Here is a 57,671-nt window from a genome sequence, read left to right on the forward strand (position 1 = left end):
CAGCAAGAGTAGTACAAAAAGTTGGTCAAGAAGAGAACCCAGCAAACTTTTTATTAATGCATGCAATGGGACCAAATGTTGCAGGAGTAATAGGTTCAGCAGTTGCAGCAGGAGTATTATTAAATATATTTGGATAAAATAAAAATAGAAATAAATTAAAAAAGGAGATTATTTTATCTCCTTTTTTAATTTAGAATAGATTGAGTTTAAATTAAATTTATGATATAATACAATGTAAATAAGATATTATGGGGAAGCAAAGGTTTCGACAGGGCTAAAAGGTTATAGGTAGCAGGCCAGGTTGACCGCTGTAAGAGGTTAACTCATCTTTTAGATGATAACAATAATTACGCAATAGCTGCCTAGTTGCAGCTCACCTTCGATCTCTCTTTTCTGTAGGAGATTTCAAGCAAGGTGTCACTAAAATACAGATTACCAATTGTGATTTCTCTAAGCTGTTGGGACATTCTAGAGGATAGCTATTATCAGCCCTGTCTGAGGGATTGGTATTAGTGAAATTGAATATCAGACTAAGCTTGTAGAAGCTTATGGCGCTTTTAGTTTTGGACACGGGTTCGATTCCCGTCTTCTCCACCATAAAACTATAAATATAACGAGTTATATCAAATGACTCGTTTTTTATTTTTTGAAATTTACAGCAAGAATTAATAATTCTTGTTTTTTTTTATTATAAATGGTAAAATACGTTTCACGTAAATTTATTGTTGACAATAAATTAAAATATTTATCAGGAGGGAAAATGACATCAACGATTCAAAAATTAAATTTAAAAAATGAAATTTTAGCAGGAATTACGGTTGCCATAGCTTTGCTTCCAGAAGTAATAGCTTTTGCATTTTTAGCAGGAATTGATCCGCTTATTGCATTACATGCTTCGATTATTATAGGGCTTTGTACATCTATATTTGGAGGAAGACCAGGAATGATATCAGGAGCTGCAGGAAGTGTTGCAGTTATATTTGTATCATTAGTAGCTGTGCATGGAAAAGAATACTTATTTGCCACAGCAGTTCTTATGGGAATTATACAAATTCTTGTAGGAGTCTTTAAATTGGGAAAGTTTGCAAGAATGATACCTCATTCAGTAATATTAGGCTTTGTGAATGGGTTAGCAATAGTTATATTTTTAGCTCAATTAAATCAATTTAAAGTGGATGGAAGATATATGGGTGGAATTCAATTATATGTTATGATAGCTTTAGTTGTATTAACTATGCTAGTAGTACATTTTTTACCTAAACTTACAAAAATAGTTCCCAGTTCTTTAGTTGCCATAGTAGTAGTAACAGTGCTTAGCTTATTTTTGGAAACTAAAGGTGTTCATATGCCAAATGTAAAAGAATTTGCCAAGGGAGGAATAGCAGGGGGATTACCTAGTTTTCATATACCAAAATTACCTATAAATATAGAAACTTTAAAAATAATATTTCCATATGCTTTAACAGCAGCTTTAGCAGGATTAATAGAATCATTATTAACATTATCTTTGATTGATGATTTAACAGATACTAGAGGAAAAGGTAATAGAGAATGTATTGGACAAGGAATTGGAAACTTGTTAAATGGTTTTATGGGAGGAACAGGAGGTTGCGCTATGATAGGGCAATCAATGGTAAATCTTACAAGTAATGGTCGTGGAAGAATATCAGGTGTAGCAACAGCCTTGGCTATGTTATCTTTTGTGTTATTTGGATCTAAAATGATAGAAATAATACCTTTAGCAGCATTGGTAGGTGTTATGTTTATGGTTGTTATAGAGACATTTGCTTGGGAAAGTTTAAAAATGGGAAGTAGAGTTCCTAAAAAAGATGTGGCAATAATAGTGATTGTTGCAGCTATTACAATATTTCATGATTTAGCTTTAGCAGTTATAGCTGGAGTTATTATTTCTGCTCTTGTTTTTGCTTGGGAAAAAGGGGAGAAGATTAGTTGCAAAATTAAAATAGGAGATAATGGTTGTAAAACTTATATGATTGATGGACCTTTATTTTTTGGTTCAGCTTCTAATTTTAAAGAATTATTTAATCCTAAAGAAGATCCAGAAGAAGTATATATAGATTTTAAAAATTCCTATATAAGTGATCATTCTGCAATAGAAGCTATAAATGCTATTACAGAAAAATATTCAGATTCTGGTAAGAAAATTCATTTGAAATATTTAAGCCAAGATTGTTTATTATTATTGAAAAATGCAGAGGAAATAATAGAAGTAAATGTATATGAAGATCCAAGGTATCATGTAGCAGATGATAGTTTAGCATAAATTTAAAATAGAAAATCACGGAATATTTCCGTGATTTTTTTTATTGCTATTTTTTAGATGAGAACCAATAAACAATAGAAGGTGTAGGACTAGGGTTTTTATATCTATGTGGAATACCACTTTTTATAATAACGCTGTCTCCTTCATTAAGATGATAAATTTCTTTATCTATTTCTATTTCAAGCTCTCCTTTAATTACAACTCCAATTTCATCATATGAATGTCCCCAAGACATTTCACTAAAATTATCGCCATTTTCAATAGTTATAGCAATTCCATTAAAATGAGATTTACCATTTAATAGACTTTCTACTTTAACATGAGATTCTAGATTTGAAAATATTTCTTCTCTTTCTTCCTTTTTTGTTACAGGGGAATAGTCATTATTAGAATCTAATATTTCCATAAGATTAACATTTAAAACCTGGCATATTTGTTGTAAATTACTTATTGACGGGCTATTGATATCTCTTTCAATATTACTTAAAAATCCAATGGATAGTTTAGTTGCTTCAGAAATATATTTTAATGTATAATTTTTCTTCTTTCGAATAGCTTTTATTTTTTCTCCAAGTGTCATTTTTATCCTCCATTGTAGATTATTACATATTATATCATAGTTGTAAAAAAAAGAAAAATATATCACTATACTGAAATTATAGTTTTTTATAAAAAAAAGAGCTAAGCAAAGATTTGATATTTAAATAATTTTATTTTTTATTTTAAAGTACTTATAAAACAGACAAAAGTAAAAGAATACTATAAAATATTTTCAGAATAATGAAAAAAATATTTGAATTTATTAGTGAGCTATGCTATACTTTTTCATGTATAAAAAAAAAGAATAGTATTCGTAAAGAGAACGAAAGTTATACGAAGCTATACAAATTTGGTTAAAGGGGAGAGTTATATGGAGATTTTAAAAGGAATTATATTATTATTAATTGTTTTAGCAGGTTTTTCGTTATTTAGTTTAAAAATGCCTAAAGGAATGAAGGCAATGGGAGCGTTAGCCGGGGCAGCTACAGCAAGTTTTTTAGTCGAAGCATTTCAACGTTATGTTGGTGGAGATTTATTAGGAATAGAATTTTTAGGTGGAGTAGGAGATGCAGCAGGTTCTATGGGTGGAGTTGCAGCAGCAGCATTAGTACCATTAGCATTAGGAGTTAATCCAACATATGCAGTTTTAGTTGGAGTATCAGTTGCAGGATTTGGTATATTACCAGGATTTTTAGCGGGATATATATTATCATTTATAGTACCTAAAGTGGAAGCAAAAGTCCCTCAAGGATTAGATTTAATATTTATAATCTGTTTTATAGCACCATTATCTAGATTAATAGCTACAGTTTCAGATCCATTAGTAAATTCAACTTTATTAAATATAGGAAAAATATTAGAACAAGCATCTCATACAAGTCCAGTTCTTATGGGAATTGTTTTAGGAGGAATAATAACTGTGGTAGCAACAGCACCACTTTCTTCAATGGCTTTAACAGCTATGCTAGGTCTTACAGGAATACCAATGGCAATAGGTGCTTTATCAGTTATGGGATCTTCTTTTTTAAACGGAATCTTCTTTCATAGAATGGGATTTGGAGATAGAAAAACAACAATAGCAGTTGCAGTAGAACCACTTACTCAAGCAGATGTAATTTCAGCAAATCCAATACCAGTATATGTAACTAATTTTATAGGTGGAGCAATAGCAGGAGTTATTGTATCAACTTTTGGATTGGTTAATAATGCAACAGGAACAGCAACTCCAATAGCGGGATTAATGGTAATGTATGGATTTAATAATCCTTTAGTAGTTACAAAAGTTGCATTAATGTGTGCAATAGCAGGAGGAACTTCAGGATATGTAGGTTCATTAATATTTAAAAATTATAAAATTAAAACAGTTAACGAAATTAGAGGAAACTAAAAAATAGGAAATTAGGAATGAATATATAAGGGCAAATATATTAATTAAGCAAGTATTTTAAGGAGGCAAACAATGGATAGTTTAAAAGAATTATTTAAAATAGGATGTGGGCCATCTAGTTCTCATACAATGGGACCAGAAAGAGCAGCTAAAAAATTTAAAAAGGAAACTGAAGATGCAGTATCTTATAGAGTAGAACTTTACGGAAGTTTAGCTGCTACAGGAAAAGGACATTTAACAGATTGGATTATAGAAGAGACATTAAAACCTAAAAAAACTGAGGTTATATGGATGCCTGAATTTATTCATGAGTTTCACACTAATGGAATGAAAATGGAAGCATTAGATTCTGAAGGTAATGTTATGAAGGATTGGTTAGTTTTTTCAGTTGGTGGAGGAACAATAAAAGATTTAGAAAGTAAATCTTCTTCTTTAGAAGAATGCTATAAATTAAACAAAATGGATGACATTATAAAATGGTGTGATGTAAATAAAAAAGAACTTTGGGAATATGTTGAATTTTCAGAAGGGAAAGAAATTTGGGAGCATTTAGGAGATATTTTAGATACTATGAATGCAGCTATAGATGCTGGTGTTAAAAAAGATGGTATTTTACCAGGAAAATTAAAATATCCAAGAAAAGCTAAAAAATTATATGATAAAATTGATAAGAAAAAAAATTATTTAGTTATAACTAAAAAAATATTTGCTTATGCTTTAGCAGTAGCTGAAGAAAATAGTAGTGCAGGAACAATAGTTACAGCACCTACTTGCGGAGCAGCAGGAGTAATTCCAGGGTTATTAAGAGCTTTAATAGAAGAATATCAATTGGATAGAGAAACTTCTCTAAGAGCTTTAGCAATAGCAGGATTAATAGGAAACTTAATAAAAGAAAATGCAACTATATCTGGAGCTGAAGCAGGCTGCCAAGCTGAAATAGGAGCTGCATGCTCAATGGCAGCAGGAATGGCAACATACATTTTAGGTGGAACAATAGGGCAAATAGAGTATGCTGCAGAGATGGGATTAGAACATCATTTAGGAATGACTTGTGATCCTGTTGGAGGATATGTTCAAATTCCTTGTATAGAAAGAAATGCAATAGTAGCAGTTAGATCTTTAAATACAGCTGATTATGCGTTGTCAACTTCAGGAGAGCACACTATAAGCTTTGATCAAGTTGTAGTAACTATGAAAGAAACAGGATGTGATATGTGTCCAGCTTATAAAGAAACTTCTTTAGGTGGACTAGCAAAATATTATGATAAATTTTTACAAGCTTAGTTAGTCATAAAATACTTTAAAATAATATTAACTATAAAAAAAAGCATGGAAATTAATTTCCATGCTTTTGTATTTTTATTTAGCTAGTTTATAGATAGCTTCAACATAAATTTTTAAAAGAGTGTCTATTGTGTCTAAGTCAATACATTCATTTTTTTGGTGCATTGTATCAGGAGTTCCTTTTAATAAAGCACCAAAGGCAACACAATTTTTTACAGCTTTAGCATAAGTACCTCCACCACTAGCTAAAGGTTCACAATCTGTATCTCCAGTAACTCTACTATAAACTTCAGTAAGAGTTTGAACTAAAGGATCATCTTTTTTAACATATAAAGGTTTTTCTTGTTTTAAGAAAGTAAAATCCATTCCATATTTATCTAATAGAGTAAGAACTTTATTTTTAATTTCATCTCCATCAACTGTAACTGGATATCTAGTATCAAGAGAGATATTGATATATCCATCTTCAACAAAAGCTTTTCCATAACACATAGAAATTTCTCCAGAAGGTTCATCTTCATAGAAAAGTCCAGCTGATTTACCATTAAATTCCATTTTAACATTTTCAGCAAAGAATTTAGCCATAGTATTTAAGCCAGAGATATCTAAATTTAAAGAGTTTATAAATAGCATAAGTGCAGCTAAAGAATTATATCCTAGATGAGGATGAGCAGCGTGAGCAGCTTTTCCTAAAGAAGTAACAACTATTTTATTATCTATAATTTCAGATGATATTTTATATTCTTTTCCTTCGTTAAATAGAGGAAGATTTTTTTCTATAATTTCTTTAGTTGAAATAGGTAAAGTAAGAATTGCTTTTTCAGGAACAGCATTTAAGACTTTTCCCCCTAAAATATCTAATTCGCTACAATCAGTTTTAATCTTAAGTAAACCTCTAAAAATACCTTTTTCAGCAAAAGTTACAGGAAACTCACTATCAGGAGTAAAAGCTAAAGTAGGTTGAGGCATATTTAATTTACCAAAATAATGTTTCATACATCCCCAGTTAGTTTCTTCATTAGCTCCAACAATCATTCTAACTTTTTTGTTTAAAGGAATACCCATATCTTTTAAAGCTTTCATAGCATAAAGACAAATCATTAAAGGACCTTTATCATCAAGAGTTCCTCTTCCATACATTTTATTATCTACAATTTGTCCAGAGAAAGGAGGATAATCCCAACCAGTACCTTCAGGAACAACATCAACATGTCCAACGATACCTAAAGTTTCTTCTCCTTCACCAAAATCTATATGTCCAGCATAATTATCAAAATTCTCAGTTTGGAATCCTAATTTTTCAGCAACACTTAAAAAATGTTTTAAAGCTTTTGCTGGTCCTTCTCCAAAAGGCATTCCAGGTTTAGCTTCTTCTTCTACACTTTTTATTTGAATAGATTCTTGTAAAGAAGAAATAACATCATTTTTATATTTTAAAACTTCATCTTGAATATTCATAAAATCCTCCTAAAATTATTTTGGCGGAAGTGTGTAGGAATCGAACCTACCAACGAGTTAATCGCCAAGACAGTTTTGAAGACTGCTAAAAGCACCAGCTTTTATCCACTTCCATATAAGCACTTCAAAAAGAAGTACATATATAGTATAACAAAAAAGATATTAAAAATAAATAAAAATTAAGAGCTAGATTTTTAAGTTAAAAATGATATAATATTAGTAGTATAGAATGGAGGGGATGTAGTAGTGAGATATATTTCATCAGAAAAAGAACTAAAAAGGATTTCTATTTATACAAATATGCCAGAGATAGAAAGCGTACTTTCTATGGGATTTTATAAAAGTGATTTAAGTGATAAAGATGAAAAGATAAATGTATCTATAATCGATTCTGCAGAGCCATTTTTTATAAAAAAGATAAGAGAGTCTGAAATAATATTTGATGTGACAGGAGGGTATCCTCAAATAAAACAAACAATATATAGAGGAACAGGAAAAGATAATAGAAAAAATTCTAAAGTTTGGCTAGAATTTATAATGACGTTATTTTCTGTAGATAGTTGTTCAGAACCTTTTAGTTTAGTAGAATTTTTTAAAGAAATGGAAGATTATAGAAAAATTAAAATAAAGAAATATCCGTTAACAAAGGAAATAATTCAAGACTTAGATAATTATGAAAGAGCAGAGGTTTCTAGAAAAAATAAGAAAAGAATGTTACTATTTTTAATAAATGCCTATGTTGTTTTTCCTAATAAAGATAAGAATAATTTGAAATTTGGAATGGAAAGAAAATATGGAATTAAAAGTTTCTTAAAGGGTTCAAAAATAATGTTCTCTCCAGAAAGCAATATTCCAGGATATGTATTTGAAATAGAAAAAGCAGATATGTAAAAAAAACTAGATCATTTGATCTAGTTTTTTTATTTATATATATTTGTTTAAAAATTCAACTATTCCATCTTCATCATTTGTTAAAGTAGAATAATTCAATCTTTTTTTGAAATCTTCTTGAGAATTTCCCATGGCTACACCGTATTTTACAGTTTTTAACATTTCAAAATCGTTTTCTGCATCTCCAAAAGCACATGTTTCCTCAGGAGAAATATTTAAATTATTTAAAAGCCATTTTAAAGTCTCTCCTTTGTTAGTTTTTTTGTTTAAAACTTCTAAGAAAATTCTGCTTGAAAAAGTAGTATGAACATTATTATTTGTTTTTTCTAATACAAGTTTTTCTATTTCAACAAGTTTTTCATAGGGAGCAATAAATAAATTTTTAGGCATACTATAATTTGTGAAAGTGTCAAAATCTTTTTCATGAGCTTCAATACTACATTTTTCACAATAATATTTAACTTCATCTCGACTTATATCTTCGCAATATAGGATATCATCTTGATATAAATTAAGATGAGTTTTTGTTTCTCTAGAAATTTTTATCATTTCTTTAACATATTTTTCTTCCAAGTTTCTTTGGAAAACAACTGAATTATCTTTAGAATTAAAAACATTGGCTCCATTATAACAGATAACAAATCCAGTTTTCAAACCAATTTCTTTAATAATAGGTAGAGTACTATAATATGCACGCCCTGTAGCTATTATAATTGTAACTCCTTTTTTTTCTAGTTCTAAAAGAAATTGTTTAGTTCTTTCAGAAGGGTGATGATTACTAGTTAATAGGGTTCCATCCATATCAAGTGCTATTGCTTTTATTTTCAAATTTATACCTCCGTTAAAAATCTATCTATATTATACATTACTACTTGTTAAATATAAAATTAAATTTTTTAAAAACAAAAGAATTTGATATAATATTTCATGGAGGTTGAGATGATAGAATTAAATGAAAATGAAGTTATAAATAATCTTTTAAATAAAAATTTAAAAATAGTTCAGAGACCTGATTATTTTAATTTTTCTTTGGATTCTTTATTGGTTTCTAATTTTATATCTTTAGGAAAAAATATTAATAAAATAGTTGATTTGGGAACTGGAAATGGAGCAATACCTTTATTTTTATCTGAAAGAACAAATGCAAAGATAAAGGGAATTGAAATTCAAGAGGTTTCTGCGAATTTAGCTAAAAAAAATATAAAACTTAATAATTTAGAAGATAGAATAGAAATAATAAATGATAATATGAAAAATTGGAAAAAATATTTTAAACATGGTTCTCAAGATGCCGTAATTACTAATCCACCATTTTTTAAATTTAATGGGAATAGTGAATTTTTAAATGATTTAGATCAATTAACTTTAGCAAGACATGAAATTACAATAAACTTAGAAAAAATAATAGAAGTAGCATCTTGTTTGTTAAAGGATAAAGGTTATTTTGCAATGGTGCATAGACCAGATAGAATTTTAGAAATAATAGATATGATGAGAAAATATAAGATAACTCCTAAAAAAATAAGATTTTGTCATACAAAATTAAATAAACAAAGCAAAATTTTATTAATAGAAGGAGTTAAATTTGGAGCTGAAAATATGAAAATATTACCTCCTTTAATAGCTCATGATGAGGACGGAAAATATTCTAAAGAAATTTTACAAATGTTTGAACCTGTGTAGAAGAAAGAAAAATCACTAGTAGATATCTATTAGTGATTTTATTTTTTAATAGTATATTTTTTTTATCTTTTTTTCAAGGGAGGCTGGGATTTTATAGTTTTCTTCAGAAACTATTTGTAAAGCATTAAAGGGTTTGTTTTTATAAGAAGCCCTATCTTTTTCAAAAGAAGTGATTTCTTCTTCAATATCATTATTAAATGCAATAGCTTTACCAATGGTATTGTCAATTAAAGATAAGATATGTTTATTTTTAAATTTAGAATTTTCTCTTTCTTCAAAAGTTCTCCAATAATGACTATCTCTATCAAAAACAGCTATATATGGGATTCTAAAATTATTTAAAAGCAATATAAATTGTGGGATAGTACTTTTACTACCACATTCAATAATAGAATAATCATATTTAAATATATTTAATTTCTTAGCCAAAAAAGAAATGATAATTTTATCAGTTTGTCCTTCAACAAGAATTACTTTTTTTGCAAAAAATAATTCAGCACGATCAGGATTTATCCAATAGTTCATATTGAAAGCTTTTATTTCATCATCTTTAAAAAGTTCATTATCAGTTTGAGTAATAGATATTTTATTATTATATTTTTTAATTAAACAAATTGATTTATATTGTTTTAAACCTATAAAACAGCTAGAATATGTTTTAATATAAATTTTAGCTCCACGGTTAGTTAATTTAATAAAATAATTATATAGTTCTCTTTCTCTTTGGGGATGAAAATATAACTCAGGTTCTTCAAATAGAATAATAGTTTTTCCAAGAAGGGTTTTATTTTTTCCAAGACATTCTAAAGAGACTTGTTTAAAAAATTCAAATAAAATATTACGATAAAGTTCCTTGTCATAATATTTAACATTTAATTTTTTTGAGAATTCTTCCAGTTGGTCATCTATTTTATTAGGATCAGGAGAATTCCTTTTTAAAGTATTATAAAGAGATAATCCAATTTCTTTAAAATCTTTTTCAAGATTTCCTTCAATATAGATAAAATTTATCTTTTGTATAAAATTTTCATATTCTTCTTTTGTAATTTTATTCCAGCCTTCTTTATGTTTAATAAAGTATTCAACATCTTTATTTATAACAATTCTTAATTTATATACATTATTATTTTCATAAAAAATTAGTTTTAAAGTACAGCTTTTTTCTTTATTATAGATATCCTTTGGACTTAAAGTTTTTTTATTAAAAGCATAGAGTATACAAGAAATAATATCGTTAGTTCCTTCGATGCTATGTCCTAAAAAAAGCATTAAATTTTCAAAATGAATTTCAGTATTTTTAATATTTCTCCAATTCTTGATAGATATAAGTTTAAGTTCCATGGGCTTGTCTCCTTTGAAAATATAGGCTTTATTTATTTTAATGTATATGATAATATTACCTCAAGAAGGTAAAAAAATCAAAAAAAATTAATAGGGGTGTATATGAAAAAAATAATTAAAATAATTTTATTGTTAATAATAAGTGTTACCACTTTTTCAAAAGAAGGGATCGATACTTTGTTTTTATATAATAATTATCATTTAGAAGGAAAAATAAAATATAATATTTTTAAAATGGCAGTTAATGGATATGAAAAAATAGGTAATGAAGAGAACAAGTATTTTACAATAATAGATTATTCAAAACCTTCCTATGAAAAAAGAATGGTTATTTTAAATTTAGAGGATAAAAATTTAGAGTACTATACTTATGTTGCTCATGGGAAAAATAGTGGAGCTGAAAAAGCCATAGCGTTTTCTAATAAGTTAAATTCATATAAAAGTTCTATAGGATTTTATATGACAGGGAAACCTTATTATGGAAAATTTGGTTATTCATTAAGGTTAAAAGGTTTAGAAGAAAATTTTAATTCTAATGCAAAAATAAGAAATATAGTTATTCATGGATTGGGTGAAAATGAAAATAAATCTATTAAGAAGTTTGGATTTTTATCTAGAACAGAGGGATGTCCTGCAATTCCTAAGAAAATTTCTAGAGAGGTTATAGATAAAATAAAAAATGGATCAGTTATATTTATATATGGAATAGATAATAATTATTTAAAAGAAAGTAATTATATTAAATAAAAAAGAGCTAAGGCTCTTTTTTTTATTCTGTTGTCAACTAAATATATAATTATAAAATAATTTGACTTTCAAATTAAAAAGTTGTATAATCCTTTTGTAGAAAAAAACTAAAATATGAAAGGAGCTTTAAAATGAGTATAGGAATTTTTTATGGAAGTTCAACAGGAGTAACAGAGGACGTAGCAACTAAAGTAGGAGAATTATTAGGAGCTGAAGTAATGGAAGCTTCTGAAATTAATAAAGTTGAAGATTATGATTTTGTTATATTTGCTTCATCAACTTGGGGGATGGGAGATTTACAAGATGATTGGATGGATGCTTTAGATGTTTTAAAAACTAAAAATTTATCAGGGAAAAAAGTAGGATTTATAGGTGTTGGTGATCAAGGAGCTTTTTCAGATACATTCGTAGATGCTATAGGAATAATATATGAAGAAATAAAGGATATGGGAATAAAATTAGTTGGACAAACTTCAACTGATGATTATGATTTCTCAGATTCCAAAGCTATTTTAGATGATGACTTTATAGGATTGGTAATTGATGAAAATAACCAAAGTGATTTAACTGATGAAAGAATAAAAGAATGGGTTGAAAGCGTTAAATAATTATGAGTATTGATAAAAGAAAAGAATTAGATGTATTTTTTCATATGCTTTATGAATTAGATAAAGGAATTAGAGGGCTTGCTTTATTGACAACAAGGGACACTAATTTAGAAGCTATAATGGAAAAATTATCAGAGAGTAGTTATCATTTTATAATAGAAAAGTTAAATTCAAATTACATAAACGTTTTTTTTGGAGAGAAAGATCAAATAAAGGTTATTCAAAAAATGAAAAAGAATTCACTTAAAGAACTTAATCCTGAAGAAGATTTTATATTAGGAGTGTTATTAGGCTATAATACTTCCACTCAATGTAAAAGATATTTAGAAAAGACATCCTAAATTAGCTACTACGTAATGATTTTAAAATAAATTTTAAGAAAAAGAGATATGAAAATATCTTTTTTTCTTTTTTTGAAAATTTTATTTTGAAAAATCTAGAAGAAGGGTTATACTATTATAGATTTTAAAAGAAAAGGAGTAAAAAATGATTATAGGTAAATTAAAAGAAATAGAAAGATATAAAGGATTAAATAAAAATTTAGATAAGGCGATAGCTAGTATAGAAAATAAAGAATATTTAAAAGGAAAACTAGGGAAAAATTTAATAGATGGGGAAGAAGTATTTTTTAATTATGATATTGTAACAACAAAAGAAGAGAAAGAATCAGTATATGAAATTCATAAAAAATATATGGATATACAAATTCCAATTGATAATGATGAGAATTATAGTTTTTCTTTTTCTGTTGAAAATTTAAAAATATTAGAAAATTATAATGAAGAAAAAGACTACGCTTTCTATAATGGAAAAATAGAAAATAAGATAAAATTAACTCCTGAAGATTTCATAATATTTTTTCCAGAAGAGCCTCACATGCCGTTGTTAATGGTTGAAAATAAAAAGGAAATAAAAAAAGCTATTTATAAAATAAAAATAAAATAATTTATTAAAATATTTATTTTATGATATAATAATTAGAAGTGAAAAAAGTAAAAAAAAGGATGGAATATGAGAAGAATATTATTAACAATTATATTAGGAATTTCCTTAATAGGATGTAGTAATTTAGAAAATAAAAAAGAAGAAGTCTTTGTACCAGAAAGTATTTTGCCTAAAAATGTAAGAACAGTATCTGTTTATAAAAAGGTTTATGAAAAGGGCAATAAAATAGCTTATGTTGAAGGGGAAACAGAGCCATTTACAGGAGTGTTTACTCTTAAGTATATAAATCACATACTTAGATTTGAACAATATAAAAATGGAGTATTAGATGGAGATGTTGCTTGGTTCAACAATGAGGGTGTTCTTGGAATGAGACATAAATATAAAAATGGAAAATTAGATGGGGAACAATATACATATTATGAAAATGGAAATATAAGATCAATTATTACTTATGTGGACGGAAAATTAAATGGGAAAATAGAATGGTATACAAAAGATGGTGTGTTGTTTGATAGTAGCGAAATAATAAATGGTACAGGAGAATATGTTTTATACTGGAAGAATGGGAAATTACAAGAATCAGGTGAATATAGAAATGGTAAAAAGTTTGGTTCTTGGAAAAAATATGACCAAGAGGGAAAACTTTTAAAAGATACAGTTTATTCTAAAAATGGTTATATATCAAAGATAAGATGGTATAGATAGATATGGATATAAGAGCATTGGAAAAAACAAAAAAAATTGGATATATATTTGATATTTATTATGATGGAAAGTTTTTTGATTCTTTTGATGAAATGAAGGATAAAAATACTGTTAAGGGAAATTTTAAAGAAGTTATGAATTTACTTGGCTTTACTTGGGCTAAAGGGATTCAACAAGGGGGGAGAACAGATGCCAGGGTTACAGGAAGTAATTGTCTTTATGTTAGTAGTAGTTTCTGCGGAAATATTCAGGAGATAATTGATAAATTTAATGAAAAATTAAATGGGAAAATGAAAATAACAAGAGTAAGAAGGACAATACCAAACTTAGCATTTCCTGATTTTGTAGAGGGAAGAAAATATATATATTCTTATCCTGTAAAAAAGATTAAAAGAAGCACAGAAGAAATAAATAAAATATGTGAGGAACTTAGTGGAACTTATGATGTAAGTGATTTTACAGATAAGAAGGGTAAAAAATTAAAGGAATATATTAGAAGTGTAAATATTTTATTTGAATCAGGTAAATTAATATTTCAAGGAAATTCATTTATGCCTAAACAAGTTAGGATAATGAGCTCTTATATATTAACAGGGTCAAAGGAACCTCTTCCAGGGAAGTTTTTAAAGTTAAGTGAAGTTTTATTGAAAGAAGAATTGTTAGAAAATATATTTTTAGAAATTGATTTAGAAATAGAAAATGTAGAAAAAGTATATACCAATAAAAATAAAGACTTATATATTTTATATATACAGAAAGATTTAAAGGGGAAACTTATAGGGAAAAATGGTAAAAATATAAAAAAATTAAGAAAAGATTTAAATGGCAATATTATTGTGAGGGAAATATGATAATTTCAAGAGTGAAGCAAGGACTTGTATATATTTTTTGTAGATATAAAAAAAGCAATGATAAAATTGTGAAGACTATTTTAAATGAAAAAGAATTTGAAATTTTTAAAAATATGAGTGGATATGATAAAATTCACTCATTTAATTTGTATAATAAAGTAAAAGAAGATGAAATTTTAAATAAAAAAGAAATTTATTTAAAATTAGCCTTACTTCATGATTGTGGGAAAAAAAATTATTCTTTAATAAGAAGAGTAAAAAAAGTTTTATTTGGAGATAGAAAATTAGAAAAACATAGCGAAGAATCCTATGAAAAATTAAAGAATATAAATTTAGAGTTAGCAAAAAAAGCAAGAGACCATCACAAGAAAAATTTAAGTTTAGAAATGGAAATTTTTAAAAAATTAGATGATAAATAAAAGTTAGGGAGAAAATATGAAAGTAAATTTAAGTAAGTATCTGTTATCTGTTGAAAAACCGGCACAGTATTTAGGAAACGAAATAAATAGTTATCATAAAATAGATTCTAAGGTGAAAATGTGTTTAGTTTTCCCAGATATATATGAAGTAGGAATGTCAAATTTAGGAATAAAGATTTTATATTCAATATTAAATAAAGTTGAAGATTTTTCTTTAGAAAGAGCTTTTTTACCAATGTCAGATATGGAAGAAATAATGAGAAAAGATAATATTCCTTTATTTGCTGTTGAAAGTAAAAATGAATTAAATGATTTTGATATATTAGGTTTTTCTCTTTCTTACGAAATGAGTTATCCAAATATGTTAAATGCTTTAGATCTAGCAGGGATTCCAATAAGAAGAGAAGAAAGAACTGAGGATCATCCTTTGGTTATGGCTGGAGGAACTTGTGTTATGAATCCAGCACCATTGAAAAAATTTGTAGATTTTTTAATGATTGGAGATGGGGAAGAAAATATGGTTGAAATGGCAAAAATATTAATTGCCAATAAAGATAAAACCAAATCTGAAAAATTAGAAGCTTTAAAAGATGTTGAAGGAATTTATATTCCTTCATTACATGATGGAAAAACAAAAGTAAAAAGAGCAATATTAAGAGATTTGAATAAATCAGATTCCTATGAAAAGCAATTAGTTCCTTACATGGCTATAGTCCATGATAGAGCCACAGTTGAGATTCAAAGAGGATGTACTAGAGGTTGCAGATTTTGCCAAGCGGGAATTGTTTATAGACCTATCAGAGAAAGAAGTTTAGAAAACAATATAAAATTAATAGATCAAGTATTGGATAATACAGGATACGGCGAAGTGTCACTGTCATCTTTAAGTAGTAGTGATTATACTAATATAGATAAATTAATCGGTGCTATAAAAGAAAAACATGGAAAAGACAGTGTAGGAGTATCTTTACCTTCTCTTAGAATGAATACTCATTCTGTAGATGTTGCTAAAATTATAAGTGGTGGTAAAAGAACCGGATTTACCTTTGCTCCAGAAGCAGGAACTCAAAGACTAAGAGATATAATAAATAAAGGTGTAACAGAAGAGGAAATAATGGATACAGCTTTAGCTGCAGTTAATGCAGGATGGGTTTCTTTAAAGTTTTATTTTATGATAGGACTTCCTTTTGAAACAATGGAAGATGTACAGGGAATCTTTGATTTAGCTAAAAAAGTTTCAATAGCTTGTAGATCTATAAATAAAAGATTGAATATAACTGTAAGTGTATCTAATTTCATTCCAAAACCTCATACTCCATTTGAATGGTGTAAACAAATGTCAATGGTTGAAATGGTTGAAAAACATAACTTTTTAAGAACAGCTTTTGCTAAAAATAAAGGACTTTCTTTAAAAATACATGCTCCTAAAAAATCATTTTTAGAAGGATTAATAGCTAGAGGAGATGAAAGAACAGGAGATCTAATAGAATTAGCTTTTAAAAAAGGTGTTAAGCTAGATGATTATAAGGATAATTATGAACTTTGGACAGAAGCCTTAGATGAATTAGGACTAACTTGGGAAGAATATTTTAGAGCTAGAGATTTAGAAGAAGAGTTACCTTGGGATATTGTTGATATAGGAGTATCTAAAGATTTTTTAAAAAGAGAATATAAAAAGGCAGAAGAAATAAAATTATCTCATGACTGTAGACAAGGTTGTTTAGCTTGTGGTATGAGAAGAATAGTACCAGAATGTGGAACTATTATAGATACAAGAAAATAAGGAGTAAGAATGTTTAAGATAGGAAACGATTGGGACAAGTTTTTTCAAGAAGAATTTAAAGAGGATTATTTTTGTAAATTAAAGGATTTTTTAAAAGAAGAGTATAAAGAGAATATAATATATCCAAGTCAAGAAGATATATTTTCTCCTTTTAAATTTTCATCTTATGAGAATACAAAAATTTTAATATTAGGACAAGATCCTTATCATGGAGAAAATCAGGCTCATGGGCTAGCTTTTTCAGTTAAACCAGGAGTAAAAATACCTCCTTCTCTTAGAAATATTTATAAAGAAATAGAATCAGAATTAGGGATAAAAAAACCAAATAATGGTTATTTAGTTTCTTGGGCAAAACAAGGAATGCTTATGATGAATACAGTTTTAACTGTAAGAGAAGGAAAAGCTAATTCTCATAAGGGTAAAGGTTGGGAAAAATTTACAGATAAAGTAATAGAATTATTAAATAAGAAAAAAGAGCCGATGATTTTTATTTTATGGGGAAACAATGCTAAAAAGAAAAAAAAATTAATAGATGACTCTAAACATTTTATAATAGAAGGAGTTCATCCTAGTCCTTTATCAGCAAATCGTGGTTTTTTTGGATGTAATCATTTTAAAGAAGTTAATAAAATATTAATTTCTTTAGGAGAAAAAGAAATAGATTGGTCAATACCAAATATAGAAGAATAAAAGCTTAAAAGATAAACTCTACGGAGTTTATCTTTTTTTATAAAAAAATTATTGACATCTGTAGAGGGGAAGAGTATAATTCAAATGTGCATATGCACATAATAAAATTTGGAGGTGGCTTATGCCTGGAATTAAGAAAAAAAGATGTTGTCGGATTCTAGATAATGAGGTATTTTTTAGACCTGCAGGAATTCCATTTCCATTACTTGAAATAGTAGAATTAAAGCTAGATGAATTTGAAGCAATAAGACTTTGTGATTATGAGGGTAAAAGTCAGATAGAAACCGGAGAAATAATGGGAATATCTAGAGGAACTGTTCAAAGATTGATTTCTTCAGGAAGAAAAAAAATAATGGATGCACTATTAAATTTAAAGGGAATAAGTATAAAAAATACATATGAAGATAAAAAATAAGGAGATGAATACAAGGAATGCAAAAGCAAATGAGTGAACTTGATTTAAGAGTTAAGAGCAACATGGAAAAAATAAAACATAAAATTGTTGTTATGAGTGGAAAAGGTGGAGTAGGAAAATCAACAGTTTCAACTAATATAGCTTATGGATTAGCATTAAAAGGATATAAGGTAGGAATAATAGATGCTGATCTTCATGGACCAAATGTAGCATTAATGTTAGGACAAGAAGGGAAAAAATTACCAACATTTGAACCTATAAGTATTTTAAATGGAAATTTAAAGATTGTATCATTAAGTTTTTTCTTAGGATCATCTGATGATCCTATAATTTGGAGAGGACCAGCTAAAATAGGAGCTATAAATCAATTATTAGGAGATGTAATTTGGGGAGAATTAGATTATCTAGTTGTTGATTTACCACCTGGAACAGGAGATGAACCATTAACAATTGCTCAATCTATAGGAAAAGCTGATGGAAGTGTAATAGTTACAACTCCTCAAGATGTTGCAATATTAGATTCAAGAAAATCAGTTAAATTTTCAAAATTAGTTAATTTACCTATATTAGGTGTAGTAGAAAATATGAGTGGATTTGTATGTCCTCATTGTGGAGAAAGAATAGATATCTTTAAAACTGGTGGAGGAGAAAAAGCAGCAAATGAATTAGATGTAGAATTTTTAGGTAAAATACCAATGAATCCTTCAATAGTTAATGCAGGAGACAATGGAACACCTTATATTGCAAGTGAGGAAAAAAATGCAGCTCATGATGCAATTAATGAAATTATAAATAAATTAGTAGAAAAAACACAAAAATAAAAAAGGTTAAGGAGGATATAAGATGGCAGTTAAAGTAGTATTTCCAACAAATGATGAGGTAATGGTAGAGCAACATTTTGGACATTGTGCTAAATTTTGTGCAATAACAGTAGAAGATGGGAAAGTAATCAAAAGAGAAATAATTCCAGCTCCAGAGCATCAACCAGGAGTATTTCCTAAATTTTTAGGAGCTCAAGGAGCAGATGTGATAGTTACTGGAGGAATGGGTCAAAGAGCAGTTGATTTATTCCATGCTCAAGATATAAAAGTGTTCTTAGGGGCAACAGGAACAATTGAAGATAATTTAAATGAATTAATTAAAGGACAATTAATTTCTAAAGGAAGTGCATGTACTCATGAACATGGGGAACATGACCATAACTAAAGGGGGCAATGATGATAATAGCAATCGCATCAGCAGGAACTAAATTAACTTCAGAATTAGCTGAAAGATTTGGAAGAGCAGAATATTTTATTATATATAATACAGAAACAAAAGAATTTAAAGCTATAGAAAATACATCTAAAGATGATGTTTCAGGAGCAGGACAAAAGGCAATAAAAAAACTTTATGATAATGAGGTAAAAGAGGCAATAGTTCCAGAATTTGGACCAAAGGCTAAAGTTGCAGCTAAAGAATTTGGAATTAAAGGATATTTATATGGAGAATATAAAATTGTAGAAAAAGCAATAAAAGCATATGAAGAAGGCCTTTTACAAGAGGAAAAATTAGAAGAAAAACCAGGATTAAGAATGGTTTAGTATCTAGAAATAAGTTTTAAAATTTAAGCTACTTCTTTATAGGGGTAGCTTAAAAATTAAGTATAAGAAAGGAAATTTATGAAAATAGCTGTTTTAAGTGGAAAAGGTGGAACAGGGAAAACAACAATTAGTGGAAACTTAGTTTACAGTATTCCTAATAGTTCAATAATAGATACAGATGTAGAAGAGCCAAATCAACATATATTTTTAAAACCATCTATAGAAAAAGAAATTTCTATTTATACAGAGTATCCAATTGTAAATCAAGAAAAATGTATTCTTTGTGGAAAATGTGAAGAACTTTGTAAATACAGCGCAATAATAGTTGGAAGAAAACAGGTTGTTATTTTTGATAAAAGTTGTCATGATTGTGGTGGTTGTAAAATAGTATGTGATTCAGGAGCTATAACTTATGAAAAAAGAGAAATAGGAAAAATTTATCAAGGAAAATCACATAATAAAGTAATTAGATATGGAAAATTAAATGTAGGAGAATTATCAGGAGTTAAAATTATAAATAAATTAAAAGAAATTTCTGAAGATGAAGAAATATTATTTATAGATTGTCCTCCTGGAACATCTTGCTCAACTGTTTCTGCAGTTGAAGATTCTGACTTTGCAATAATTGTAGTAGAACCAACTCCATTTGGGGTTAGTGATATGAAGATGGTAGTTTCAATGTTAAAAGATATGGGTAAAAAATTTGCAGTAGTTATAAATAAAGCTGGTTTAGGTGATGATGAAATATATGATTACTGTAAAAATGAAAATATTTCAATAATAGGAGAAATACCATTTGACGAAGAAGTAGCCAAACTATATGCAAAGGGAGAAATGGCTGCAGAAAAATTACCTAAATATAAAGTTGAATTTGAAAAAATATTTGATAAAGCAAGGAGAATGATATAATGAATATAAATGAAATAGTAGTTATATCTGGGAAAGGTGGAACAGGGAAAACAACTTTAACCTCTTGTTTAGTCCCTTATATTAAAAGTATTGTAATTGCAGATTGTGATGTGGATGCTCCAGATTTAGATATTTTATTTAATTCTAAAAAAGAAATAATAGAAAATTTTTCAGGATTAGATAGAGCTCATTTAAATAAAGATAAGTGTATAAAATGTGGTAGATGTTATGAAGTTTGTAAATTTGGATCAATAACTAAAGATATTGAATTTAAAGAAATAAAATGCGAAGGATGTTCTGTATGTGAGGTTGTTTGTCCAGTTGGAGCAATAGAAATGGTAAAGAATAAAACTGGAGAAGTGTATATGGGAGATTCTAAATACGGTAGAATGATACATGCAAAACTTATTCCAGGAGAAGAAGCCTCTGGAAAATTAGTTGCTCAAGTAAGACAAAAAGCAAAAAAATATGCAAAGGAAAATAGTATCAGAAATATATTAGTGGACGGATCTCCAGGAATAGGATGTAATGTTATTAGTTCTATCATGGGTTCAAAAAAAGTAATAATGGTTTGTGAACCTACTTATTCAGGATTACATGACTTAGAAAGAGTATATGAATTAGTTTCAAATTATCCAATTGAAGTGTTTATAGTTATTAATAAATTTGATATTTCTTTAGAAATGACAGGAAAAATAGAAGAATTTGCTAAAAATAATGGAGTAAAAGTTAATTTAAAAGTTCCTTTTGATAAGAGAATAGTAAATTCTATTGTTGAGAAAAAAATTCCATCATTAAAAGAAAAAGAATTATTTGAAAAGATAGGATTTTTTCAATTTGTAAAAGAAATAATTAAATAAAACAAAGGTTCTTTAGAAAATTTCTAGAGAACCTTTGTATTTAAATCTATTTAGTTGTTTTTTTCTTAGTAGTTTTCTTTTTAGTAGTTTTTTTCTTAGTAGTTTTAGCTTTTGGCGGTACAATATTACCATCTTTATCAAGATTTTTAATATTTTTACACTCAGGATATCCAGTACATGCTAAATATTTACCCCATCTACTTCTTCCAATTCTAAATGGTTTTCCACATTTTTCACAAACTCCAACTTTAGAAAGAATTTGTTCTTCTTCTTCTTTTATAGCCTTTAACATAGAATCAAGTTTAACAATTTCATTTTCAATAGGAACTTCTTCGTTAGCTAACGCTTTTCTAATTTGAGAAGGAAGAGGAATTCTAACATTATCATTAGAATAATTTTCACTTTCTAAATAACTACCAAATCTACCGAATTTTAGTACCATTTTAGTTCCTGATTCAGATAAAACATCAGTAGGTTTTCCTTTTTTGTCAGCAATTCTTTTTTTCAAAATTTCATTTACAAAAATTTTACCATTTTTAATTTCATCTCTAGATAAGTCAATACCTTTAAGTGAAAATTTTTCGGTACATTCTTCATTAGTACAAGCAAGATATCTACCAAACCTACCATTTTTCATAACCATAATTCCATGATTATTAGGGCATTCCACATCAGAAGTAACAATTTTATTTTCTTCTTCTTCAACTATAACTTTATATTTTTCAATATTTTTATCTAATTCAGAATAAAATAATTCTAAAATTTCTTGCCAATTTTCATGCCCCTCAGCAATTTCATCTAATTTATGTTCCATTTCAGCTGTAAATTTAACATTCATAATTTGTTTAAAATTTTCATTTAAGGTTGTTTCAACTTCATAACCTAATTCTGTAGGAATAAAGCTTTTTCCTTTTAATGAAACATATTCTCTTTTCTTTAATGTATCAATTATAGTTGCATATGTAGAAGGTCTTCCAATTCCATCTGCTTCTAGTTTTTTGATAAGAGAAGATTCTGTAAGTCTAGCAGGAGGCTTTGTATAATCTTCTTTAATATTCAATTTATTTAAGTTTAAACTATCGTTTTCTTTAATATGAGGAAAATCTCCAATTGGTAAAGAGTCTTCATCTTTAAAAATTTTATAATAACCATCGAATGTGATTTTATTAGTAACACCTCTAAATTTTATGTTTTCCTTAGAACAAATAATTTCAAATTGATCATATTTCATAGGAGCTAATTGAGAAATTATAAATCTTTCCCAAATAAGAGTATAAAGTTTTAATTGATTTTTATCTAGATATTTTGCTAAAAACTCAGGTGTATAATCAATATTTGTAGGTCTAATTCCTTCATGGGCATCTTGAACATTTTCTTGTTTTTTTGTAGATTTTTTCTTTTCAACTCCTAAATATTCATTTCCATAAGTTTTGATAATGAAATCTTTAGCCATATTTTTAGCTTCTTCAGAGATTCTAGTGGAATCTGTTCTCATATAAGTAATAAGCCCTTTATGATTACCATTAATATTAATTCCTTCATATAAATTTTGGGCTAATTTCATAGTTCTAGAAGCTCCAAATCCCAAATAAGAAGATGCTAATTGTTGAAGTGTACTTGTTTTTAATGGAACAGGTGGATTTTTAGTCTTCTTATTAATTTTAGCTTTTTCTACATTGAAATCAGCTTTATTAAAAGATTTAATTTTTTTAACCACTTCTTCATCTTTAAGTTTATCAATTTTTTTATCATCAACTTTGTATAAATTTAAATTTATATTGTTTTGAAATTCTCCATTAATATCCCAATATTTTTCAGGAATAAAAGCTTGTATAGAATTTTCTAATTCACAAATTAATTTAAGAGCAACTGATTGGACTCTTCCAGCACTGGTATTAGAAGAAATAGTTTTCCAAAGTAAAGGACTAATTCCATACCCAACTAGTCTATCAAGAATTCTTCTTGCTTGTTGAGCGTTAACTTTGTTAATATCAATTTTTTTTGGATTTTTAATAGCTTCAGTAATAGCTGAAGCAGTTATTTCATTAAATTCTATTCTGTTATTATCATTGTCATCTAACTTTAAAGTTTGAGCTATATGCCAAGCAATTGCTTCCCCTTCTCTATCTGGGTCAGAAGCAAGATAAACTTTTTCAGATTTTTTAGAAAGCTCTTTTAGAGTACGAGTAACATCTCCTTTTCCACGAATTGTTGAATATTTAGGAACAAATCCATTTTCAACATCAACTCCTAATTTACTTTTAGGTAAATCTCTAATATGCCCAAAAGAGGCAGTTACTAAAAATTTATCTCCTAATATTTTTTCAATTGTTTTAGCTTTAGCGGGGGATTCCACAATAACTAAATTTTTTTTTGGTGCTTTTTTTCTCGCCATTTTCCCATCCCTTCAAATAAACCTATTTAAATTATATTTATAGTATATGCTCTAATTATATTAGAACATACACAAAAAATCAATATTTCATTTAAAATCATTTATTTTTTTCGTCTATATTTACCACCACTAACACTAGTGATAGCATTTTTAATTTCCATATTTATAAGAAGTGCTAGTAGTATATTTGCTTTCATGCCAGTACTTAAAATAAGTTCATCTAAAGTTTTTTCAGTGGCAAGGTTATTATAGACTATGCTTTCTTCTTTTGTTAAGTTTAAATTACTTTTTTTAAAAAAACATTCCCAATTAAACTCTTTTAATATATCATTTCCGCAAGTAACAAGTTTTGCTTCAGAATTTTTGATTAAATTATTAGTCCCTAATGAAGCAGGAGAATAAATATCTCCAGGAACAGCAAAAACATCTCTTCCTTCTTCGATAGCTAATGATGCTGTGATTAAACTTCCACCTTTTTCTTTGCTTTCAACAACAAGAATACCCTTAGCTATTCCTGCAATAATTCTATTTCTCATTGGAAAATTAAAGGATAAAGGTTTTGTATTAAGTGGAAACTCAGATAAAATAAGTCCCTTCTCACTAACTTCATTCCAATATTTTTTATTTTCATATGGATAAATAACATTTAAACCAGATCCAACAATAGCAATTGTATTTCCCTTTTCTTCAAGAGTTGTTTTATGACAAATAGCATCAATTCCTAGAGCTAGTCCGCTAATAGTAGTTATTCCAGATTGAACAAGTTCTCTAGTAAATTTTTCGCAACAAATTTTTCCATAAGCTGTAGGTTTTCTTGTTCCTACAATAGCAATAATTTTATTTTTTAATAAGTTTATGTTTCCTTTATAATATAAGAATACTGGCGGATGAGAAATATTTTTTAAATAAATAGGATAATTATCATCCTTCAAAGAAATAATATTAATTTTATTTCTTTTTAATATTTCTAGTTCTTTGCTTAAGTTAACTTTTTTAGATTCATAAATTTTGTTAATATCTTCGTCTTTCAAACGAAAATAAATTTTTAATTGTTCTTTGCTTAGTTTAAAAATATCATTGTAATGGTTGAGCTTTCTCATTAAGTTAAGTATAATATTATCTTTTAAATTAATTAATCTTAATCTATACCAATCCATTTAAAGCCTCCTAATATTTAATTATTAATATAGGATTTTTTTAGAAGTTCTTTCATTAACTTAGAATTTGGATATAAATTTCTTCCTTGATTTAGAATTTCATTGGCTTTATTAAAGTCTTTTCTAAGAAGATAAATATTACCAAGTGCTAAATAAGATTCTTCAGAATTACTCATACTTTTATATTTAGTAAAATCAGAGAGAGCTTCTCTATATTGTCCTAAATTTCTGTAACAAATACCTCTTCCTAAATAAGGTTCACTTAAATTAGGTTCTCTATAAATAATTTCTCCATAGTAATTTATAGCATTGTTATAATTTCCTAAAAATTTATTTGTAACAGCAGCTCCAAAAAGGTTTTCAATAATATCAGTATTTTTACTAAAAATCATTCTAGCTTTTTCATATTGATGATTTTTAAAATATTGATTGCCAAGTAGATAAATTTCTTTTGGATTATCACTTATTTCTTCAAGATGTTCTTTAAATATTTTATTATAATATTTTAAAACAACAACAGCTTTTTCTCTAATAGTGATACTATCAACGATTTTTTCAATAGAAGCAATTTCTTTTGTTCTATGATCTCCTTTTTTAATATCAATTAAAGGAACAAAAAATTCTTTTTCTAATTTTGTTTCTTTATCAATATACTTAAATTGAATAGAAGTGTTGTTGATATTAGCTAAATTTTCTTCTGTAAAACTTTGGTTTTCGATAGTTTTTTCCTTTTTCACTTTGAATAATTTATCAAAAAAAGAAAAAGCAAGTTTTTCTTCAGCTAGGGTAGAAGTTCCTAAAGTTACTAAAAGTAACAGTGTAAATATTTTTTTCATTAATTTTTAATCTCCTTTATAGTACTAATTAATTCTCCATTATATAGTTTAGTTGAAATTTCATCTCCAACTTTTACATTATTACTTGATTTTAGTATTGAATTTTTGTATCTAGTTATTGAATATCCTCTTTTAAGAGTAGTCAAAGGATTTAAATTGATTAGTGTTTCTATTTTTAAATCAAGAAGTTGTTTTTTTCTTTCAAGATTTAAATTAATAGCTCTATTTAACTCCGACTCTTTTGAGACTAGATTTTCTTTATAATTGTTCAAATAATTTACAAAATTTTTAATTGTATAAGAATTTTTATAAAAACTTAAATCATTATTATAAGATATTAATTTATTTTCTATTAAATTTTCTATTTTATGTTTTCTATTATTAAGAATTTTAATAATTTCATATTTTGAAGGAATTGCAATTTCAGCACTTTGTGTTGGAGTAGCAGCTCGAACATCAGCAACTAAATCAGTAAGTAAAAAATCTATTTCATGACCAACTGCTGAAATTATAGGTGTTTTACAATTATAAAAAGCCATAGCGGTTTTTTCTTCATTAAAAGACCAAAGGTCTTCAATACTTCCTCCACCTCTACCAGCAATAATTAAATCAATTTCAGGGATTTTATCTAAAGTTTGGATTCCTTTTATAATTTCCTTTACAGAATTTTCTCCTTGAACTTTAGCAGGATAAAAATAGAAATTTAATCCCCCCATTCTTTTTCTAGCAGTAGTAACTATATCGTGGAATCCTGCTCCAATAGGAGAGGTTACAATTCCAATATTGACAGGAAATTTAGGTAAAGGTTTTTTATGAAGTTGGGAAAAATAACCTTTTTCTTCAAATGACTTTTTAACTTTATCAAGTTTTTCATAAAGTGCTCCTAACTTATTATCCTTTTCTATATGTCTTACAAGTATTTGAAGATTTCCTCTAGTCTCATAAAAGCCTACATCTCCAAATAAGGTTACTGCATCTCCTTCTTTTAAATCATTGGGTATTTTTTTTAACTTATAATTAAATGCAACACATTTTATTTGAGCTTTATTATCTTTTAAGGTGAAATAAAGATGGCCACTTCTATAATATGTAACACCTGATAGTTCACCTTTTAAAAAGAAATTATGGAAATTATTATTTGTTTCCACAAAGGATTTTATTAATTTATTAAATTCGCTAACTTTATAAATTCTATCTTCCATTTTTCTCCTTTTATTTAAAAATCAATTAACATTTCTTTTAATTTTAGCATTTTATCTCTTTTTTTAATAGCTTTTTCAAAATCAAATTCATCAGAAAGTTTTTTAATTTCTTTTTCAAGTTTTTTAATTTCTTTTTCTATATCCTTTTTAGAGGAATAAGTTATTAAGTTATCAAATTTATTCAAATCATTTTCAGAAATACCATAATCTAAATTTAAAATAGTTTTAGAAATTTCTTTGATAATATTTTCTGGATTAATATGATTTATTTTGTTATATTCTATTTGTTTATTTCTTCTTCTGTTAGTTTCAAGAATAGCTTCGTTCATGGATTTTGTAATAATATCTCCATAAAGAATAGCCTTACCATTTATATTTCTAGCGGCTCTTCCAATAGTCTGGATAAATGAACGGCGACTTCTTAAAAAGCCTTCTTTATCAGCTTCTAATATAGCTACCAAAGAAACTTCAGGTATATCTAGCCCTTCTCTAAGAAGATTTATTCCAACTAATACATCAATTTCTCCATTTCTTAATTCTTTTATTATTTCGATTCTTTCTAAAGTATCAATTTCAGAATGCATATATTTTACTTTTATTCCTAAGTTGGCATAGTATTCAGTAAGTTCTTCAGCTGTTTTTTTAGTTAAAGTTGTAATAAGAACTCTTTCATTAATTCTTGTTCTTAAATTAATTTCATTTAGCAAATCATCAATTTGATTAGTGGATTTTCTTATTTCAATTATAGGATCAGTAATTCCTGTAGGTCTTATTAATTGTTCTGCAATATAATTATTAGAAGCATTTACTTCAAATTCTCCAGGGGTCGCAGAAACAAAAATAGTTTGAGGACATAATTTTCTAAATTCTTTAAATTTTAAGGGCCTATTATCAAGAGCGGATTTTAGTCTAAATCCATTTTCTACTAAATTAGTTTTTCTAGAAAAATCACCTTTATACATTCCATTTATTTGAGGAACTCCAATATGAGATTCATCAATAACAAGTAAAAAATCCTTTGGGAAATAGTCAATTAAAGTATCTGGTCTATCTCCAGGTTTTTTAAAGGTAAGATACCTTGAATAATTTTCGATTCCTTTACAATGACCAATTTCCTTAATCATTTCAATATCATATTTAGTTCTTTGTTCAAGTCTTTGAGCTTCTAATAGTTTTCCTTCTTTTTTAAAATTATTAATTTCAATTATTAAATCTTTTTTTATTTCAGAAATAATAGAATCAAGCTCACTACTTTCAGTAACATAGTGATTTGCTGGTGGAATGATAATCCTTTGTAAGTTTTTTTTAATTTTTTGTCCAGAAAGAGTATCAATTTCAGAGATTTCTTCTAAATCATCTCCAAAATATTCTAGTCTGTAACCAATTTTCATAGATGCAGGATATATATCAATAACATCTCCTTTTATTCTAAACTTTCCTCTTTCAAAGGAGATATCATTTCGTTCATATCTTAAATTTACTAAAGATTGAATAAGTTTTTTTCTATTATAACCTGTTTTTAAATCAAGAGGAATAGTAAGCTTTTTATATTTCTCAGGAGATCCTAATCCATATATAGCAGAAACAGAAGCTACAATAATAACGTCTTTTCTATTAATTAAAGCTGCAGTTGCAGCATTTTTCAATCTATCAATTTCATCATTTATGGAGGAATCTTTTTCAATATATGTGTCAGTTGATTTTATATATGCTTCTGGTTGGTAGTAATCATAATAAGAAACAAAATATTCTACCGCATTTTCAGGAAAAAATTTTTGATATTCTTGGTATAATTGAGCAGCTAAAGTTTTATTAGGAGCTAATATTAAAGTTGGTTTATTAACATTTTTAATGACATTTGCAATGGTAAATGTTTTTCCAGAACCTGTAACTCCTAATAATATTTGATCAGAAATATTATTTTTTATATTATTTGTTAATGTTTCAATTGCTTTAGGTTGATCTCCAGTGGGATAAAAATTAGATTTTAATTTAAACATAGTCTCACCTCAATAAAAAGATAATTTAAAAAAGCCAATCTATTGATTGGCAGTGAGTATAATTTATTCTTCTTCAACATTTTCAATGATTTTTAAAACTTTTTTACTGTGATTTTCCTCTGCAATATCTTTTGGTAATTGATCAAAATCATTTTCTTGACGTAAATCAGCCCCATATTTTAGTAGTAATTCAAAAATCTGATCAAAATCTAATCTAGCAGCTATATGCAAAGGTGTTTCTTCTTTTTTATTTTCAATATTTGGATCAGCTCCGTGATATAGTAAAACTTCAACAAAATTAATCTTCTTTTTTAAAACTGCAAAGTGAAGAATAGTATTTCCTTTATTATCTGTTTCTTCAACAGCCGAAATACTCAGATTTTCCTCAAAATTTTCTAAATCATTATTTTCTAAAAACGTTAACAACTCCATTATTTATTACTCCTAGTTATATTAAAAATTATATTTTATATTATCTATTATACTATAAAAATTATTAAATTCAAGTATTAATAACCATTTTCTTCTAAAAAAAGTGGGGGAAGAAATTTAAGAATAGATTTTCTACCCTTTGAAGCCTGTATTAATACTAAGTTAGAATCACTTGTTTTGTTAAAATATACAAATTGAACTTTAGAAATTGAAAGTCCAATATTTTCAAATTCTTTTGCAATTTCTAAAAATCTAAAGCTTCTGTGAATTAAGAAGATTTCTCCTCTAGGTTTTAGTAATCTTTTGCAGTTTTTAGCAAAAGAAGAAAGATTTAAACAAATTTCATGTCTAGAGATTTGTTTATTTTCATTGGTAGAAATTTTTTTTCCGTCTAAAACCATATATGGAGGATTTGAAATAATATAATCAAATGAATTGCCTTCTTTTAAATTATTAACATCTCCTAAAACAGGTTTAATAATCTTTTCTAGATTATTTTCTTTAAGATTTTTCTTAAACAGCTCAAAAGATTTTTTTTGAATTTCAATTCCTGTAATATTAGTCATATTCTTCTTTTTAGCTAGAAGAATTGGAATGATTCCACATCCACTTCCAATATCTAGTATTTTTTTATTAGAATTACCATTAAAAAAATCAACTAAAAGTATAGGATCAACAGAAAATCTAAAGCCGTCTTTATATTGATATATATTAGTTCCATCTTTAAAAGTGGTTATATCTGTATTCCTCATAATTATTCCTTTTCAAGCAAATTTAAGTGTTTTTCTTCGTGCTTGTTAGGAGTTTCGTTTTGAATTTTTTTAGTCTCTTTTTTATTAAATTTAACTTCATGAATATCAAATTTAGTAATTCCTTGGTTTGGAACATCAACATATAAAAATTCATTTAATGGATTAATACTGATAACTTTACCATCCCCTTTATTAGTTTTAACATATTGATTAACTGCCGGGAAATTTCTAAGTGCTTTTTCATATTGAGAATATTCATAGTTAATGCAACATAATAATCTTCCACAAACACCAGATATTTTAGCAGGATTAATAACAAGTCCTTGATCTCTAGCCATTTTAATAGAAACAGAATTAAATTTATTTATAAAAGTTCTACAACATAATTCTTTTCCGCATACTCCTATATCTCCAAGAATTCTAGCTTCATCCCTGACACCGATTTGTCTTAATTCTATTCTAAGTTTAAAGATATTAGCAAGGTCTTTTACAAGATCTCTAAAATCAATTCTTCCTTCAGCTGTGAAATAAAAAATAAGTTTTGTTTTATCAAAAGTAAATTCAGTATTAATAAGTTTCATAGGAAGATCGTGTTTTTTTATTTTTTCTTTACCAACAGTGTAAGCATTTTTAGCTTCTTCTTTTAATTGATAATATTTTTCAATTTCTTCTTTGCTTGCCTTTTTTAAAACAGGTTTTAAAGGTAATACAAGATGTTTTTCAGATAAAGTCATAGGAGTATTGTAAACAGTTCCTATTTCTTGCCCTCTGATAGTATCAACAATTACTTTATCTCCTTTTTTATAAGTTTCATTTTCATCAATTACTTCAAAATAATATCTTTTTCTTGTTATTTCAAAAATTATTCCTAAAACTTTGAAAAATTTTTCTTCTTGTTTTTCTTGAGAATTTTCATCTTTTTTTTGAGCTTCTACTTTTGGAGCAGGTATTTTAGAAATATTTTTTTCAACTTTTTTTTCAGGTCTTTTTTTATTGTTAAAACTTTGTTTAGTTTCTTTTAATTCTTTGTTTTCAACAGTTATTTTTTGTTTGTTGTTATTATTATTTTTATCGAATTTTTTATTAAATCTTTTTTTTGAATTTTTATCAAATTTTTTATGAGTAACTTTATTATCTTTATTAACTTTGTTATCTTTATTCTCTATAATTTTTTTATTTTCTTTTATATCGTTCATTAATCCTCCATTTATAAAATTCCTTCTTCTAAAAAACTGAAATAAGAATCTTTACCTATTATTATATGATCAATTATATTAACATCTACCATTTTAAAAAAGTTTTCCATATTTTTGGTAAGCTCAATATCTTTCCTTGAGGGATAAGTATTCCCAGAAGGATGATTATGAGCAAAAATTATAGAACGAGCATTATGGAAAAGGACTCTTTCTAAAATTTTTCTGGGGTAGATAGCACTTTTATCAATAGTTCCTGTAAATAATGTTTCAAAACTTATTATTCTATTAGCTGAATCTAAAAAAAGAACTTTAAAAGCTTCATTTTTATCAAATCCGATATTATTTTTAAGATAGTTAATAAGTTGATTTTTTGTTTTTAATTCTAAATTTAAATTTTCTTTTTTTATTTTATCCTCAAAGGAATAAAGATTTAAATCTCCTAGTAATTTTAAATAAATAGCAATTCTTTCACTTATTCCTTCAAATTGAGATAAAACAGTAGTATCTGCTTTAAAAACTTTTTCTAAAGTATTAAAATATTTTATTAAAGTTTTTGCTAATTCTTTAGTATCTTTTCTTGGAATGACAAAAGTAAGTATTAATTCTAAGACTTCGTAATCCAAAAGACTTTTATATCCAGAAGATAGATACCTTTTTCTTAATCTTTCTCTATGGCCTAAATAAGTTTTATTTTTGGACATATTACATCAAACTCCTATTTACTAAAAAGTTCATATATTTCATTAGGTGTTTTCATTGTTTTATAAATATCAATCGCAGACTTAATCATAGGATGTGCTAATACAGCTCCAGTTCCTTCTCCTAATCTCATATTCATAAAAAGAAAAGGTTTAAGACCTAATTCATCAATAACTAATTGCATTCCTGGTTCTTCGCTTAAATGAGTTATAAGAATGTAGTTTTTAATTAGAGGATTTAATTTGCAAGCTACCAAAGCAGCAATAGCTGAAATAAATCCATCAACAAGCATTATTTTTTTACATTTAGCAGCTCCTATATAAAGACCAACTAAGAATGCAATATCAAGACCACCAACACAAGCTAGTATTTCTAATGGATTTAATTGAAAAGTGTTATATTTTATACAACTTTCAAATATAATTTTCTTTTTCCGACAAAGTTTTTCATCAGAAAGACCTCCGCCTCTCCCTACAGCAGTTTCAATACTACATTTAGTAAGGGAATATAGGATAGCAGAAGAAGTGGTAGTATTTCCTATTCCCATTTCTCCATTTGAAAAAATATCATATTTATTTTCTAAACCCTCCATCATAATAATACCGTTTTCAATAGTTTCAATTACTTGTTCTTTTGTCATAGCTTCTTTTTTATGAAAGTTATGAGTCCCTTTTATAGTTTTAAAATCATATAAATTTTTAGAATGAATATTCAAATCTTCACATATTCCAACATCAGCTAATTTAAAATCGATATCTAAATTTTTGCACATTATACTTATTGCTGCTAAATCACTTAACATAGCTTTAGAAACTAAGGAAGTGTATTCTTTAGGACAAGAAGAAACTCCTTCTTCAACAATTCCATTATCAGCAGAAGCTACAATATGGCAAGGTCTTAAATGAAGTTTTTCTAATCTGTTTTCAAAAATACCAGAAAGTTGTTTTAAGATATCCTCTAATTTTCCTAAACTTCCAATAGGTTTCATTTTTGAATTTAAAACTTTTTCACATAAATCTATAGAATTTTTATTTAAAGGAGTTATTTCCTTTAAACTTTCTTCAAATCTTTTCATAAGTTAATTTCATCCTCCGATATTAAATCCTGCTAAGATTGGAAAATTATTTTCATCAAATTCAATAATAATAATACCACAATTATTAACTTTAAATTTCCAGTAAGCATCTAAATTGCCAGAAAAATAATAACTTAAAACTGTACATATAATTCCCCAATGGGTAACAATCAAGTAATTTAAATTTTTATCCAAAGAATTAATAAATTCAACAGCTCTTTTTTGCAAAACTAAAGGACTTTCTCCAGTTTTGAAATCATAAGTTTTCCAGTTTTTAGTAGCTATTTCTAATTCTTTAGGATATTTTTTTGAAATTTGATTATAGGATAATCCTTCGAAAATTCCAAAATTTAGTTCTCTAATTTTATCAGAAATTTCTATATTTAAATTTTTATAATTTAAAATTTCAGCTGTTTCATAAGCTCTTTTCAAATTACTGGAAAAGATTTTGTCATAATCGAGATTCTTTACTATATCATAAGCCTTTTCAGCCTGTTTTATACCAGTATTATTTAATTCAGGATCAAGAATTCCATGATAAAGATTATCTTTATTCATATCAGTTTCGCCGTGTCTAATCAAAATAATTTTACTCATAAGAACTCCTTTAGAAACTAAATGATATATACAATCCTAAAAGGAATAGTATTTCAGATAATTCTAAAATAGCTCCTAAAGTATCTCCTGTAATTCCTCCAATTTTTCTATCCATAAGTTTAGCAAAATAAATACCAAGTACATGAATAACAAAAGTAATATTAACTAAATGTATTGGATTTAAAACAGGAAATAAGATTCCTTGTATTAAAAATAAAAACACTAAAGATGTAAGTACAGCAAAAGTTGCCCCTTGCCTACTTGTTTCTTTTACAAAATCTTTTGCCATGCCCATAGATTTTGCATATTTTCCAACAGCACAATTAAGAGTACTATTTGCTCTAGCTATTACTGGAGTCATAAGAACAGCTATTCCCATTCCTTGAAATCCAAAACTAGTTTCTAGACCAGCAAGTAATAAAATCTTAAATAAGAAATAAATTATTAAAGATAAAGCTCCATTTGTACCAAGTCTAGAATCCTTCATTATCTCTAACATTTTTTGTTTGCTACGGTAGCTAAAAATACCATCAAAAGTATCTGCTAATCCATCAAGATGTAAACCTCCAGTTATAATTACTTCAGCTAAAACTAAAATAGCTGCAAGAATATAAGGGGAAGGTATAATTATTCTTCCAAAGTAATATATAATATAAAGTAAAGCTCCAATTATAATTCCAACAAATGGAAAGAATTTCATGCTACTTCCTAATTTTTTAGAGTCATATTCAGGCTCTATAGGGATAGGAAATCTAGTCATAAATTTTAATAGTAAAATAAATCCTTTCATAAATCCTCCTAAGTGTTATTTCAACTTCATAGGCAAACCAGAAACTATAAAATAAGCTTCTTCTGATTGTGCAGCTACGAGTTGGTTAAGTTTACCATTTATATCTCTAAAAAATCTTCCAAGAGGGTAATCAGGAATACTTCCCATCCCAACCTCATTGGAAACTATTAAGATATCAATGTCATTTTCTTTGACAAAATTAATAAGAGAATTAACCTCTTTAATAATTATTTCTCTTATATTGTCTACATCTTTAGGTGTAGCCTTGTCCCAAACTATATTATTTTCCAGAAGCATATAGTTTGTAATTAAATTTGTTAAGCAATCAAGTAGAATAACATCATATCCTTGAATATGTTTTTTTAAAATATTCTTTAGACTTTTATAGTTTTCGATTGTTTTCCAATTTTTACCTCTTTGTTTTTTATGTTTTTCTATTCTATCTTTCATTTCTTCATCAAAAGGAATTCCAGTAGCTAAATAAATTTTTTTCGAATAATTTTCTTTAATATATTTTTCTGAAAAAAAACTTTTTCCACTGCGAGCTCCTCCGCTTACATAAATTACTTTTCCCAAGGTTAACATCCTCCTAAATAAAAAATATTTATATTGATAATTATAACATATATTTAAATAAAATTCTCAAAATAAAAAGAGCAATTATTATAATTGCTCTTTTTATTTTTTATAATTTTATTTGCTGTTTAATCTATCCTCTAAATCTTTACCCACTCTAAATTTAATATATTTTTTAGGAGTAATTTTGATAGATTCACCAGTTCTAGGATTTCTTCCTTCTTTTCTTTTAGTAGTTCTTCTTTCAAAAGTACCTAATCCTCTAAAAATTAAAACTTCATCAGCTTCTAGAGCGTCTTTCATAGTTTCAATAAATAATTCAACTTGTCTTTTAGCTTCTTCTTTGCTTTTTAATTCAGCTTTAACCATAAACAATTCTGCAAATTCTTTCTTTTTCATAAAAATCTCCTTTTTAAAAATGAATAGATAAAAAACATAAAACTCACCCTAATTACTTTATTATGACTAAGAAATAAAGTGTTTAGTTTAAAAAAAACAAAAAATTTTTTTTTGAAAATTTTTGAATGAGAATTTTTCTGAAGTTACACAAATAAAAAAAATAAAATATTTTATTTTAGGAGTTGAAAAAAAATAAAAAGTATGATACCCTAGGGTTAATTAATTGAATAGATAGCTTATATAAAGGTCATAATACGGATGACAAGTTTCTACCTACTAACCTTAAATTAGTAGACTATAAGCACAAAGATATAATGAAAAACTTCGTTGTAGCTAAGTTGCTTTTTCAAATGATTGGTGTAATCATTTGTTTTTTTTGTAGATGTTAAAAAAGGGAGACTAAGCGATGTTTTTTATTTTTTTTATTAAAATAAAAGAAGTTTTAAAAAAGACAAAGAATAGATTAATAAACGTCATAAATATGAGGGAGAGTGTGCCCTTGATTTATGACGTTTTTTTATTACTGTAAGTTAAAAAATTAAAATAAATTATTTGGAGGTAAATATGTCAATAGTTAGTGTTATTATGGGAAGTAGATCAGATCTTCCAACTATGGAAAAAGCTGTTGAAATGTTAGAAGTGTTTGGTATAGATTATGAAGTTAAAATAATTTCAGCGCACAGAACACCAGATTTAATGTATGATTATGCAAAAAAAGCAAGAAAAAGAGGTATAAAAGTAATAATAGCAGGTGCAGGTGGAGCTGCTCATCTTCCAGGGATGGTAGCAGCTTTAACAACTTTACCAGTTTTAGGAGTTCCAATAAAATCAAGAGCTTTAAATGGAAAAGACTCATTATTATCAATAGTTCAAATGCCAGGTGGTATACCTGTAGGGACTTTAGCTATAGGAGCTGCGGGAGCTAAAAATGCTGGAATTTTAGCAGCTGAAATAATTGGATTAATGAACGAAGAAGTTGCAAAAAAAATTATTAAATTTAGAGATGAGCAGAAAAATAAAGTTTTAGAAACAAGTGAGGTAACTTTGTAATGGTTATTGAAAAAGGTAAAAATATAGGAATTTTAGGTGGAGGTCAATTAGGAAAAATGCTTTGTGAAAGTGCAAGTAAAAAAGGCTATAATACAATAATTTTAGATCCAGGAAAAGATGCTTGTGCAAGTAAAGCTTCAAATAGTCATATAATTGGAGAATATAACGATAAGGAAAGTATTTTAAAGATAACAAAAAAATCAGATGTAATAACTTATGAATTTGAGAATGTAACTTCTGAATCAGTAGATATAATAAAAAATAATGGTGGCTATATTCCTCAAGGAATAGAGCCTTTATATGTAAGTCAAAATAGATTAAGAGAAAAAAGAAAAATAAATGAATTAGGAATAAAAACAGCAAAATTTAAAGCTGTAGATAAAAATAATTCTTTAGATGAGGCAATAGATGTTATTGGTTATCCAAGTATATTAAAAACTTCTACTGGAGGGTATGATGGAAAAGGTCAATGGATTATAAAAAATGAGCAAGATAAAAAAATAGTAAATGAAAAATTAAAAGAGATATTTAAGGAAAGAGAATATATATTAGAGAAAATGATAAGTTTTGAATGCGAATTATCTTGTTTTGTTGTAAGAAGTACAGATGATAGTTTGTCTGTTTTTCCAGTGGCAGAAAATATTCATAAAAAAGGAATTTTACATTTAACTATAGTGCCTGCTAGAATTTCCAATGAAACAGAGGAGAGAATAAAGATAATAAGTAAAGAAATTATAAAGGGATTAAACTTTGTAGGACCTTTAGCAATTGAATATTTTTATGGAAATGATGGAGAAATTTATGTTAATGAAATAGCTCCAAGGCCTCATAATTCTTTTCATTATACAATGGATGCTTGTGATTGTTCACAGTTTGATATGCATATTGACGCTATTTGTGGGAAAAAGTTAAAGACTCCTAAACTTTTAAAAAAAGTAGTGATGTTAAACATATTAGGACAAGATGTAGAAAATATAGAAAAATGTTCATTTAAAGATGAAGAGAAATTACATATGTACAATAAAGGAGAAGCTAAATTAAATAGAAAAATGGGACATTTGAATATATTAGGAAATGATATAGATGAAATATTAGAAAGAATTAATGAAATATACTAATTTAATAATGAAAATATAAGGAGAAAAAAGTGAATAGAAGAATATACGTTTCTAAAAAAGAAGAATTTAGAGTTGAAGGAAAGTCTCTTTTAAACGAATTAAAGGAAAACTTACATGAAGATGGATTAAGAAATTTAAGATTATATAATGTATATGATGTTTTTAATTGTGAAAATGAAGATATCGAACTTTTAAAGTCTAAAGTTTTATCAGAAATAGTGACAGATAATGTATATGATGAGGTTGACTTGATTGATAAAAATTATATTGCTATAGAAAATTTGCCTGGTCAATATGATCAAAGGGCAGATTCAGCAGAGCAATGTTTAGTTTTATTGAATAATAAAGATAATGTTCAAATTAAAAGTGGAAGGGTAATTGTAATAGAAGGAGAAATAAAATCCTTTGAGAAAATAAAAAAATATATAATAAATCCAATAGAAACAAGAGAGAAGGATTTAAGCATATTAAATAATGAAGAAGATATTACAATTGAAGATGTACCAATTATAGAAGGATTTGTAGAATATTCTGAAAAAAAATTAGAAGATTTTATAGAAGAGAATGGACTTGCTATGAGTTTAGCTGATTTGAAACATATTCAAGATTATTTTATAAATGAAAAGAGAAATCCAACAGACACTGAAATAAAGGTTTTAGATACTTATTGGTCAGATCATTGCAGACATACAACTTTTGAAACTTATTTAAAAAATATTAAAATAGGTAAAAGCCATATGACAGAAGCTATACAAAAGTCATATGATAAATATATGGAATTAAGAGAAAAAGTACATGGGAATAAAAAACCTATGACCCTAATGGATATGGGAACAATAGGTGGTAAATATATGAGAAAAATTGGTAAATTAGATGATCTTGAAATTACAGAAGAAATAAATGCTTGTAGTGTTGAAGTTAATGTTGATGAAGATGGGAAAATAGAAAAATGGTTATTGATGTTTAAAAATGAAACTCATAATCATCCTACAGAAATAGAACCATTTGGTGGAGCTTCTACTTGTGTAGGAGGAGCTATAAGAGATCCATTATCAGGAAGATCATATGTATACCAAGCTATGAGAATAACAGGAGCAGGAGATATATGTGAAAAAATAGAAAATACATTGCCTAATAAATTACCTCAAGTAAGAATTTCAAAAGGAGCAGCTCACGGATATTCTTCTTATGGAAATCAAATAGGATTAGCTACAACTTTTGTAAATGAAATATATCATGAAGGTTACAAAGCAAAAAGAATGGAAGTAGGTGCAGTTGTAGGTGCAGTTAAGAAAGAATATGTTTTAAGAGAAGAGCCTAAACCAGGAGATATAATTCTTGTTTTTGGTGGAAAAACAGGAAGAGATGGAGTAGGAGGAGCTACAGGATCATCAAAAGAACATACAGATTCATCTTTAACAAAATGTTCTTCAGAAGTTCAAAAAGGTAATGCTCCAGTAGAAAGAAAAATTCAAAGAGCTTTTAGAAATCCAGAAGTGACTAAGCTTATAAAAAAATCCAATGATTTTGGAGCAGGTGGAGTATCAGTTGCCATAGGAGAGTTAGCAAGAGGAATAGAAGTTGATTTAGATAAAGTTTCTGTTAAGTATTTAGGTCTTAGTGGGACAGAACTTGCTATTAGTGAATCTCAAGAGAGAATGGCAGTTGTAGTAGCCCCTGAAAATGTAGAAAAATTTGGTGAATTATTAAAAAAAGAAAATTTAGATATAAATAAAGTAGCTAAAGTTACAGAAAATGAAGATTTAATAATAAAATTTAGAGGGAAAACTATAGTTAATTTGTCTAGAGAGTTTTTAGATACAAATGGAGTTACTCAGGAACAAGACATAGAAGTTGTACCGTTAAAAGATAAAAATATATTTAAAGTTGATAAAACAGGAGATTTAAAAGAAAAGTTAAAAGAAATATTAAAAGAAATGAATGTTGCTTCTCAAAGAGGAATGGTTGAAATGTTTGATGCTACAGTTGGAAGATCTACTGTATTAATGCCTTATGGTGGAAAATATCAATTAACAGAAAGTGAAGCTAGTGTGCAAAAATTTCCAACAAAAGGATTTACAAATACAGCTTCTATAATGGCTTATGGATTTAATCCTTATATATCTGAAAAATCTCCATATTTAGGAGCTATATATGCAGTTATAGAATCACTAGCTAGAATAACAGCTGTTGGTGGAGATTTTACAAAGGCGAGATTGACATTTCAAGAATATTTTGAAAAATTAGGTAAAGATAAAACAAGATGGGGAAAACCATTTATGGCTTTATTAGGTGCATTAGAAGCACAAGTTGAATTTAAAACACCTGCAATAGGTGGAAAAGATAGTATGAGTGGAACTTTTAAAGATATTGATGTTCCTCCTACATTAATTTCCTTTGCTGTGGTGACAGAAAATGTAAATAATATAATTTCTTCTGAACTAAAAGAAAAAGGAAATTATATCTATTTAATAAAGCCAGAATATCAAGATGATTTTACTCCAGTATATTCTAGTTTAAAAGAGAACTTTAAAAATGTAAAAGAAGGAATAAAAGAGAAGAAAATTGTATCAGCTTCAGTAGTTAAATTTGGAGGAGTGGCAGAAGCCTTAATGAAAATGTCATTTGGAAATAAATTAGGAATTAATGTAGAAACTGAAGAAAATTTATTTGATTTATTACCAGGAGGAATAATTGTAGAATCAGAGGAGAAATTAGATTTTGGAATTTTATTAGGAGATGTTAAGGATAATCAAATTATAAAAATAAACGAAGCTGAATTAAGTTCAGAAGAAGCTATAAAAATTTGGGAGACAAGATATTCAAAAATTTATCCCACTAAAAGTCATGAAATAAAAAGTAAACTAATAATTCCAGATAAAAAAATTGTAAATATGCCTCAGAAAGCTAAAAGATTATATGATGAGCCTAAAGTTTTAGTGATTACATTTCCAGGAACTAACTCAGAATATGATACAGCAAAAGCTTTTGATAGAGCAGGTGGAAAATCAGAAATTTTTGTTATTAATAATTTAACAGTTAAAGATATGAAAAAATCAATGGAAGACTTAGCTAATAAAATTTTAGAAGCTCAAATAATTGCTATTCCAGGTGGATTTAGTGCTGGAGATGAGCCCGATGGATCAGGGAAGTTTATAACAAACATATTATCTAATGAAAAAATAAAAATATCAATTAAGAAATTTTTAGAAAATGAAGGACTTATGCTAGGGATATGTAATGGATTCCAAGCTTTAATAAAATCAGGATTATTACCTTATGGAGATATGGATAAGCTAAATGAAAATTCTCCTACATTATTTAGAAATGATATTAATCGTCATGTTTCTAGAATGGCATATACTAGAATTTCTTCTAATTCTTCCCCTTGGTTATCATCTTTTGAAATAGGAGATGTTTTCCCAATGACTCTATCTCATGGAGAAGGTAAATTTGTAGTTAGTGATAAATTTGCTGATGAATTATTTAAAAATGGGCAAGTGGCAACTCAGTATTGTGATTTAAATGGAGAACCAACTTTAAATCCAGAATATAATTTAAACGGCTCATATTATGCTATAGAAGGAATAACTTCTGCAGATGGAAAAATATTAGGTAAAATGGGACATTCTGAAAGATATGAAGAAGGATTATACAAAAATATTTATGGAGAAAAAATGCAAGATATCTTTAAAAATGGAGTTAATTTCTTTAAAAAATAAAAGGGAGTTGTGGAATAAAATGATTAAAGGATTAGAGGAGCTATTAGAAAATAAAATAGTGGAAGAATGCGGAGTTTTTGGAATATACAATGTGAAAAATGCAAGTCAATTAACATATTATGGTTTACATGCTCTTCAACACAGAGGACAGCAAGGATCTGGAATAGCTACTTTTGATGGAGAAAAAATTTCTAGATATAGAGGGGAAGGGTTAGTAATTGAGATTTTTAATAGTGAGAATATTTCTCAATTAAAAGGAAATTACGCTATCGGACATGTTAGAATGGGGAGTGATAAAGCACCAGGAATAGAAAATATTCAACCTTTATTAGTTAGATCTCATACAGGAGATTTTACAGTAGCTCATAATGGAAGAATAATTAATTATGAACAATTAAGGACTCAATTAGAATATGAAGGAAGTATATTTCAAACTTCTTCAAGCAGTGAAATAATATGTCATTTAATTCAAAAACAAACAGGGACATTTACAGAAAAAATAAAAAAAGCAGTTGAAAAATTAGAAGGATCATTTGCTTTTGTAATAATGACAGAAAAAAATATTTATGCAATAAGAGATAAAAATGGTTTTAGTCCTCTTGCAATAGCGAAACTTGATGATGGTTTTGTAATTAGTTCAGAAACAGTTGGTTTTGAGATGATAAATGCTCAAATAATAAGAGATGTAAAACCTGGAGAAATAATAAAGATAGGTAAGAAAGGATTACGTTCTATAATGTATGCAGAAAGTACTCAAAGTAAAATGTGTGCGATGGAATATATCTATTTAGCTAGACCAGATAGTAACATAGATGGAATAAATGTTCATTCATCTAGAAGAAAATGTGGTAGAGTATTAGCAGAAGAATTTCCTTGTGAAAATGCGGATATAGTTATAGGAGTTCCTGATTCATCTTTATCTGCAGCTATGGGGTATTCAGATGGATCTAAATTACCTTATGAAATAGGACTTATAAAAAACAGATATATAGGTAGAACTTTTATACAACCTACCCAAGAAGAAAGAGAAAAAGGAGTTAAAATGAAGTTATCTCCTGTTTCCAATACAATAAAAGGGAAAAGTATAGTTTTAGTCGATGACTCTATAGTGAGAGGGACAACTAGTAAATATATAATAAAACTTTTAAAGGAAGCAGGAGCTAAAGAAGTACATGTAAGGATTGCTTCTCCAGCTATGATAGCTCCTTGTTTCTATGGAGTAGATACTTCTTCTTTAAAAGATTTAATAAGCGCAAGAATGTCTGTTGAAGAGCTAAGAGATTATATAGGAGCAGATTCTTTAGCTTTTTTATCAAATGAAGGTTTAAAAAAAGGGTTAGGAAATAATATATGCAGTGCTTGTTTTGATAGAGAATACCCAACGTATTTGTTCGATTTAGATAAAAATTTTAAAAAAGAATTGAAGGAATTGGAAAAAAACAAATAAAGTAAAAAAGAGGTAGTTTTCAGACTACCTCTTTTTTATGGTATACTTGAATTGGAAGAATACTTGAGGGGGTTAATCATGGAAAAAAATATGTATACTAAAATATTGAATGGAATTAGTGAAGGAGTTTATTTTGTAGATGTTAATAGAAAAATAAATTTTTGGAATAAAGCTGCAGAAGATATAACAGGATACAGGAAGTCAGAAATTATTGAAAAGCATTGTTATAATAATATTTTAAATCATGTGGATGATAAAGGAAATCACTTATGTATGAACGGATGTCCATTGTTGGAAACAATAAAAGATGGAAAATCAAGAGAAATGAAAGTATATTTAAGACATAAAAAAGGATACAGAGTACCAGTGATAGTAAAAGTAATGCCAATTTACGATAAAGGAGAAGTTATAGGAGCTGTAGAAACTTTTACAGATATTTCTCCTAATAAAATGCTTTTAAAGTCAAATAATGATTTAATGGATAATATTTTTAGAGATGAATTAACAAAACTTCCTAATAGAAAATATTTAAACTCACATTTAGATTCTGTTATGCTTAAGTATAAAAATTTAAATACTGGTTTTGGAGTAATGTTTTTGGATATAGATTTTTTTAAAAAAGTTAATGATACCTATGGACACGATGTGGGAGATGAAGTTTTACAAATGATTGCCAAAGTATTTAATAATTCTTGTAGAGATAATGATGTTATAGGTAGATGGGGTGGAGAAGAATTTATTGGAGTTTTTGAAAATGTGGATGAAAATAAATTAATTGAAATTGCAAACAGAATAAGAGTATTAGTAGAAAACAGTGAGCTCAATTTAGAAAAAGGGAAAATTAAAGTAACAATTTCCATAGGTGTTTCTTTGATTAAAGAGGAAGATAGTATAGGAACTCTAGTAAAAAGAGCAGATGAAGGAGTTTATTTAGCTAAAAAAAATGGAAGAAATAGAGTGGAATTTAAAAAATAATATTAATATTATTTTTATAGTTGTAAAAATAATAAAAATATGTTATTCTTAGGAAGTAAATAGATAGATAGAAGTTTACGCTTATATAATAGCCGTGATATGGACGGCGAGTTTCTACCTGCAACCTTAAATTGACAGACTATAAGCAAAAGAATACAATATAGACAGGGTGACTGTCTTTTTATTTCATTGTAATTATTTTGCTTTGTAATGGTTGGTGTAATCATTTGTTAAAAAAGGAGATAAATACAATGTTTTTTATTTTTGGTGTAAAAATAAAAAGAATAATAATAAATATTTCCAGAATATTTAAACTAGTTAAGTTTGGAAATATTTTTGTGTGCAAAGAAAAAAGTTTAAAAAATTTAAAAAATAATATAGAGGTTTCGAAAGGGGAACGCTATAAAATTATTATGCCTTAGAGCTAATATTTTGTAGCGTATTTTTTTATTTGAAAATAAATTTTGGAGGAAAATAAAATGGTAGAAAATTACATGGAAGATGTTAAGAGTAGTAAAAAGTATGCTGAGTCTGGTGTTAATTTAGAAGCTGGTTATGAGTCTGTAAGAAGAATAAAATCTCATGTTGAGAAAACTAAAGTTAAAGGAGTTATGGATAGCATAGGAGCTTTTGGTGGAATGTTTGATCTCTCTAGTTTAGGTTATAAAGAACCTGTATTAATAAGCGGAACAGATGGAGTAGGAACAAAATTAATGTTAGCTTTTGAAATGAATAAACATGATACCATTGGGCAAGATGTAGTAGCTATGTGTGTAAATGATGTATTGGTTCAGGGAGCTATGCCTATATTTTTTCTAGATTATATAGCAGTAGGTAAGAATTTTCCAGAGCAAATAGAACAAATAGTAAAAGGAGTTTCAGATGGATGTCTTTTATCAGAGTGTGGATTAATTGGAGGAGAAACTGCAGAAATGCCAGACATGTATGATATTGGCGATTATGACCTTGCAGGATTTTGCGTAGGAGTAGTTGAAAAATCAAAATTAATAACTGGAGAAAAAGTAAAAAAAGGAAATAAAATAATAGGAATTCCTTCTTCAGGTGTTCACTCTAATGGCTTTTCTCTTGTTAGAAAAATAGTAATGAAGGATAATGAGTTTGACTTGAATGCTTATAAAGAAAGATTTGATGGAAAAACTTTAGGAGAAACACTTCTTACTCCAACTAGAATATATGTTAAAACAATAAAAAAATTATTAGAAAAGGTTGAAATAAATGGAATGTGTCATGTTACTGGGGGAGGATTTTATGAAAATATTCCTAGAATACTTCCTGATAAATTAAGAGCTAAGATAGATACTAAAGCAATAAATACTCCTGAAATTTTTAAATTTTTAGAAGAAAAAGGAAATTTAGAAAAAGAAGAATTATATAATGTCTTTAATATGGGGATTGGATTTATTTTAGTAGTTGAAGAGAATAAAATAGAGAAAATTATGGAAGAATTGGAAAATTTAGGTGAAAAACCTGTAATTCTTGGAGAAATAATAGATGGAGAAAAAGGAGTAGAGCTAGAATGGTAAAAATTGCAGTATTTGCTTCTGGTAATGGAGGGAATTTTCAAAGTATTGTAGAAAAAAGTAGAACTATTGATCTTATAAATTATTCAGTAGAACTTTTAATAGTTGATAAAAAAGATGCATATGCTAAAAATAGAGCTGAGAAATTAGGGATACCTTGTTATACAATAATTCCTAAGGAATTTTCTAGTAAAGCTAAATACGAAGAAAAAATAATAGAAATTTTAAAAGAAAAAGAGATAGAATTAATAGCTTTAGCAGGATATATGAGAATAATATCTTCTACTTTATTAAAAGAATACGAAAATAGAATTATAAACATTCATCCAGCTTATTTGCCTAACTTTCCAGGGAAAGATGGGATAGGGGATGCCTTTAAAGCGAAAGTTGCAGAGACGGGAGTAACTATTCATTATGTAGATGAAGGAGTAGATTCTGGAGAAATTATATATCAAGAAAAACTAATTATAAAAAAAGAGTGGGATTTAGGAAAACTAGAAGAAGAAATTCATAAAATAGAACATAGGATATATCCTTGTATTTTAGAAGAACTTAGTAAAAAAATAAAATTAAGATAAATTTTGGAGGTAAAATAAAATGAAAAGAGCTTTAATAAGTGTTTCGGACAAAAATGGAATAGTTGATTTTTCTAAAAAATTAGTTGATTTAGGTTATGAAATTATATCAACAGGAGGAACTAAAAAAGTTTTAGATGATGCAGGGATAAAAACTCTAGGAATTTCAGAGGTAACTAAGTTTCCTGAAATGATGGATGGGAGAGTAAAAACACTTCATCCTAATGTTCATGGAGGGCTTTTGTGTGTTAGAGATGATGAAAAGCATATGAAAGATTTAGTAGACAATGGAATAGAACTAATAGATTTAGTTATAGTTAATTTATATCCTTTTAAAGAAACTTTAAAAAAAGGGGGAACTCATGAAGAGTTGATAGAAAATATTGATATTGGGGGACCTAGTATGCTTAGATCAGCAGCTAAGAATCATAAATTTGTGACAGTATGTGTGGATCCATTAGATTATGATCAAATATTAGAAGAAATTAAAGAAAAGGGTGATACAAGTCTAAGTTTTAGAGCTAATTTAGCTGCTAAAGTATTTAGAACAACCGCAGCTTATGATGCTTTAATAGCTGATTATTTAACTAAAAAAGAACAAATAGAGTTTCCTGAAAAATTAACAATGACTTATGAGAAAGTTCAAGATTTAAGATATGGAGAAAATCCTCATCAAAAAGCGGCTTTTTATGCAGCTCCAATGACAGGTTATTCTTTAGCGAGTGCAAAACAACTTCATGGAAAAGAGCTATCTTATAATAATATTCAAGATGCAAATGGGGCTATAGATATATTAAGGGAATTTTTAGATGATAATAAGAAAATAGTGGTAGGAGTAAAGCATACTAATCCTTGTGGAATTGGAACTGGAGATACTCTAATAGAAGCTTGGGAAAAAGCTTATAATGCTGATCCTATTTCTATTTTTGGGGGAATAGTTGCTGTAAATGAAATTATTGATGAAAAGGTAGCTCTTGAGTTACATAAATTATTTTTAGAGATTGTTATAGCTCCTGATTATACAAAGGAAGCTTTAGAGATATTAAGTAAGAAAAAAAATATTAGATTAATGACATTAGATATAAAACAAGAAATTTTAAATAAAAAGAAAATTGTAGGGGTTAACGATGGTATGCTGATACAAGATATGGATTTTGGGAAGGTTGAGTTAGATGATTTAGTATGTGTAACAGAAGCAAAACCTACAAAAGAAGATATAGAAGAGCTTTTATTTGGTTGGAAAGTTGTGAAAAATGTAAAATCAAATGCAATTGTAGTAACAAAAGCAGGTCAAACTGTGGGAGTAGGAGCAGGTCAAATGAATAGAGTGGGGGCAGCTAAAATTGCATTAGAGCAAGCTGGAGAAAAGGCGAAAGGTTCTTATCTTGCTTCAGATGCTTTCTTTCCAATGCCAGATACTGTGGAGTTAGCTATAAAAAATGGAGTTAAAGCAATAGTTCAACCAGGTGGATCAATAAAAGATCAACTTTCAATAGATGAATGTAACAAACATGGAATACCAATGTTATTTACTAAAATGAGACATTTTAAACATTAATTTTTTGAATAGTTTACAGGGGGATAAAATGAAGGTTTTAGTTATAGGAAAAGGTGGAAGAGAAAATGCTTTAGCTTGGAAAGTAAATCAAAGTTCTTTAGTAAAAAAAGTATATGTTGCTCCAGGAAATCCAGGTACAAGAGAATTTTGCGAAAATATTAATATAGAAGAAGATGATATAAAATCTTTGGTTTTATTTGCTAAAAATGAAGGAATAGATTTAACTATTGTTGGTCCAGAAACTACTTTAGCTTTAGGGATAGTTGATGTATTTCAAGAAAATAATTTGAGGATTTTTGGTCCAAGAAAAGAAGTTGCAAGATTAGAAAGTAGTAAAGACTTTGCAAAAAAAATAATGGAAAAATATAGTATTCCAACAGGGAAATATAAAACTTTCTATAAACTAGGTGAAGCAAAATTATATGTTGAAAAACAAGGAGCTCCTATAGTAATTAAAGAAGATGGTTTAAAAGCAGGAAAAGGTGTAACGGTTGCTATGAAGAAAGAAGAGGCTTATAAAGCTTTAGAAGCAGCATTTTCTATACCGGATAATAAGGTTGTAATTGAAGAATATTTAGATGGTTTTGAGTTTTCTTTAATAGCTCTTGCTCACGAGGATAAAATAATTCCTTTAGAAGTTGGACAAGATCACAAAAGAGTTTTTGATGGAGATAAGGGACCAAATACAGGTGGAATGGGAGTATATTCTCCTGTGAGAAAGGTAACAGAAGAAAAAATAAAAGAAAGTGTTGAAAAAATAATAAGACCTACATTAAAAGGACTTCAAAAAGAAGGACTTTCTTTTACAGGATTTATATTTGCTGGAATTATGGATACAAAAGAAGGAGTTAAGACAATAGAATTTAATGTTAGATTTGGTGATCCAGAAGCAGAAGCTATTCTTCCTAGGATGAAAAGTGATTTAGTTCAGTTGATTTTAGATATATTAGAAGAAAAAGAAACTTTAGTTGAATGGAGTGAGGAAACTTCTTGTGGTGTTGTTTTAGCTTCTGATGGTTATCCTGCAAGTTCAACAAAAGATTGTGAGATAATTGTTCCTGAAAAATTAGAATCTATAGTTTTTCATATGGGGACAAAAGAAGTTGATGGAAAACTTTATACAAACGGTGGAAGGGTCTTAATTGTAGTTGGTAAAGGAAATAATTTAGAGGAAGCTAAACGAAATGCGTATAGAGATGTTGAAAAAATAAAATGTGATAAATTATTTTATAGAAAAGATATAGGAGCTAAAGACTTAATATAAAGGTAATATAATAAAAAAGTATAGAAAAAATAGGACTATTATGCTATAATATGTCAATTAAGCTGAATACTTAAATGAAGGAAGCTATTAAATATTGAGTGCATAAAAAACGGGGCTGTTAGAAATTGACAGCCTCTTTGTTGAATAATTTATATAAAAAAATTTAAATAGAAAATAAGGAGAGAAATAATGGATACAATGAATGGAAAAATAATTAAAGAAGCGATAACATTTGATGATGTTTTATTAGTACCTGCTGAATCACATGTTTTACCTCAAGATATAAATCTAAAAGCTCACTTAACTAATGAAATAGTATTAAATATACCTATAGTAAGTGCTGCTATGGATACAGTAACAGAAGCAGATTTAGCGATAGCATTAGCAAGACAAGGGGGGCTTGGTTTTATTCATAAAAATATGCCAATCGAAGCGCAAGCTAAGGAAGTTGATAAGGTAAAAAGAAATGAAAGTGGAATGATTCAAAATCCAATTACATTATATAAAGAAGCTACATTAGGAGATGCAGATGAATTAATGGGGCAATATAGAATATCAGGATTACCCATTATAGAAGCTGATGGTAAATTAATTGGGATTATAACAAATAGAGATTTAAAGTATAGAAAAGATTATGAAACTGCTGTTGTAGAAGTAATGACTAAAGATAATTTAATTACAGCTCCAGTAGGAACTACTTTAGAGGAAGCTAAGGATATATTACTTTCTCATAGAATAGAAAAATTACCTATAGTTGATGAGTTAGGTTATTTGAAAGGCTTAATAACAATAAAAGATATTGATAAGATTGTTGAATATCCTAATGCTTGTAAAGATAAACATGGTAGATTAAGAGTTGGTGCAGCTGTAGGAGTTGGAGCAGATACAGTTGAAAGAGTTAAAGCTTTAGTTAATGCGGGAGTAGATGTTATAACTGTTGATTCAGCTCATGGACATTCTATGGGAGTTGTAAAAAGAGTTAAAGAAATAAGAGATGCTTTCCCAAATGTTCAATTGATTGCAGGAAACATAGTTACAGCAGAAGCGGCAAAAGCTTTAATAGGAGCAGGAGTTAATGCTGTTAAAGTAGGGGTTGGTCCAGGATCTATATGTACAACAAGAGTTGTAGCGGGAGTAGGAGTTCCTCAGCTTAGTGCAGTTAATGATGTTTATCAAGTTTGTAAAGAAGCGGGAGTTAGAGTTATAGCAGACGGAGGAATAAAGTATTCTGGAGATATAGTAAAAGCTTTAGCAAGTGGTGGAGATTGTGTAATGCTAGGAAGTATATTAGCAGGAACAAGCGAAGCTCCTGGAGAAGAAGTTATCTATGAAGGAAGAAAATTTAAAATATATGTAGGAATGGGTTCAATGGCAGCTATGAAAAGAGGATCTAAAGATAGATATTTTCAAAATGATGCTAAAAAATTAGTTCCAGAAGGAATAGAAGGAAGAATTGCATTTAAAGGAGAATTAAAAGACGTTATATTTCAATTATGTGGTGGAGTTAAAGCAGGAATGGGATATTGCGGAGCTCCAACAGTTGAATATTTAAAAGAAAATGCTAAATTTGTTAAGATAACAGGAGCTGGATTAAGAGAAAGTCATCCTCATGATGTTCAAATAACAAAAGAAGCGCCAAATTATTCAAAATAAAATTTGCATTTAAGCTTGGTTTATGATATAGTAATTACATTCAAAAAACAACTAAATATAAGTGGATGAATTGTATGGGAGAATGCAGTAACGCATACCGAAGGAGTCAAACTCTCAGGTGCTTTTATAAAGTGAGGACCGTACAAGGACACAACTCTGGAGAGTCCCTTAATTGGGCGCCGAAGGTGCACAGATTTTAATCTTTATCTCTCAGGCAAAAGGACAGAGGAAATATAAATTATTAATATTTAAATGATTATTAGTAATTTAATAAATTTAATTATATAAATAACTAAATTTAAGCAATTTTTCTAGAAGATTGTTTTTATATTTAGTTTGATTTATATGAATATTAAAAAATTTCCAAAAATTCTAAAACTATCTCCAGAGTAAAATTGGTTGATAGTTTTTTTTATTATAGGGGAGGATTTTATTTATGGATTACTTAAAGGTTTTAAATAGTATTGATAGTTTTGTATGGGGGCCACCTCTTTTAGTCTTACTTGTTGGAACAGGAATTATGCTAACATTAAGATTAAAATTTTTACAGATTTTTAGTTTGCCAAAAGCATTAAAATTAATTTTTACAAGTATTAAAGATCAAGATGAAGATCATGGAGATATTAATAGTTTTCAGGCTCTTTGTACAGCACTTGCAGCAACTATTGGAACAGGGAATATAGTAGGGGTTGCGACAGCTATAAAAGTAGGAGGACCAGGAGCATTATTTTGGATGTGGGTTGCGGCATTTTTTGGAATGGCTACTAAATATTCAGAATGTTTGCTTGCTGTAAAGTTTCGTAGTATTGATGCCAATGGAGCTGTTGCAGGAGGGCCAATGCATTATATAGAAAAAGGTTTAGGAGAAAAATATAAGCCACTAGCAATTATGTTTGCAGCGTTTGGAGTGTTAGTTGCTTATTTTGGGATTGGAACCTTTGCTCAAGTTAATGCAATAACAGAAATAACAAATTTATCATTTGGTATTCCCGTGGAAATAGTAGCTATTGTTTTAACAATTTTAGTAACTGCGGTAACAATTGGTGGATTAAAGTCAATTTCTAGGGTAGCAAGTAAAATTGTTCCAACTATGGCATTAATTTATTTTATTGCAGTTATAGGTTTCTTGATTATTTTTGCAGATAAAGTTCCTGGAGCTATTAGAGAAATTATTACATGTGCCTTTAATCCAACTGCAGCAAAAGGTGGATTTTTAGGATCTACTGTTATAATTGCAATGCGTAGTGGTATTGCTCGTGGGGTTTTTTCAAACGAATCAGGTTTAGGAAGTGCTCCTATTGTAGCAGCAGCAGCAAAAGTTAAATGGCCAGCACAACAAGGTCTTATTTCTATGACAGGAACATTTATAGATACAATAATTGTGTGCACTTTAACTGGATTAACACTTATAATTAGTGGGATGTGGACAGGAGATTTAAATGGAGCTGCGCTGACACAAGCTGCTTTTTCAACAGGATATCCAGTGATTGGAAAATATATTTTAACAATAGGTCTTGTTTTATTTGCTTTTACTACAATCTTAGGTTGGAATTATTATGGGGAACGTTGCATAGAATATTTAGTAGGAGTAAAAGGGATTTTACCTTATAGAATCATATTTATTGTTTTAATTGCTTGCGGAGCTTTTATAAAATTAGAAGCTATTTGGACACTTGCTGATATTGTAAATGGACTTATGGCTATTCCGAACTTGATAGCTTTAATTGGGTTGTCAGGTATAGTTGTAGCTGAAACAAAAGCTTACAAAAAACATTTAGAAGAGAAAAATTAAAAAATAAAAATAAATAAAAAGAAGCTAGATTTAAAAAAATCTAGCTTCTTTTTTATATAATAATTCAATAACTGTTCATATAAATTAAGGGATTGAATAAAATGGGTAAAAACTTATATTTAGGTTATTGAGTTATTGATTTGAACTATAAACGTGTTACTTGCTTAACACATGGAGATTTAGCAATCTCTGAAATTAAATCTATAGGTTTTAACTGCTTAGGCATAATTAAAATATATCTAGCTTTGTTTTCATCTGAATCTTTTTTAATATCTTTGATTTTAGATTTTAAATTAGAACATTTAAGCAATTCATAAATCATAAGTATATTTTCTCCATAATTATTTTCTTCGGTAAAGATTACCTCTAGTTTTACCGTATGTTTATTATCGATTACAGAAACTTCTAGCTTTTTTAGTGTTACTAAGACAATCATAACTGCAATTCCAGAAGTTATGGATAAAGTATAAAATCCCCAACCAATACCTAATCCAATACAACCAGTTGCCCAAAGAGAAGCAGCAGTAGTTAATCCTTCTATTGTTCCTCTTTCTTTCATAATTGTACCAGCACCTAAGAAACCAATTCCACTGATTACTTGTGCTCCTAATCTTCCTAAATCACTCTTAAAATTTTCTCCAAGACTAGGGTTATCTATTGCTAATTTGATTATATTTACTCTTAGTTGTTCTTGAATTAGAGAAACAATAGCAGCTCCTAAACATACCAATATATGAGTTCTAAAACCTGCAGGACGATTGTTACATCCTCTTTCGTAACCGATCATTCCTCCGATTATTATAGCTGTAAATATTCTAATGAAAATTTGAGCATTTCCTAGTGTTAAATCAAATGGAGTCATATAATCACCTCCTGATAAAAATTAAATGAAATAAAAAAGAGAGCACAAAAAAATTAAAAAGACAAAAGTCTTTTAAAAATTTAGCTCACCATAAACTCCGCTTTATATTCATTTATAATAGAATAACAAAAAAAAATTAAAAAGTCAAATTAAAAAAATAAAATCATTTAAAAAAAGAACAAAATAACTTAAAAATAGAATAAATTTCTAAAAACGAACTGAAAAAAAGTGTGTATATATAAGTGTAATATATGGTATAATTTGTGTGATAAATAAAAAAAGGTGGTAAAAAAACTATGATTAATATAAAAGAAATTTTGGAAAGAAATCCGGTTATTCCGGCAATAAAAAATAGAGATAATTTAAAGGAAGCTATTGATAGTAGTAGTGAAATTATATTTGTAATTATGTCTAATCTAATAAATATAGATGAAATAGTTTCAGAATTAAAAGAAGCAGGAAAAATAGTTTTTGTTCATATTGATATGGTTGAAGGATTATCTAATTCTAGTTACGGAATAGAGTACTTAATAAATAGAACAAAGTTTGATGGAATAATAACTACTAAGCATAACATAGTTTCTTTTGCTAATAAAAATAAAATACCAGTTATTCAAAGATTTTTTATATTAGATTCTTTTTCTTTTAAAAATACAGTGTTACATATTAGAGAGAATAAGCCAAATGCTGTTGAAATTTTACCAGGAGTTATGCCTAAAGTGATAAAGAGAATATGTAATTTAGTTAACGTAGCTGTTATAACAGGTGGGTTGATTGATGATAAAGAGGATGTTATAAATGCTTTGGCAGCAGGAGCTGAAGGAGTATCTACAACAAAAAGTGAGCTTTGGAAAATTTAACGAATGATTAAATTTTGACCAATAATAGATTAAAAAAAATTCTATTTTTAAGTAGAGTTGTTGAAATTTAAAGGTAATTCACGGTGAAAAAAGAAACAAATATACGAAAAAAAACTTAATCATCTAAAATTGGTACAAAAAATTTGACAAACACATATTAAAAAGGTAAAATGTGTATTATTAAAAATAGAATAAGGCTGTAGAGAAAGGAGAGGCTAAATTGAAACTTTGGAAACTTAATTGCTAAAGTTGTTTTTGGCTTTTTTATTTTTTTCTTCTTTATTCAAAAAACAGGGAGGACAAACTATGAATAAGTTTAAAGGTTTATTGTGTGCATCATTATTATCTTTATTAGTAGTAGGATGTGGTGGTGAAAAAAAAGAGGAATCAAAAGTTGAGGCTCGTGTTATTAAAGTAACAACTAAATTTGTTGATGATGAGCAAACTTCAAAATCACTAGTTAAAGTTGTTAAAGCAGTTAATGAAAGAAGTAAAGGGACATTAGAATTACAATTATTCACAAGTGGAACTTTACCAATAGGTAAAGATGGAATGGAACAAGTTGCAAGTGGTTCAGATTGGATTCTTGTTGATGGAGTTAATTTCTTAGGAGATTATATTCCTGATTATAATGCGATAACAGGTCCTATGTTATATACATCTTTTGAGGAATACTTAAGAATGGTTAGAACTCCTCTAGTAGAAGATTTAAATAAACAAGCTTATGAAAAAGGAATTAAAGTATTATCTCTTGATTGGGTATTTGGATTTAGAAGTTTAGAAACTAATAAAGTAATTAAGACTCCAGAAGATTTAAAAGGAGTAAAATTAAGAGTTCCAACAAGTCAATTATACACTTATACATTAGAAGCTATGGGAGCAAATCCAGTAGCAATGCCTTATCCTGATACTTATGCAGCTATTCAACAAGGTGTTATTGAAGGGGTTGAAGGATCAATACTTTCTTATTACGGAACTAAACAATATGAGAATGTTAAAAATTACTCATTAACAAGACATTTATTAGGTGTTTCAGCAGTTTCTGTGTCTAGAAAATGTTGGGAAAGTTTAACTGATGAGCAAAGAACTATAATTCAAGAAGAATTTAATAACGGAGCTCAAGATAACTTATCTGAAACTAACAGATTAGAAGGAGTTTATGCTGAAAAATTAAAAGAAGCAGGAGTACAATTTAATGAAGTTGATACAGCAGCATTTAATAAAGCAGCATCAGTAGTATTTACTAAATTCCCTAAATGGACACCAGGAATTTATGATAAAATAATGGAAAATCTTACTCAAATTAGAGAAGATATAAAAAATGGTAAATAATTAGGTAGAATAACCTTATTAAAGAAGAGACTAGGTATTAGGATTAGTCCTATATCTAGTCTCTTTAAAATAAATATTGGATTAAGAATAAAAAGTTTCTTAATAAAATAGTAAATTATATTAAGGGAGTGTTTATTTTTAAGTAAACAAAAATGGTAATATATTATATGAGGAGTGGACAATGAAAAAAGGATTAAATGATTTTCTGAAACATTTTGAGTTGTATCTTGGAAGTTTGTTTATTAGTGTGACTGTAGTTATAGTTATAATGAATGTATTTACAAGATATTGTTTAAATTTTACTTATTATTGGACAGAGGAAGTGGCTGTAGGGTGCTTTATTTGGACAATTTTTTTAGGAACAGCAGGAGCTTACAGAGAAAAAGGATTGATAGGTGTTGAAGCTTTAATGGTTCTGTTACCAGCTAAAATAAGAAATGTGGTTGAATTTTTCACATCAATAATTTTAGTAGGACTAAATGTATTAATGTTTGTTTTTAGTTATGGTTATGTGGCAGGATCAACAAAGATAACTTCAGCATTAGAGATGTCTTATTCTTATATTAATGCATCTTTAGTTTTATCTTTTGGATTAATGACATTATATTCTTTATTATTTATGATAGAAGCGTTTAAGAAAGCATTTTTACACGTTGATGAGAAAAAAGATTAGGGGGGTATTAGTAATATGAATTCGTTTTCTCCGATAGTGGTTTTATTTATTTTATTTTTCTTGAATATACCAATAGGATTTGCTTTAATGGGATCAGCATTATTCTATTTTATATTTATAAACAATATCATGGCAATGAACATGGTTATTCAAAGATTTTCGACATCAGTTGAATCTTTTCCTTATTTAGCGGTTCCTTTCTTTATAATGGTAGGATCAGTTATGAATTATTCAGGTATTAGTGAGCAGCTTATGAATATGGCGGAAGTTTTAGCAGGACATATGAAAGGTGGACTTGCTCAAGTTAACTGTTTACTTAGTGCTATGATGGGTGGAATTTCAGGATCTGCAAATGCAGATGCTGCAATGGAATCAAAAATATTAGTGCCGGAAATGTTAAAAAAAGGATTTACAGCTCCTTTTGCAGCTGCAGTAACAGCAGCTTCATCATCAGTTAGTCCGGTAATTCCACCAGGAACTAACCTAATATTATATGCTCTAATAGCAAATATACCAGTAGGAGATATGTTCTTAGCAGGATACACTCCAGGGATATTGATGACTGGGGCATTAATGATTACAGTTTATATAATTTCAGTAAAAAGAGGTTATGCTCCAACAAGGGAAAAAGCGGCAACACCTGTAGAAATAGGAAAGCAAGCTTTAAAATCAATTTGGGCATTAGCTATTCCTTTTGGGATCATTTTAGGAATGAGAATAGGAATGTTTACTCCAACAGAAGCAGGTGGAATAGCTGTATTCTTCTGCTTTGTAGTAGGGACACTTATTTATAGAAAATTAAAATTTAAACATATACCAATAATTTTAACAGAAACAGTAAGAAGTACAGGATCAGTTATGATTATTATAGCAGCAGCAAAAGTATTTGGATATTATTTAACATTAGAAAGAATACCTCAAATGATAACTCAAGGTTTAATGAACTTTACAGATAACAGATTTGTATTACTTATGTTAATTAATGTTATGCTTCTATTTATTGGAATGTTCATAGAGGGTGGGGCTGCATTAGTTATATTAGCACCTTTACTAGTTCCAGCAGTTACTGCTTTAGGAATAGATCCACTACATTTTGGTGTAATATTTATAGTAAATATAATGATTGGTGGTTTAACACCTCCATTCGGTTCAATGATGTTTACAGTATGTTCTATAGTTGATGTAAAATTGGAAGATTTTATAAAAGAAATATGGCCATTTGTAGTAGCTTTATTAATAGTTTTAGTTATGGTGACTTATTCTCAAAGTATAGCCTTAATTATTCCAAATTTATTTAGTTAGAATTGATTTAACTTGTTGATTAAAAGTTTTGAAATATAATTATAAGGGTTGTTTGTTTTACAAGTTTAAATTTGTAAAAAACAGCCCTTTTATTTTAGGAGGAGAAATGAATAAACTTAAAGAAAAAAAATGTTTTTTATTAGATATGGATGGAACTATTTATTTAGGAGACGAATTAATTGATGGAGCAAAAGAATTTTTAGAAAGAGCAAAGCTTGAAAATAAAAAGTATTTATTTTTAACTAATAATTCTTCTAAAAATAAAGGAGCTTATGTTGAAAAATTAAGAAAATTAGGGATAAAAGCTGAAGAAGATGAAATATTTACATCTGGTGAAGCAACAACGATTTATTTAAATAAAAGAAAACCAGGAGCGAAAGTTTTTTTACTTGGAACTAAAGCTTTAGAAGAAGAATTTGAAAATGCAGGATTTGAGTTAGTGAAAGAAAGAGGAA

General features: G+C 27.7%; 56 protein-coding genes, 1 tRNA gene, 1 other RNA gene and 3 riboswitches (1 of these 61 running past the window's edge). Of the genes, 38 read left to right on the forward strand and 20 right to left on the reverse strand.

Annotated elements, in window-relative coordinates; all coding sequences use genetic code 11:
• The 3 genes from Q7K47_08930 to Q7K47_08940 form a co-directional block, all read left to right on the forward strand.
• The coding region (locus Q7K47_08930; GenBank protein MDP0507322.1) for a sodium ion-translocating decarboxylase subunit beta at nucleotides 1-137 on the forward strand (137 nt) is incomplete at its 5' end.
• A gap of 113 nt (nucleotides 138-250) precedes the next feature.
• Nucleotides 251-597: a transfer-messenger RNA gene (ssrA, locus tag Q7K47_08935) on the forward strand.
• Between the two features lie 163 nt (nucleotides 598-760).
• Nucleotides 761-2,284, forward strand: coding sequence for a SulP family inorganic anion transporter (locus Q7K47_08940; GenBank protein MDP0507323.1), 1,524 nt, complete (start codon nucleotides 761-763; stop codon nucleotides 2,282-2,284).
• 46 nt (nucleotides 2,285-2,330) lie between these two features.
• Here the strand turns inward: Q7K47_08940 and Q7K47_08945 are convergent, their stop codons facing one another.
• The gene (locus Q7K47_08945) at nucleotides 2,331-2,864 is read right to left on the reverse strand and encodes a cupin domain-containing protein (protein ID MDP0507324.1); all 534 of its coding nucleotides are present in this window, start codon (nucleotides 2,862-2,864) and stop codon (nucleotides 2,331-2,333) included.
• Nucleotides 2,865-3,194: 330 nt separating this feature from the next.
• Here Q7K47_08945 and Q7K47_08950 point away from each other — a divergent pair, with 330 nt between their 5' ends.
• Nucleotides 3,195-4,211 (forward strand): PTS sugar transporter subunit IIC, encoded by a 1,017-nt coding sequence (locus Q7K47_08950; protein ID MDP0507325.1) that lies wholly within the window; start codon nucleotides 3,195-3,197, stop codon nucleotides 4,209-4,211.
• A 72-nt stretch (nucleotides 4,212-4,283) separates the two neighbouring features.
• Nucleotides 4,284-5,495 (forward strand): L-serine ammonia-lyase, iron-sulfur-dependent, subunit alpha, encoded by a 1,212-nt coding sequence (locus tag Q7K47_08955; protein ID MDP0507326.1) that lies wholly within the window; start codon nucleotides 4,284-4,286, stop codon nucleotides 5,493-5,495.
• A 75-nt stretch (nucleotides 5,496-5,570) separates the two neighbouring features.
• Here the strand turns inward: Q7K47_08955 and pepV are convergent, their stop codons facing one another.
• The gene (pepV, locus tag Q7K47_08960) at nucleotides 5,571-6,953 is read right to left on the reverse strand and encodes a dipeptidase PepV (protein MDP0507327.1); all 1,383 of its coding nucleotides are present in this window, start codon (nucleotides 6,951-6,953) and stop codon (nucleotides 5,571-5,573) included.
• Nucleotides 6,954-6,974: 21 nt separating this feature from the next.
• A tRNA-Sec gene (locus Q7K47_08965) sits at nucleotides 6,975-7,066 on the reverse strand.
• A 133-nt stretch (nucleotides 7,067-7,199) separates the two neighbouring features.
• On the opposite strand from Q7K47_08965, the gene Q7K47_08970 reads away from it, so the two are divergent.
• Entirely contained in the window at nucleotides 7,200-7,844 is a 645-nt protein-coding gene (locus Q7K47_08970; GenBank protein ID MDP0507328.1) for a hypothetical protein, read from the forward strand.
• Nucleotides 7,845-7,877: 33 nt separating this feature from the next.
• Here the strand turns inward: Q7K47_08970 and Q7K47_08975 are convergent, their stop codons facing one another.
• Nucleotides 7,878-8,672: a Cof-type HAD-IIB family hydrolase gene (locus tag Q7K47_08975; GenBank protein ID MDP0507329.1), complete on the reverse strand. Its 795-nt coding sequence runs from the start codon at nucleotides 8,670-8,672 to the stop codon at nucleotides 7,878-7,880.
• A 111-nt stretch (nucleotides 8,673-8,783) separates the two neighbouring features.
• Between Q7K47_08975 and Q7K47_08980 the strand changes: the two genes are divergently transcribed.
• Complete coding sequence (locus tag Q7K47_08980) at nucleotides 8,784-9,527, forward strand: tRNA1(Val) (adenine(37)-N6)-methyltransferase (GenBank protein MDP0507330.1); 744 nt, start codon at nucleotides 8,784-8,786, stop codon at nucleotides 9,525-9,527.
• 45 nt (nucleotides 9,528-9,572) lie between these two features.
• Here the strand turns inward: Q7K47_08980 and Q7K47_08985 are convergent, their stop codons facing one another.
• Complete coding sequence (locus Q7K47_08985) at nucleotides 9,573-10,868, reverse strand: ATP-dependent endonuclease (protein ID MDP0507331.1); 1,296 nt, start codon at nucleotides 10,866-10,868, stop codon at nucleotides 9,573-9,575.
• 102 nt (nucleotides 10,869-10,970) lie between these two features.
• Between Q7K47_08985 and Q7K47_08990 the strand changes: the two genes are divergently transcribed.
• From Q7K47_08990 to Q7K47_09060, 15 genes are all read left to right on the forward strand, one after another.
• A complete protein-coding gene (locus tag Q7K47_08990) occupies nucleotides 10,971-11,615 on the forward strand; it encodes a murein L,D-transpeptidase catalytic domain family protein (protein ID MDP0507332.1) in 645 nt (214 codons plus the stop codon).
• A gap of 131 nt (nucleotides 11,616-11,746) precedes the next feature.
• Nucleotides 11,747-12,223, forward strand: a complete 477-nt coding sequence (locus Q7K47_08995; GenBank protein ID MDP0507333.1) for a flavodoxin — start codon at nucleotides 11,747-11,749, stop codon at nucleotides 12,221-12,223.
• 2 nt (nucleotides 12,224-12,225) lie between these two features.
• Nucleotides 12,226-12,564, forward strand: a complete 339-nt coding sequence (locus Q7K47_09000) for a DUF2023 family protein (GenBank protein MDP0507334.1) — start codon at nucleotides 12,226-12,228, stop codon at nucleotides 12,562-12,564.
• 145 nt (nucleotides 12,565-12,709) lie between these two features.
• Nucleotides 12,710-13,168: a YhcH/YjgK/YiaL family protein gene (locus Q7K47_09005; protein ID MDP0507335.1), complete on the forward strand. Its 459-nt coding sequence runs from the start codon at nucleotides 12,710-12,712 to the stop codon at nucleotides 13,166-13,168.
• Between the two features lie 66 nt (nucleotides 13,169-13,234).
• Complete coding sequence (locus Q7K47_09010; GenBank protein ID MDP0507336.1) at nucleotides 13,235-13,876, forward strand: toxin-antitoxin system YwqK family antitoxin; 642 nt, start codon at nucleotides 13,235-13,237, stop codon at nucleotides 13,874-13,876.
• A 2-nt stretch (nucleotides 13,877-13,878) separates the two neighbouring features.
• Nucleotides 13,879-14,727, forward strand: a complete 849-nt coding sequence (locus Q7K47_09015) for a pseudouridylate synthase (GenBank protein MDP0507337.1) — start codon at nucleotides 13,879-13,881, stop codon at nucleotides 14,725-14,727.
• Nucleotides 14,724-15,146: an HD domain-containing protein gene (locus Q7K47_09020; protein MDP0507338.1), complete on the forward strand. Its 423-nt coding sequence runs from the start codon at nucleotides 14,724-14,726 to the stop codon at nucleotides 15,144-15,146. The genes Q7K47_09015 and Q7K47_09020 overlap by 4 nt, the downstream gene beginning before the upstream one ends.
• A 16-nt stretch (nucleotides 15,147-15,162) precedes the next feature.
• A complete protein-coding gene (locus tag Q7K47_09025; protein ID MDP0507339.1) occupies nucleotides 15,163-16,929 on the forward strand; it encodes a TIGR03960 family B12-binding radical SAM protein in 1,767 nt (588 codons plus the stop codon).
• Between the two features lie 9 nt (nucleotides 16,930-16,938).
• Entirely contained in the window at nucleotides 16,939-17,619 is a 681-nt protein-coding gene (locus Q7K47_09030) for a uracil-DNA glycosylase (protein ID MDP0507340.1), read from the forward strand.
• Between the two features lie 121 nt (nucleotides 17,620-17,740).
• A complete protein-coding gene (locus tag Q7K47_09035) occupies nucleotides 17,741-18,034 on the forward strand; it encodes a DUF134 domain-containing protein (protein MDP0507341.1) in 294 nt (97 codons plus the stop codon).
• A 17-nt stretch (nucleotides 18,035-18,051) separates the two neighbouring features.
• Nucleotides 18,052-18,855 (forward strand): Mrp/NBP35 family ATP-binding protein, encoded by an 804-nt coding sequence (locus Q7K47_09040; GenBank protein ID MDP0507342.1) that lies wholly within the window; start codon nucleotides 18,052-18,054, stop codon nucleotides 18,853-18,855.
• A gap of 22 nt (nucleotides 18,856-18,877) precedes the next feature.
• Nucleotides 18,878-19,240, forward strand: coding sequence for a NifB/NifX family molybdenum-iron cluster-binding protein (locus Q7K47_09045; protein MDP0507343.1), 363 nt, complete (start codon nucleotides 18,878-18,880; stop codon nucleotides 19,238-19,240).
• 8 nt (nucleotides 19,241-19,248) lie between these two features.
• A complete protein-coding gene (locus tag Q7K47_09050; GenBank protein MDP0507344.1) occupies nucleotides 19,249-19,617 on the forward strand; it encodes a NifB/NifX family molybdenum-iron cluster-binding protein in 369 nt (122 codons plus the stop codon).
• A 78-nt stretch (nucleotides 19,618-19,695) separates the two neighbouring features.
• A complete protein-coding gene (locus Q7K47_09055) occupies nucleotides 19,696-20,526 on the forward strand; it encodes an ATP-binding protein (protein MDP0507345.1) in 831 nt (276 codons plus the stop codon).
• Nucleotides 20,526-21,386 (forward strand): ATP-binding protein, encoded by an 861-nt coding sequence (locus tag Q7K47_09060; GenBank protein MDP0507346.1) that lies wholly within the window; start codon nucleotides 20,526-20,528, stop codon nucleotides 21,384-21,386. The genes Q7K47_09055 and Q7K47_09060 overlap by 1 nt, the downstream gene beginning before the upstream one ends.
• A gap of 46 nt (nucleotides 21,387-21,432) precedes the next feature.
• On the opposite strand, the gene topA is transcribed toward Q7K47_09060, so the two are convergent.
• The 14 genes from topA to Q7K47_09130 form a co-directional block, all read right to left on the reverse strand.
• A complete protein-coding gene (gene topA, locus Q7K47_09065; protein MDP0507347.1) occupies nucleotides 21,433-23,781 on the reverse strand; it encodes a type I DNA topoisomerase in 2,349 nt (782 codons plus the stop codon).
• Nucleotides 23,782-23,882: 101 nt separating this feature from the next.
• A complete protein-coding gene (gene dprA / locus Q7K47_09070) occupies nucleotides 23,883-24,938 on the reverse strand; it encodes a DNA-processing protein DprA (protein ID MDP0507348.1) in 1,056 nt (351 codons plus the stop codon).
• Nucleotides 24,939-24,955: 17 nt separating this feature from the next.
• Nucleotides 24,956-25,774, reverse strand: a complete 819-nt coding sequence (locus Q7K47_09075) for a hypothetical protein (GenBank protein ID MDP0507349.1) — start codon at nucleotides 25,772-25,774, stop codon at nucleotides 24,956-24,958.
• Complete coding sequence (gene xseA, locus Q7K47_09080; GenBank protein MDP0507350.1) at nucleotides 25,774-26,976, reverse strand: exodeoxyribonuclease VII large subunit; 1,203 nt, start codon at nucleotides 26,974-26,976, stop codon at nucleotides 25,774-25,776. Before xseA ends, Q7K47_09075 begins: the two co-directional genes overlap by 1 nt.
• A 14-nt stretch (nucleotides 26,977-26,990) precedes the next feature.
• Entirely contained in the window at nucleotides 26,991-28,976 is a 1,986-nt protein-coding gene (gene uvrB / locus Q7K47_09085; protein ID MDP0507351.1) for an excinuclease ABC subunit UvrB, read from the reverse strand.
• 63 nt (nucleotides 28,977-29,039) lie between these two features.
• Nucleotides 29,040-29,408 carry an ankyrin repeat domain-containing protein gene (locus tag Q7K47_09090; protein ID MDP0507352.1) on the reverse strand — a complete coding sequence of 123 codons (369 nt, stop codon included), beginning with the start codon at nucleotides 29,406-29,408 and terminating at the stop codon, nucleotides 29,040-29,042.
• Nucleotides 29,409-29,485: 77 nt separating this feature from the next.
• Entirely contained in the window at nucleotides 29,486-30,160 is a 675-nt protein-coding gene (locus Q7K47_09095; GenBank protein MDP0507353.1) for a tRNA (adenine(22)-N(1))-methyltransferase TrmK, read from the reverse strand.
• 2 nt (nucleotides 30,161-30,162) lie between these two features.
• Nucleotides 30,163-31,026 (reverse strand): stage 0 sporulation family protein, encoded by an 864-nt coding sequence (locus tag Q7K47_09100; GenBank protein ID MDP0507354.1) that lies wholly within the window; start codon nucleotides 31,024-31,026, stop codon nucleotides 30,163-30,165.
• A gap of 341 nt (nucleotides 31,027-31,367) precedes the next feature.
• Nucleotides 31,368-32,057 carry a DNA repair protein RadC gene (gene radC / locus Q7K47_09105; GenBank protein MDP0507355.1) on the reverse strand — a complete coding sequence of 230 codons (690 nt, stop codon included), beginning with the start codon at nucleotides 32,055-32,057 and terminating at the stop codon, nucleotides 31,368-31,370.
• Nucleotides 32,058-32,071: 14 nt separating this feature from the next.
• Complete coding sequence (gene cobT, locus Q7K47_09110) at nucleotides 32,072-33,130, reverse strand: nicotinate-nucleotide--dimethylbenzimidazole phosphoribosyltransferase (protein MDP0507356.1); 1,059 nt, start codon at nucleotides 33,128-33,130, stop codon at nucleotides 32,072-32,074.
• Between the two features lie 9 nt (nucleotides 33,131-33,139).
• Nucleotides 33,140-33,727: a histidine phosphatase family protein gene (locus Q7K47_09115; GenBank protein MDP0507357.1), complete on the reverse strand. Its 588-nt coding sequence runs from the start codon at nucleotides 33,725-33,727 to the stop codon at nucleotides 33,140-33,142.
• A gap of 10 nt (nucleotides 33,728-33,737) precedes the next feature.
• Nucleotides 33,738-34,517, reverse strand: a complete 780-nt coding sequence (cobS, locus tag Q7K47_09120; GenBank protein ID MDP0507358.1) for an adenosylcobinamide-GDP ribazoletransferase — start codon at nucleotides 34,515-34,517, stop codon at nucleotides 33,738-33,740.
• A 15-nt stretch (nucleotides 34,518-34,532) separates the two neighbouring features.
• Nucleotides 34,533-35,093, reverse strand: a complete 561-nt coding sequence (cobU, locus tag Q7K47_09125) for a bifunctional adenosylcobinamide kinase/adenosylcobinamide-phosphate guanylyltransferase (GenBank protein ID MDP0507359.1) — start codon at nucleotides 35,091-35,093, stop codon at nucleotides 34,533-34,535.
• A gap of 117 nt (nucleotides 35,094-35,210) precedes the next feature.
• Nucleotides 35,211-35,492: an HU family DNA-binding protein gene (locus Q7K47_09130; GenBank protein MDP0507360.1), complete on the reverse strand. Its 282-nt coding sequence runs from the start codon at nucleotides 35,490-35,492 to the stop codon at nucleotides 35,211-35,213.
• A gap of 216 nt (nucleotides 35,493-35,708) precedes the next feature.
• A riboswitch (purine riboswitch) is annotated at nucleotides 35,709-35,810 on the forward strand.
• A gap of 246 nt (nucleotides 35,811-36,056) precedes the next feature.
• Here Q7K47_09130 and purE point away from each other — a divergent pair.
• The 11 genes from purE to Q7K47_09185 all read left to right on the forward strand — a co-directional run bounded on the left by purE (nucleotide 36,057) and on the right by Q7K47_09185 (nucleotide 52,187).
• Complete coding sequence (purE, locus tag Q7K47_09135) at nucleotides 36,057-36,542, forward strand: 5-(carboxyamino)imidazole ribonucleotide mutase (GenBank protein MDP0507361.1); 486 nt, start codon at nucleotides 36,057-36,059, stop codon at nucleotides 36,540-36,542.
• On the forward strand, nucleotides 36,542-37,660 hold the full coding sequence (purK, locus tag Q7K47_09140) for a 5-(carboxyamino)imidazole ribonucleotide synthase (GenBank protein ID MDP0507362.1): 1,119 nt from the start codon (nucleotides 36,542-36,544) through the stop codon (nucleotides 37,658-37,660). The genes purE and purK overlap by 1 nt, the downstream gene beginning before the upstream one ends.
• 29 nt (nucleotides 37,661-37,689) lie before the next feature.
• Nucleotides 37,690-41,382, forward strand: coding sequence for a phosphoribosylformylglycinamidine synthase (locus Q7K47_09145; GenBank protein ID MDP0507363.1), 3,693 nt, complete (start codon nucleotides 37,690-37,692; stop codon nucleotides 41,380-41,382).
• 19 nt (nucleotides 41,383-41,401) lie between these two features.
• A complete protein-coding gene (gene purF / locus Q7K47_09150; GenBank protein ID MDP0507364.1) occupies nucleotides 41,402-42,829 on the forward strand; it encodes an amidophosphoribosyltransferase in 1,428 nt (475 codons plus the stop codon).
• 78 nt (nucleotides 42,830-42,907) lie between these two features.
• Nucleotides 42,908-43,804 carry a sensor domain-containing diguanylate cyclase gene (locus tag Q7K47_09155; GenBank protein MDP0507365.1) on the forward strand — a complete coding sequence of 299 codons (897 nt, stop codon included), beginning with the start codon at nucleotides 42,908-42,910 and terminating at the stop codon, nucleotides 43,802-43,804.
• A 61-nt stretch (nucleotides 43,805-43,865) separates the two neighbouring features.
• A riboswitch (purine riboswitch) is annotated at nucleotides 43,866-43,966 on the forward strand.
• 317 nt (nucleotides 43,967-44,283) lie between these two features.
• A complete protein-coding gene (gene purM / locus Q7K47_09160) occupies nucleotides 44,284-45,348 on the forward strand; it encodes a phosphoribosylformylglycinamidine cyclo-ligase (protein MDP0507366.1) in 1,065 nt (354 codons plus the stop codon).
• Nucleotides 45,342-45,923: a phosphoribosylglycinamide formyltransferase gene (gene purN, locus Q7K47_09165; GenBank protein MDP0507367.1), complete on the forward strand. Its 582-nt coding sequence runs from the start codon at nucleotides 45,342-45,344 to the stop codon at nucleotides 45,921-45,923. The genes purM and purN overlap by 7 nt, the downstream gene beginning before the upstream one ends.
• Before the next feature lie 19 nt (nucleotides 45,924-45,942).
• Nucleotides 45,943-47,478 carry a bifunctional phosphoribosylaminoimidazolecarboxamide formyltransferase/IMP cyclohydrolase gene (purH, locus tag Q7K47_09170; protein ID MDP0507368.1) on the forward strand — a complete coding sequence of 512 codons (1,536 nt, stop codon included), beginning with the start codon at nucleotides 45,943-45,945 and terminating at the stop codon, nucleotides 47,476-47,478.
• Nucleotides 47,479-47,506: 28 nt separating this feature from the next.
• Nucleotides 47,507-48,742: a phosphoribosylamine--glycine ligase gene (purD, locus tag Q7K47_09175; protein ID MDP0507369.1), complete on the forward strand. Its 1,236-nt coding sequence runs from the start codon at nucleotides 47,507-47,509 to the stop codon at nucleotides 48,740-48,742.
• A gap of 198 nt (nucleotides 48,743-48,940) precedes the next feature.
• Nucleotides 48,941-50,395 carry an IMP dehydrogenase gene (guaB, locus tag Q7K47_09180; protein MDP0507370.1) on the forward strand — a complete coding sequence of 485 codons (1,455 nt, stop codon included), beginning with the start codon at nucleotides 48,941-48,943 and terminating at the stop codon, nucleotides 50,393-50,395.
• Nucleotides 50,396-50,541: 146 nt separating this feature from the next.
• A riboswitch (glycine riboswitch) is annotated at nucleotides 50,542-50,631 on the forward strand.
• Between the two features lie 200 nt (nucleotides 50,632-50,831).
• Entirely contained in the window at nucleotides 50,832-52,187 is a 1,356-nt protein-coding gene (locus Q7K47_09185; GenBank protein ID MDP0507371.1) for a sodium:alanine symporter family protein, read from the forward strand.
• Nucleotides 52,188-52,332: 145 nt separating this feature from the next.
• On the opposite strand, the gene Q7K47_09190 is transcribed toward Q7K47_09185, so the two are convergent.
• The gene (locus Q7K47_09190; GenBank protein MDP0507372.1) at nucleotides 52,333-53,049 is read right to left on the reverse strand and encodes an MgtC/SapB family protein; all 717 of its coding nucleotides are present in this window, start codon (nucleotides 53,047-53,049) and stop codon (nucleotides 52,333-52,335) included.
• Nucleotides 53,050-53,348: 299 nt separating this feature from the next.
• Between Q7K47_09190 and Q7K47_09195 the strand changes: the two genes are divergently transcribed.
• The 5 genes from Q7K47_09195 to Q7K47_09215 form a co-directional block, all read left to right on the forward strand.
• Nucleotides 53,349-53,909 (forward strand): glycerol-3-phosphate responsive antiterminator, encoded by a 561-nt coding sequence (locus tag Q7K47_09195; GenBank protein MDP0507373.1) that lies wholly within the window; start codon nucleotides 53,349-53,351, stop codon nucleotides 53,907-53,909.
• Between the two features lie 306 nt (nucleotides 53,910-54,215).
• The gene (locus Q7K47_09200) at nucleotides 54,216-55,241 is read left to right on the forward strand and encodes a C4-dicarboxylate TRAP transporter substrate-binding protein (protein MDP0507374.1); all 1,026 of its coding nucleotides are present in this window, start codon (nucleotides 54,216-54,218) and stop codon (nucleotides 55,239-55,241) included.
• Nucleotides 55,242-55,422: 181 nt separating this feature from the next.
• Nucleotides 55,423-55,914 carry a TRAP transporter small permease gene (locus tag Q7K47_09205; protein ID MDP0507375.1) on the forward strand — a complete coding sequence of 164 codons (492 nt, stop codon included), beginning with the start codon at nucleotides 55,423-55,425 and terminating at the stop codon, nucleotides 55,912-55,914.
• 15 nt (nucleotides 55,915-55,929) lie between these two features.
• A complete protein-coding gene (locus Q7K47_09210) occupies nucleotides 55,930-57,216 on the forward strand; it encodes a TRAP transporter large permease (protein MDP0507376.1) in 1,287 nt (428 codons plus the stop codon).
• Nucleotides 57,217-57,322: 106 nt separating this feature from the next.
• Nucleotides 57,323-57,671, forward strand: the start of a protein-coding gene (locus tag Q7K47_09215; protein ID MDP0507377.1) for an HAD-IIA family hydrolase. Its footprint extends 443 nt past the window's final position; the window shows 349 of its 792 coding nt (coding positions 1-349); it begins with the start codon at nucleotides 57,323-57,325; the stop codon falls past the right edge of the window.

The sequence above is a fragment of the Fusobacterium sp. JB019 genome (assembly GCA_030673965.1).
GTDB lineage: Bacteria > Fusobacteriota > Fusobacteriia > Fusobacteriales > Fusobacteriaceae > Fusobacterium_B.

Excerpts from the sequence above, each read along its gene's own strand:
- Q7K47_08940 (MDP0507323.1), top strand. The coding sequence starts at position 761 with ATGACATCAACGATTCAAAAATTAAATTTAAAAAATGAAATTTTAGCA.
- Q7K47_08945 (MDP0507324.1), bottom strand. The coding sequence starts at position 2,864 with ATGACACTTGGAGAAAAAATAAAAGCTATTCGAAAGAAGAAAAATTAT.
- Q7K47_08950 (MDP0507325.1), top strand. The coding sequence starts at position 3,195 with ATGGAGATTTTAAAAGGAATTATATTATTATTAATTGTTTTAGCAGGT.
- Q7K47_08955 (MDP0507326.1), top strand. The coding sequence starts at position 4,284 with ATGGATAGTTTAAAAGAATTATTTAAAATAGGATGTGGGCCATCTAGT.
- pepV (MDP0507327.1), bottom strand. The coding sequence starts at position 6,953 with ATGAATATTCAAGATGAAGTTTTAAAATATAAAAATGATGTTATTTCT.
- Q7K47_08980 (MDP0507330.1), top strand. The coding sequence starts at position 8,784 with ATGATAGAATTAAATGAAAATGAAGTTATAAATAATCTTTTAAATAAA.
- Q7K47_08985 (MDP0507331.1), bottom strand. The coding sequence starts at position 10,868 with ATGGAACTTAAACTTATATCTATCAAGAATTGGAGAAATATTAAAAAT.
- Q7K47_08990 (MDP0507332.1), top strand. The coding sequence starts at position 10,971 with ATGAAAAAAATAATTAAAATAATTTTATTGTTAATAATAAGTGTTACC.
- Q7K47_08995 (MDP0507333.1), top strand. The coding sequence starts at position 11,747 with ATGAGTATAGGAATTTTTTATGGAAGTTCAACAGGAGTAACAGAGGAC.
- Q7K47_09000 (MDP0507334.1), top strand. The coding sequence starts at position 12,226 with ATGAGTATTGATAAAAGAAAAGAATTAGATGTATTTTTTCATATGCTT.
- Q7K47_09005 (MDP0507335.1), top strand. The coding sequence starts at position 12,710 with ATGATTATAGGTAAATTAAAAGAAATAGAAAGATATAAAGGATTAAAT.
- Q7K47_09010 (MDP0507336.1), top strand. The coding sequence starts at position 13,235 with ATGAGAAGAATATTATTAACAATTATATTAGGAATTTCCTTAATAGGA.
- Q7K47_09015 (MDP0507337.1), top strand. The coding sequence starts at position 13,879 with ATGGATATAAGAGCATTGGAAAAAACAAAAAAAATTGGATATATATTT.
- Q7K47_09020 (MDP0507338.1), top strand. The coding sequence starts at position 14,724 with ATGATAATTTCAAGAGTGAAGCAAGGACTTGTATATATTTTTTGTAGA.
- Q7K47_09025 (MDP0507339.1), top strand. The coding sequence starts at position 15,163 with ATGAAAGTAAATTTAAGTAAGTATCTGTTATCTGTTGAAAAACCGGCA.
- Q7K47_09030 (MDP0507340.1), top strand. The coding sequence starts at position 16,939 with ATGTTTAAGATAGGAAACGATTGGGACAAGTTTTTTCAAGAAGAATTT.
- Q7K47_09035 (MDP0507341.1), top strand. The coding sequence starts at position 17,741 with ATGCCTGGAATTAAGAAAAAAAGATGTTGTCGGATTCTAGATAATGAG.
- Q7K47_09040 (MDP0507342.1), top strand. The coding sequence starts at position 18,052 with ATGCAAAAGCAAATGAGTGAACTTGATTTAAGAGTTAAGAGCAACATG.
- Q7K47_09045 (MDP0507343.1), top strand. The coding sequence starts at position 18,878 with ATGGCAGTTAAAGTAGTATTTCCAACAAATGATGAGGTAATGGTAGAG.
- Q7K47_09050 (MDP0507344.1), top strand. The coding sequence starts at position 19,249 with ATGATGATAATAGCAATCGCATCAGCAGGAACTAAATTAACTTCAGAA.
- Q7K47_09055 (MDP0507345.1), top strand. The coding sequence starts at position 19,696 with ATGAAAATAGCTGTTTTAAGTGGAAAAGGTGGAACAGGGAAAACAACA.
- Q7K47_09060 (MDP0507346.1), top strand. The coding sequence starts at position 20,526 with ATGAATATAAATGAAATAGTAGTTATATCTGGGAAAGGTGGAACAGGG.
- topA (MDP0507347.1), bottom strand. The coding sequence starts at position 23,781 with ATGGCGAGAAAAAAAGCACCAAAAAAAAATTTAGTTATTGTGGAATCC.
- dprA (MDP0507348.1), bottom strand. The coding sequence starts at position 24,938 with ATGGATTGGTATAGATTAAGATTAATTAATTTAAAAGATAATATTATA.
- Q7K47_09075 (MDP0507349.1), bottom strand. The coding sequence starts at position 25,774 with ATGAAAAAAATATTTACACTGTTACTTTTAGTAACTTTAGGAACTTCT.
- xseA (MDP0507350.1), bottom strand. The coding sequence starts at position 26,976 with ATGGAAGATAGAATTTATAAAGTTAGCGAATTTAATAAATTAATAAAA.
- uvrB (MDP0507351.1), bottom strand. The coding sequence starts at position 28,976 with ATGTTTAAATTAAAATCTAATTTTTATCCCACTGGAGATCAACCTAAA.
- Q7K47_09090 (MDP0507352.1), bottom strand. The coding sequence starts at position 29,408 with ATGGAGTTGTTAACGTTTTTAGAAAATAATGATTTAGAAAATTTTGAG.
- Q7K47_09095 (MDP0507353.1), bottom strand. The coding sequence starts at position 30,160 with ATGAGGAATACAGATATAACCACTTTTAAAGATGGAACTAATATATAT.
- radC (MDP0507355.1), bottom strand. The coding sequence starts at position 32,057 with ATGTCCAAAAATAAAACTTATTTAGGCCATAGAGAAAGATTAAGAAAA.
- cobT (MDP0507356.1), bottom strand. The coding sequence starts at position 33,130 with ATGAAAAGATTTGAAGAAAGTTTAAAGGAAATAACTCCTTTAAATAAA.
- Q7K47_09115 (MDP0507357.1), bottom strand. The coding sequence starts at position 33,727 with ATGAGTAAAATTATTTTGATTAGACACGGCGAAACTGATATGAATAAA.
- cobS (MDP0507358.1), bottom strand. The coding sequence starts at position 34,517 with ATGAAAGGATTTATTTTACTATTAAAATTTATGACTAGATTTCCTATC.
- Q7K47_09130 (MDP0507360.1), bottom strand. The coding sequence starts at position 35,492 with ATGAAAAAGAAAGAATTTGCAGAATTGTTTATGGTTAAAGCTGAATTA.
- purE (MDP0507361.1), top strand. The coding sequence starts at position 36,057 with ATGTCAATAGTTAGTGTTATTATGGGAAGTAGATCAGATCTTCCAACT.
- purK (MDP0507362.1), top strand. The coding sequence starts at position 36,542 with ATGGTTATTGAAAAAGGTAAAAATATAGGAATTTTAGGTGGAGGTCAA.
- purF (MDP0507364.1), top strand. The coding sequence starts at position 41,402 with ATGATTAAAGGATTAGAGGAGCTATTAGAAAATAAAATAGTGGAAGAA.
- Q7K47_09155 (MDP0507365.1), top strand. The coding sequence starts at position 42,908 with ATGGAAAAAAATATGTATACTAAAATATTGAATGGAATTAGTGAAGGA.
- purM (MDP0507366.1), top strand. The coding sequence starts at position 44,284 with ATGGTAGAAAATTACATGGAAGATGTTAAGAGTAGTAAAAAGTATGCT.
- purN (MDP0507367.1), top strand. The coding sequence starts at position 45,342 with ATGGTAAAAATTGCAGTATTTGCTTCTGGTAATGGAGGGAATTTTCAA.
- purH (MDP0507368.1), top strand. The coding sequence starts at position 45,943 with ATGAAAAGAGCTTTAATAAGTGTTTCGGACAAAAATGGAATAGTTGAT.
- purD (MDP0507369.1), top strand. The coding sequence starts at position 47,507 with ATGAAGGTTTTAGTTATAGGAAAAGGTGGAAGAGAAAATGCTTTAGCT.
- guaB (MDP0507370.1), top strand. The coding sequence starts at position 48,941 with ATGAATGGAAAAATAATTAAAGAAGCGATAACATTTGATGATGTTTTA.
- Q7K47_09185 (MDP0507371.1), top strand. The coding sequence starts at position 50,832 with ATGGATTACTTAAAGGTTTTAAATAGTATTGATAGTTTTGTATGGGGG.
- Q7K47_09190 (MDP0507372.1), bottom strand. The coding sequence starts at position 53,049 with ATGACTCCATTTGATTTAACACTAGGAAATGCTCAAATTTTCATTAGA.
- Q7K47_09200 (MDP0507374.1), top strand. The coding sequence starts at position 54,216 with ATGAATAAGTTTAAAGGTTTATTGTGTGCATCATTATTATCTTTATTA.
- Q7K47_09205 (MDP0507375.1), top strand. The coding sequence starts at position 55,423 with ATGAAAAAAGGATTAAATGATTTTCTGAAACATTTTGAGTTGTATCTT.
- Q7K47_09210 (MDP0507376.1), top strand. The coding sequence starts at position 55,930 with ATGAATTCGTTTTCTCCGATAGTGGTTTTATTTATTTTATTTTTCTTG.